The 47,075-nt window shown below is 65.2% G+C and carries 48 protein-coding genes (1 of these 48 only partly in view); 28 read left to right on the forward strand and 20 right to left on the reverse strand.

Translation table 11 applies throughout. From position 1 onward, the window contains the following. Together gntA and IP68_RS09615 are read left to right on the forward strand one after the other, a co-directional pair. Positions 1-385 carry the 3' portion of a guanitoxin biosynthesis heme-dependent pre-guanitoxin N-hydroxylase GntA gene (gene gntA / locus IP68_RS09610; protein ID WP_054134735.1) on the forward strand. Its footprint begins 311 nt before the window's first position, so 385 of the gene's 696 nt are visible here — the last part of the coding sequence; the start codon falls outside the window, past its left edge; the stop codon is at positions 383-385. Next, the gene (locus tag IP68_RS09615) at positions 375-971 is read left to right on the forward strand and encodes a DUF1989 domain-containing protein (RefSeq protein WP_054134736.1); all 597 of its coding nucleotides are present in this window, start codon (positions 375-377) and stop codon (positions 969-971) included. The genes gntA and IP68_RS09615 overlap by 11 nt, the downstream gene beginning before the upstream one ends. Here the strand turns inward: IP68_RS09615 and IP68_RS09620 are convergent. Continuing rightward, complete coding sequence (locus tag IP68_RS09620) at positions 968-1,846, reverse strand: bifunctional 2-polyprenyl-6-hydroxyphenol methylase/3-demethylubiquinol 3-O-methyltransferase UbiG (protein WP_054134737.1); 879 nt, start codon at positions 1,844-1,846, stop codon at positions 968-970. The genes IP68_RS09615 and IP68_RS09620 overlap by 4 nt on opposite strands. Positions 1,847-2,025: 179 nt before the next feature. Between IP68_RS09620 and IP68_RS09625 the strand changes: the two genes are divergently transcribed. Further along, the gene (locus IP68_RS09625; protein ID WP_054134738.1) at positions 2,026-2,940 is read left to right on the forward strand and encodes a GNAT family N-acetyltransferase; all 915 of its coding nucleotides are present in this window, start codon (positions 2,026-2,028) and stop codon (positions 2,938-2,940) included. A 27-nt stretch (positions 2,941-2,967) separates the two neighbouring features. Here the strand turns inward: IP68_RS09625 and IP68_RS09630 are convergent, their stop codons facing one another. Beyond that, positions 2,968-3,984: a hypothetical protein gene (locus IP68_RS09630; RefSeq protein ID WP_054134815.1), complete on the reverse strand. Its 1,017-nt coding sequence runs from the start codon at positions 3,982-3,984 to the stop codon at positions 2,968-2,970. A 449-nt stretch (positions 3,985-4,433) separates the two neighbouring features. On the opposite strand from IP68_RS09630, the gene mdh reads away from it, so the two are divergent. The 7 genes from mdh to lpdA all read left to right on the forward strand — a co-directional run bounded on the left by mdh (position 4,434) and on the right by lpdA (position 13,143). Then, a complete protein-coding gene (mdh, locus tag IP68_RS09635; protein ID WP_054134739.1) occupies positions 4,434-5,396 on the forward strand; it encodes a malate dehydrogenase in 963 nt (320 codons plus the stop codon). Continuing rightward, positions 5,366-6,004 carry a hypothetical protein gene (locus IP68_RS09640; protein ID WP_156318021.1) on the forward strand — a complete coding sequence of 213 codons (639 nt, stop codon included), beginning with the start codon at positions 5,366-5,368 and terminating at the stop codon, positions 6,002-6,004. Before mdh ends, IP68_RS09640 begins: the two co-directional genes overlap by 31 nt. Continuing rightward, positions 6,001-6,888 carry a succinate--CoA ligase subunit alpha gene (gene sucD / locus IP68_RS09645; protein ID WP_054134741.1) on the forward strand — a complete coding sequence of 296 codons (888 nt, stop codon included), beginning with the start codon at positions 6,001-6,003 and terminating at the stop codon, positions 6,886-6,888. The genes IP68_RS09640 and sucD overlap by 4 nt, the downstream gene beginning before the upstream one ends. 89 nt (positions 6,889-6,977) lie before the next feature. Continuing rightward, complete coding sequence (locus IP68_RS09650) at positions 6,978-7,268, forward strand: GIY-YIG nuclease family protein (RefSeq protein ID WP_255352541.1); 291 nt, start codon at positions 6,978-6,980, stop codon at positions 7,266-7,268. 144 nt (positions 7,269-7,412) lie between these two features. Next, positions 7,413-10,238, forward strand: coding sequence for a 2-oxoglutarate dehydrogenase E1 component (locus IP68_RS09655; RefSeq protein WP_054134742.1), 2,826 nt, complete (start codon positions 7,413-7,415; stop codon positions 10,236-10,238). Between the two features lie 65 nt (positions 10,239-10,303). Continuing rightward, complete coding sequence (gene odhB, locus IP68_RS09660; RefSeq protein ID WP_054134743.1) at positions 10,304-11,569, forward strand: 2-oxoglutarate dehydrogenase complex dihydrolipoyllysine-residue succinyltransferase; 1,266 nt, start codon at positions 10,304-10,306, stop codon at positions 11,567-11,569. Between the two features lie 176 nt (positions 11,570-11,745). Then, positions 11,746-13,143, forward strand: a complete 1,398-nt coding sequence (gene lpdA, locus IP68_RS09665; protein WP_054134744.1) for a dihydrolipoyl dehydrogenase — start codon at positions 11,746-11,748, stop codon at positions 13,141-13,143. A gap of 30 nt (positions 13,144-13,173) precedes the next feature. Here the strand turns inward: lpdA and IP68_RS09670 are convergent, their stop codons facing one another. Beyond that, on the reverse strand, positions 13,174-14,079 hold the full coding sequence (locus IP68_RS09670; protein WP_054134745.1) for a LysR family transcriptional regulator: 906 nt from the start codon (positions 14,077-14,079) through the stop codon (positions 13,174-13,176). A gap of 138 nt (positions 14,080-14,217) precedes the next feature. Here IP68_RS09670 and IP68_RS09675 point away from each other — a divergent pair, with 138 nt between their 5' ends. The 5 genes from IP68_RS09675 to IP68_RS09695 all read left to right on the forward strand — a co-directional run bounded on the left by IP68_RS09675 (position 14,218) and on the right by IP68_RS09695 (position 20,592). Further along, positions 14,218-15,717: a CoA-acylating methylmalonate-semialdehyde dehydrogenase gene (locus IP68_RS09675; protein ID WP_054134746.1), complete on the forward strand. Its 1,500-nt coding sequence runs from the start codon at positions 14,218-14,220 to the stop codon at positions 15,715-15,717. Between the two features lie 16 nt (positions 15,718-15,733). Continuing rightward, the gene (locus IP68_RS09680) at positions 15,734-16,144 is read left to right on the forward strand and encodes a VOC family protein (protein ID WP_082382251.1); all 411 of its coding nucleotides are present in this window, start codon (positions 15,734-15,736) and stop codon (positions 16,142-16,144) included. Further along, on the forward strand, positions 16,141-17,016 hold the full coding sequence (gene mmsB, locus IP68_RS09685) for a 3-hydroxyisobutyrate dehydrogenase (RefSeq protein ID WP_054134747.1): 876 nt from the start codon (positions 16,141-16,143) through the stop codon (positions 17,014-17,016). Before IP68_RS09680 ends, mmsB begins: the two co-directional genes overlap by 4 nt. Positions 17,017-17,106: 90 nt before the next feature. Continuing rightward, positions 17,107-19,515, forward strand: coding sequence for a ligase-associated DNA damage response DEXH box helicase (locus IP68_RS09690; protein ID WP_054134748.1), 2,409 nt, complete (start codon positions 17,107-17,109; stop codon positions 19,513-19,515). Positions 19,516-19,590: 75 nt separating this feature from the next. Beyond that, the gene (locus IP68_RS09695; RefSeq protein ID WP_054134749.1) at positions 19,591-20,592 is read left to right on the forward strand and encodes a retroviral-like aspartic protease family protein; all 1,002 of its coding nucleotides are present in this window, start codon (positions 19,591-19,593) and stop codon (positions 20,590-20,592) included. A gap of 7 nt (positions 20,593-20,599) precedes the next feature. On the opposite strand, the gene IP68_RS09700 is transcribed toward IP68_RS09695, so the two are convergent. From IP68_RS09700 to IP68_RS09710, 3 genes are all read right to left on the reverse strand, one after another. Further along, positions 20,600-21,226 carry a thermonuclease family protein gene (locus IP68_RS09700; RefSeq protein ID WP_231683869.1) on the reverse strand — a complete coding sequence of 209 codons (627 nt, stop codon included), beginning with the start codon at positions 21,224-21,226 and terminating at the stop codon, positions 20,600-20,602. A 48-nt stretch (positions 21,227-21,274) separates the two neighbouring features. Then, entirely contained in the window at positions 21,275-22,135 is an 861-nt protein-coding gene (gene purU / locus IP68_RS09705; RefSeq protein WP_054134750.1) for a formyltetrahydrofolate deformylase, read from the reverse strand. Between the two features lie 78 nt (positions 22,136-22,213). Then, positions 22,214-22,576: a DMT family protein gene (locus tag IP68_RS09710; RefSeq protein WP_054134751.1), complete on the reverse strand. Its 363-nt coding sequence runs from the start codon at positions 22,574-22,576 to the stop codon at positions 22,214-22,216. A gap of 170 nt (positions 22,577-22,746) precedes the next feature. Between IP68_RS09710 and IP68_RS09715 the strand changes: the two genes are divergently transcribed. Then, complete coding sequence (locus tag IP68_RS09715; protein WP_054134752.1) at positions 22,747-23,004, forward strand: hypothetical protein; 258 nt, start codon at positions 22,747-22,749, stop codon at positions 23,002-23,004. Between the two features lie 9 nt (positions 23,005-23,013). Here the strand turns inward: IP68_RS09715 and IP68_RS09720 are convergent, their stop codons facing one another. From IP68_RS09720 to IP68_RS09745, 6 genes are all read right to left on the reverse strand, one after another. Then, on the reverse strand, positions 23,014-23,520 hold the full coding sequence (locus tag IP68_RS09720; RefSeq protein WP_054134753.1) for a PAS domain-containing protein: 507 nt from the start codon (positions 23,518-23,520) through the stop codon (positions 23,014-23,016). Positions 23,521-23,538: 18 nt separating this feature from the next. Continuing rightward, entirely contained in the window at positions 23,539-24,090 is a 552-nt protein-coding gene (locus IP68_RS09725) for a gamma carbonic anhydrase family protein (protein ID WP_054134754.1), read from the reverse strand. 4 nt (positions 24,091-24,094) lie between these two features. Then, positions 24,095-25,108 (reverse strand): porphobilinogen synthase, encoded by a 1,014-nt coding sequence (gene hemB / locus IP68_RS09730; protein ID WP_054134755.1) that lies wholly within the window; start codon positions 25,106-25,108, stop codon positions 24,095-24,097. A 180-nt stretch (positions 25,109-25,288) separates the two neighbouring features. Further along, entirely contained in the window at positions 25,289-26,710 is a 1,422-nt protein-coding gene (locus tag IP68_RS09735) for a HAMP domain-containing sensor histidine kinase (protein ID WP_082382253.1), read from the reverse strand. Further along, on the reverse strand, positions 26,707-27,441 hold the full coding sequence (locus IP68_RS09740; RefSeq protein WP_054134757.1) for a response regulator: 735 nt from the start codon (positions 27,439-27,441) through the stop codon (positions 26,707-26,709). The genes IP68_RS09735 and IP68_RS09740 overlap by 4 nt, the downstream gene beginning before the upstream one ends. 100 nt (positions 27,442-27,541) lie before the next feature. Then, complete coding sequence (locus tag IP68_RS09745) at positions 27,542-28,162, reverse strand: EF-hand domain-containing protein (protein WP_082382263.1); 621 nt, start codon at positions 28,160-28,162, stop codon at positions 27,542-27,544. Between the two features lie 264 nt (positions 28,163-28,426). On the opposite strand from IP68_RS09745, the gene IP68_RS09750 reads away from it, so the two are divergent. Continuing rightward, positions 28,427-30,292 carry an ABC-F family ATP-binding cassette domain-containing protein gene (locus IP68_RS09750; RefSeq protein ID WP_054134759.1) on the forward strand — a complete coding sequence of 622 codons (1,866 nt, stop codon included), beginning with the start codon at positions 28,427-28,429 and terminating at the stop codon, positions 30,290-30,292. Positions 30,293-30,360: 68 nt separating this feature from the next. Continuing rightward, the gene (locus IP68_RS09755) at positions 30,361-31,608 is read left to right on the forward strand and encodes an acetyl-CoA C-acetyltransferase (RefSeq protein ID WP_054134760.1); all 1,248 of its coding nucleotides are present in this window, start codon (positions 30,361-30,363) and stop codon (positions 31,606-31,608) included. 27 nt (positions 31,609-31,635) lie between these two features. Here IP68_RS09755 and IP68_RS09760 read toward each other — a convergent pair whose 3' ends face one another. Continuing rightward, complete coding sequence (locus tag IP68_RS09760) at positions 31,636-31,998, reverse strand: response regulator (RefSeq protein ID WP_054134761.1); 363 nt, start codon at positions 31,996-31,998, stop codon at positions 31,636-31,638. Between the two features lie 75 nt (positions 31,999-32,073). Between IP68_RS09760 and IP68_RS09765 the strand changes: the two genes are divergently transcribed. The 6 genes from IP68_RS09765 (at position 32,074) to IP68_RS09790 (ending at position 37,605) form a co-directional block, all read left to right on the forward strand. Further along, positions 32,074-32,376, forward strand: coding sequence for a DUF3572 family protein (locus IP68_RS09765; RefSeq protein ID WP_231683878.1), 303 nt, complete (start codon positions 32,074-32,076; stop codon positions 32,374-32,376). Positions 32,377-32,393: 17 nt separating this feature from the next. After that, positions 32,394-33,065 (forward strand): hypothetical protein, encoded by a 672-nt coding sequence (locus tag IP68_RS09770; RefSeq protein ID WP_054134763.1) that lies wholly within the window; start codon positions 32,394-32,396, stop codon positions 33,063-33,065. A gap of 31 nt (positions 33,066-33,096) precedes the next feature. Further along, positions 33,097-33,564 (forward strand): RidA family protein, encoded by a 468-nt coding sequence (locus tag IP68_RS09775; protein ID WP_054134764.1) that lies wholly within the window; start codon positions 33,097-33,099, stop codon positions 33,562-33,564. Beyond that, entirely contained in the window at positions 33,536-34,336 is an 801-nt protein-coding gene (locus tag IP68_RS09780; protein WP_054134765.1) for a glycerophosphodiester phosphodiesterase family protein, read from the forward strand. The genes IP68_RS09775 and IP68_RS09780 overlap by 29 nt, the downstream gene beginning before the upstream one ends. Next, positions 34,333-35,481 (forward strand): GNAT family N-acetyltransferase, encoded by a 1,149-nt coding sequence (locus IP68_RS09785; RefSeq protein WP_054134766.1) that lies wholly within the window; start codon positions 34,333-34,335, stop codon positions 35,479-35,481. Before IP68_RS09780 ends, IP68_RS09785 begins: the two co-directional genes overlap by 4 nt. 72 nt (positions 35,482-35,553) lie before the next feature. Next, the gene (locus IP68_RS09790; protein ID WP_054134819.1) at positions 35,554-37,605 is read left to right on the forward strand and encodes a S9 family peptidase; all 2,052 of its coding nucleotides are present in this window, start codon (positions 35,554-35,556) and stop codon (positions 37,603-37,605) included. Position 37,606: 1 nt separating this feature from the next. On the opposite strand, the gene IP68_RS09795 is transcribed toward IP68_RS09790, so the two are convergent. After that, positions 37,607-37,903 carry a sel1 repeat family protein gene (locus IP68_RS09795; protein WP_033926480.1) on the reverse strand — a complete coding sequence of 99 codons (297 nt, stop codon included), beginning with the start codon at positions 37,901-37,903 and terminating at the stop codon, positions 37,607-37,609. Between the two features lie 106 nt (positions 37,904-38,009). Next, a complete protein-coding gene (gene panC / locus IP68_RS09800) occupies positions 38,010-38,855 on the reverse strand; it encodes a pantoate--beta-alanine ligase (RefSeq protein WP_054134820.1) in 846 nt (281 codons plus the stop codon). A 112-nt stretch (positions 38,856-38,967) separates the two neighbouring features. On the opposite strand from panC, the gene IP68_RS09805 reads away from it, so the two are divergent. Next, on the forward strand, positions 38,968-39,786 hold the full coding sequence (locus tag IP68_RS09805) for a division plane positioning ATPase MipZ (protein ID WP_171900198.1): 819 nt from the start codon (positions 38,968-38,970) through the stop codon (positions 39,784-39,786). Here the strand turns inward: IP68_RS09805 and IP68_RS09810 are convergent, their stop codons facing one another. The 4 genes from IP68_RS09810 to IP68_RS09825 all read right to left on the reverse strand — a co-directional run bounded on the left by IP68_RS09810 (position 39,787) and on the right by IP68_RS09825 (position 43,440). After that, entirely contained in the window at positions 39,787-41,127 is a 1,341-nt protein-coding gene (locus IP68_RS09810; protein ID WP_054134767.1) for an amidohydrolase, read from the reverse strand. A 70-nt stretch (positions 41,128-41,197) separates the two neighbouring features. Further along, positions 41,198-41,650, reverse strand: coding sequence for a DMT family transporter (locus IP68_RS09815; RefSeq protein ID WP_054134768.1), 453 nt, complete (start codon positions 41,648-41,650; stop codon positions 41,198-41,200). A 5-nt stretch (positions 41,651-41,655) separates the two neighbouring features. Beyond that, the gene (locus tag IP68_RS09820) at positions 41,656-42,246 is read right to left on the reverse strand and encodes a DUF4893 domain-containing protein (RefSeq protein ID WP_082382255.1); all 591 of its coding nucleotides are present in this window, start codon (positions 42,244-42,246) and stop codon (positions 41,656-41,658) included. Between the two features lie 39 nt (positions 42,247-42,285). Further along, positions 42,286-43,440, reverse strand: coding sequence for a patatin-like phospholipase family protein (locus tag IP68_RS09825; protein ID WP_054134770.1), 1,155 nt, complete (start codon positions 43,438-43,440; stop codon positions 42,286-42,288). A 154-nt stretch (positions 43,441-43,594) separates the two neighbouring features. Here IP68_RS09825 and IP68_RS09830 point away from each other — a divergent pair, with 154 nt between their 5' ends. The 3 genes from IP68_RS09830 (at position 43,595) to IP68_RS09840 (ending at position 46,466) form a co-directional block, all read left to right on the forward strand. Continuing rightward, positions 43,595-44,482, forward strand: coding sequence for a neutral zinc metallopeptidase (locus tag IP68_RS09830; protein WP_054134771.1), 888 nt, complete (start codon positions 43,595-43,597; stop codon positions 44,480-44,482). A 78-nt stretch (positions 44,483-44,560) separates the two neighbouring features. Further along, positions 44,561-45,088, forward strand: coding sequence for a hypothetical protein (locus IP68_RS09835; RefSeq protein ID WP_054134772.1), 528 nt, complete (start codon positions 44,561-44,563; stop codon positions 45,086-45,088). A 211-nt stretch (positions 45,089-45,299) separates the two neighbouring features. Further along, on the forward strand, positions 45,300-46,466 hold the full coding sequence (locus IP68_RS09840; protein ID WP_054134773.1) for an alpha-hydroxy acid oxidase: 1,167 nt from the start codon (positions 45,300-45,302) through the stop codon (positions 46,464-46,466). Positions 46,467-46,479: 13 nt separating this feature from the next. Here IP68_RS09840 and gspH read toward each other — a convergent pair whose 3' ends face one another. After that, positions 46,480-46,971, reverse strand: a complete 492-nt coding sequence (gene gspH / locus IP68_RS09845) for a type II secretion system minor pseudopilin GspH (protein ID WP_231683881.1) — start codon at positions 46,969-46,971, stop codon at positions 46,480-46,482. Positions 46,972-47,075 lie beyond the last annotated feature (104 nt).

The raw sequence follows: 47,075 nt of genomic DNA on the forward strand, positions 1-47,075 counted from the left end.
CGACAAGGACGCATGGCTCGGACAGGAGGCCGATCCGCGCGTGAGCTCGGACCCCGATGATCCGCATTTCTCGCTCAGCTTTGGCGGCGAGGCGTTTTTCGTCGTCGGGCTGCACCCGCATGCCAGCCGCCCCGCACGGCGTTTCGAGCGTCCGGCGCTGATCTTCAACCTGCACGACCAGTTCGAGCAATTGCGCGCCAATGGGCTTTACGACAAGATGCGCGGCACGATCATCGCGCGCGACATCGCGCTTGCGGGCGATGCCAACCCGATGCTGGCGGTGCATGGAACGGTCTCCGAAGCCCGGCAATATAGCGGCCGCCAGGTCGACCAGAGTTGGAAATGCCCGATGAGCCAGCGCAAGGTTGCCGATCATGCCCTCTGATCCCCGCAGCGAAATCCCGCCGCGCTCGGGAACCGCGTTCGAGCTGCGCAAGGGCCAGACACTGACCGTCATCGATGTGCGCGGCGAGCAGGTGGCTGATCTGCTGGCGTTCGACCGCGAGGACATTCACGAGGTCATCTCCTCGGGCCGCACGCTGGATTACGCCAGCCGAATTTACCTCACCACCGGCGATCTGCTCTATTCCAACCACAGCAACGTGATGCTGGAGATTGTCGCCGATGATGTCGGCCGCCACGATTTCCTGCTGACTCCGTGCTCGAAGGATACCTTCCGGATCATCTATGGTGATACCGATCCGCACCGCGGCTGCTTCGGCAATCTCGCCGCTGCTCTGGAGCCTTATGGCGTGACCGAGGACATGATCCCGGTGGCATTCAACTGCTTCATGAACGTGCCGGTCGATGGCACCACCGGCGAACTCCGGGTCGATCCGCCGCTGAGCAAGGCGGGCGATACCGTCACCTTCGTCGCGCACCGCGATCTGATCATCGGCCTCACCGCCTGTTCGGCGCTGCAATCGAACAACGGCTCGTTCAAGCCGATCGCCTACGAGATCAGCGGCTAGAGCTTTCGGGCGGCCAGGTAGAACCAGTCGCCCATCCCCAGTTTCGGCCCCGCCCAGGCGAGCGGTGCGAACGCCAGCGCATAGGCCAACCGTTTGGGGCTGCGCTTCAGCGTGCTCATGCTGCCGAACGTATAGGCAAGGTCGATGCAGGTATGCTGCGTCCCAAGACAGGCAAATCCGCGCTGCTCGAGCATCGCTGTCAGCGTACGCACCGAGAACTGGTAGAGATGCCAGGGCGGCTCGGGATGCGGCCAGTGGCCCAGCACCCCCGCCAGCGGCAGCGAGGCCCTCGGGAACAGCCCATCGATGTTCGGGGTCGAGAGGATGAACAGCCCGCCGGGCTTGAGCAGCCGGCGTGCCGCCGCGATATCAGCTGCCGGATCGCGGACATGCTCGATCACGTCGAACATCGTCAGCAGATCGAAGCTTTCGGGCGCGGCATCGACCGCATGGATATCCCCGTCGGTCACCTGCAGCGCGAAATGGTCGCGCGCGAACTGGGCCGAGGCGGCGGAAAACTCCGCGCCTTCGGCCCTGAAGCCCGCAGATTTGGCCTTGTCCAGAAAAAGCCCTGTCGAACAGCCGATATCGATCAGCCGTCCGCCCGAGGCCCAGCGCCGGGTGAACGCCAGATGCTCGCCCGCCACGCCCGCCATGCGCGCAAAGGCCGGACTGTGGGGATCGTGCAGTTCGGTGTGATAATCCGCTTCGCCCTGATACATCGCGGCAAGCTCGGCGGGCTCGGGCGGATCGGCGATATAGGCCAAGCCGCAGTTCGAGCATTCGACCAAGGTATAGCGCCCCAGGCTGGCGAGCAGGCGGGGTCCGGTCGATCCGCAATGATTGCATACGGCCTGCGGCCAGGACTGCGCCATGTCAGGGTCCTTTTGACGGCTTGTGTCGATGTCGAGGTCGCAACTCGCCCAAGGGGATATCGCGCGACGGTGAACAACGGGTAAACCTGTTTCGCGCACCATTGGGTTCAAGCGATCTTAACCGTCCTTGTCTAGACCGGCGCGCATCGCTTCACCCTCGTTCGGAAACCATCGCTCGCATGCAACCCGTTGCCACCCAGGTCCGCTTTCTGCTCGGCGACCGCCCGATCCTTGCGGCGCGGCGGATGCTGGTCCCGATCGGCTATGGGCTGGATGCCATCCTGCGCAATGCGCCCCTGCCCGCAGCGCCGTTGCCGTCCGATGCCGATGGCTATCGGCTGCAATCGGTCCCGGTCGCGCGTATCGCGCAGCTGGACCGCGACTTTGCCGGGCTGGTAGCCTCGCAGCCGCAGCTTTATGCGCGGCACTATATCGACATGGCGCCGGGCCATGACGGCTATATGGCGCAGTTCTCGTCCAAGACGCGCGCGACGCTCAAGCGCAAGATGCGCAAGCTGGCCGATGCCGGCGGGGGCGAACTGGACATCCGCAGCTATCACCGACCCGAGCAGCTCGATGCCTTTTTCGCCGCCGCGCTGCCGCTGTCGCAGCAGACCTACCAGGCGCGGCTGCTCGATGCCGGACTGCCAGGGGACGATGGCTTCCGCGCCGAGGCACACAGGCTCGCGCGAGCGGACAATCTGCGCGCCTATGTGCTGTTCCTGCAAGGCCGGGCTGCGGCCTATCTGTATCTGCCGGTCGCGGATGATGTGCTGATCTACGCCTATCTCGGCTATGATCAGGCGTGCGCGCAGCTTTCTCCCGGCACCGTTCTGCAGATGCACGCGCTCGAGCAACTGTTTGCCGAGCAGCGCTTTCGCTATTTCGATTTCACCGAGGGCGATGGCGCGCACAAGGCGCTGTTCGGCACCCATCAGGTGCAGTGCGCGACGCTGTTCCTGCTCAAGCCCACGCTTACCAACCGCGCCCTGCTCGCGGGACAACAGCGCTTCAACGCCGCGGTGGAGGGCACCGGCGCGTGGCTCGACCGGATCGGCGCCAAGGCCAGGATCCGCAAGCTGTTGCGCGGCTGACGAACAGCCGGGGCGCTGCAACTTCGCCTAGACGGCAGCGAGTGACTCGAACACCGCGAATTCGTTCAGGAAGAAGGTCGACAGGATCCCCGCTTCATAGCGGATGCGGCTGACCGCCTGCTCGCCATAGCGCAGCGCGGTGCGTACCAGATTGGCGGGCAAGGTGGTGATCGACTTGCGACTGCGAGGCTCCAGCGCGTCGAAGCCGATCGGCTCGAGCCGCTGGTGGTCGGCGATGTTGCGGCACATCGCATCGAATCGCCGCACGACGATGGGATTGGCGCGGGTGCGATCGCGGCTGAGCAGTTCGAAGCTGTGGCTGACGATGGTGAAGCACGGCCAGCCGTCTTCGGCAGCATGGGTCAGCGCATCGCGCATTTCCCAGGCGGAGAGCGCGCACAATTGCACCGAGCGGATGCTGCCCGGGCGATCCTGGATGACGCTCACCGGGATGATGCCGACCCCCAGATGCTCGCTGAACGGCGGCGTCGCCGGTGGCAGGTCGATATCGCATTCGCCCGAGAGGAACGAGGGGTTGAAGCTGCTGTCGTAGCGCACCCCGATCGCGCTCAGCGCGCGCAGGGTGTCGTCATTGGCGCCAAAATTGCCCGCGCGAAACGCGGTCGGTTTTGGCGCTCCGGCCATGATCAGTAAGGCGCGCGCCTGTTCGAGCAAACGGATCTGGTCGTCGAGCGGGAAATCGGCGATGTTGCGTCCGCGCAGATGCGCATGTTCGTGATCGCGGGCAAATTCCAGCCATTCGGTGTGGATGTGCAGCTGCACCTCGTGCCCGCGCTTGAGGATCGGCTCGACGATCCGCGCGATCACCCCGGGGCCATAGACCAATGCGGGCATCGGATCGACGAAGAACACTCCGGTCAGCCCTACAGCCTCCAGCCGGTCCATTTGGTAGAAGATGCCGAATTCGCCATCGCGGCACTTGCCGGCGATCGAGCTGTCGAAATTGTCCTGCGCGCTCGCACCCTCCTGGAAGAGCTTGAGCGACAATTCGGTATCGACGGTGAACTGAACCTTGGTGACCATCATCCTGCTCTATGTCGAGGGGGTTAAAACCGGCTTACCAATGTCGCAGCGCATTAAAAATTCTACACGCGAAGCCGCGCAAAGTCTATCCGATGTTAATTCCGGGGTGTTTCGAAATGAGGCATTATATAGTCCGTACGCACTATGCCCCCGGGCTGAAGTGCACCTTCAATAAGCCAACCCGATGGCTTGTTGCTAATAGTTTTCAATTGCATAGATAATTGGCGGAACAGGGCTTTTGACGGTTGAAATGCCCGCCCAAGCGGCCTAGGCAGGCCCCCTAGGCGACGATTCAGGCCGGGAAATCCGGCTGGCGCCAGCCTCAGGTCGTGAAACGGACACATATTTTGCCGGATTTCTGCTCAGGGAACGCACACGCACCATTTTCACCCCCGCATTCCTGACAGGCAGTTTCGGCCGGGCTTCATAACTTTCGGAAAGGATTGACCATGGCACGCAAGAAGATCGCGCTGATCGGCGCAGGCAATATCGGCGGCACGCTCGCGCACCTCGCGGCGCTCAAGGAACTGGGCGATATCGTGCTGTTCGATGTGGTGGAAGGCGTGCCCCAGGGCAAGGCGCTCGATCTGTCGCAGTGCGGCCCGGTCGAAGGCTTTGACGCCAAGATCACCGGCACCAATGATTATGCCGACATTGCTGGCGCCGATGTCATCATCGTCACCGCAGGCGTTGCCCGCAAGCCCGGCATGAGCCGCGACGACCTGCTGGGCATAAACCTCAAGGTCATGAAGGCCGTGGGCGAAGGCATCGCCGCCAACGCGCCGAACGCGTTCGTCATCTGCATCACCAACCCCCTCGACGCGATGGTCTGGGCGCTGCGCGAATTCTCCGGCCTGCCGCACCACATGGTCGTCGGCATGGCGGGCGTGCTCGACAGCGCGCGCTTCAGCCACTTCATCGCCGACGAATTCCAGGTCTCGGTGCGCGACGTGAACACTTTCGTGCTCGGCGGTCATGGCGACACCATGGTTCCCGTGGTCCAGTATTCGACCGTCGCTGGCATCCCAGTTCCCGACCTCATCAAGCAGGGCCGTTCGACCAAGGAGCGCATCGACGAGATCGTCAAGCGCACCCGCGGCGGCGGCGGCGAGATCGTTGCGCTGCTCAAGACCGGTTCGGCCTATTATGCGCCCGCCACCAGCGGTATCGCGATGGCCGAAGCCTATCTGTCGGACCAGAAGCGCCTGCTGCCCTGTGCAGCCTTTGTCGAAGGCAAATACGGTCTTGATGGCCTGTATGTCGGCGTGCCGGTGATCATCGGTGCCGGCGGCGTCGAGCAGATCGTCGAGATCGAACTCGACGACGAAGCCAAGGGCAACCTTCAGGTGTCGGTCGATGCGGTCAAGGAACTGCTCGACGCGTGCCGCAAGCTGGATTCGAGCCTCGCCTGATGGCGGCCGCCGGTCTTCTGATCGGACTTTTCGCGCTGGCGGCGATGCAAGATGCGCCGCCAGCCGAAAACCCCTACCCTGCGCGAGAGGTTCTCTCCGCGTTTGCGACCGCCTGTTCGGGTATCGAGAACATGGCCGTCGCCAAGGCATCCGTGCTCGCCGCAGGCTGGCAGCCGGTGCCTGCCAATGACACTGGAGCGCTGATGGCACTGGTCGCCTTCGGCAAGGCGAAGCTCGCCGAGAGCGATCCCGACATGCAGCTCATCGAAGGCGGCGAATACCGCATGACCGTCGCCGGGCGCGAGCTGGGCGTTGTGCTGTCGGGCGTCGATCTGGAAAAGATCCGCTCGCAGGGCTGCCGCGTCTATGATTTCACCGCCGCCAGCGCCATATCACCGCAGGATCTGGAAGGCTGGGCCGCGCGTAAGCCCAACGACACCCAGACGCCCGAGGGCGGGATCATCAAGCATGTGTGGAACCCGGGGCTGAAACCCGGCCACATGGAAATGGAAATCAGCTTCGTGCCGCAAGGCGCACTCGCCGCCGCCAATATTCCCCTATCCGGCCTCGTCTTCACGGCCACTGCAATGGAGTTTCTGAAACCATGAGCATTCTCGTCAACAAGCACACCAAGGTGATCACGCAGGGCATGACCGGCGCCACCGGCACCTTCCACACCGAACAGGCGCTGGCTTATGGCACCCAGATGGTCGGCGGAGTGACGCCGGGCAAGGGCGGAACCACGCATATCGGCCTGCCCAACTACAACACCGTGGCTGAAGCGAAGGCGGCCACCGGCGCGACCGCAAGCTGCATCTATGTTCCGCCGCCATTCGCCGCGGATTCGATCCTGGAAGCGATCGATGCCGAAATGGAACTGATCGTCGCGATCACCGAAGGCATTCCGGTGCTCGACATGGTGCGCGTCAAGCGCGCTCTGGTCGGCAGCAAGTCGCGCCTCATCGGCCCCAACTGCCCCGGCGTGTTGACCCCCAACGAGTGCAAGATCGGCATCATGCCCGGCAGCATCTTCAAGAAGGGCTCGGTCGGCGTCGTCTCGCGCTCGGGCACTTTGACCTATGAAGCCGTACACCAGACCACCGCGGTTGGCCTCGGCCAGACCACCGCTGTCGGTATCGGCGGCGATCCGGTCAACGGCACCAACTTCATCGACGTGCTCGAACTGTTCATGGCCGACGACGAGACCACCTCGATCATCATGATCGGAGAAATCGGCGGCAGCGCCGAAGAAGAAGCCGCGCAGTTCATCAAGGACGAAGCCAAGCGCGGCCGCAAGAAGCCGATGGTCGGCTTCATCGCAGGCCGCACCGCGCCTCCGGGCCGCCGCATGGGCCATGCAGGGGCGATCGTTTCGGGCGGCGAAGGCGGCGCGGACGACAAGATCGCGGCGATGGAAGACGCCGGCATCCGCGTCTCCCCCTCGCCCTCGCTGCTCGGCCAGACGCTGGCGGAGCTACTGGAAACGGTGTGATTTTGGCTACCCTCTCATCCGAAAGTCGGTCCCCTGCGCAGGCAGGGGGCCATCTCCTGACTGATCGGGATTGAGCGGGGGGTGCGGTCATGCGCGAGGGCTATGTCTACATCATGGCCAACCGCAGGAAAGGCACCTTGTATATCGGAGTGACCAACGATCTCGTCCGCAGGGCGGACGAACATCGCAACGGGCAGATCGATGGCTTCACCAAGAGGCACGGCTGCACCAGGCTGGTCTGGTTCGAAGCATTCGAAGACCTGCACGAGGCCAGGCTGGTCGAGGCGCAGATGAAGAAATGGAAGCGGGCATGGAAAGTCCGCGTGATTGAAGAGTTGAACAAGGACTGGGACGACCTGTGGTGGCAACTTGGTCTCTAGCCAGACCAATACGATCGCCTGCGCAGGCAGGGCCCATCTCCGGGCGGATCGGGATTGAACGGCCGGAGCATCGAACGGCCAGCTTAGGAGATGGCCCCCTGCCTTCGCAGGGGACCGTGTTCGGCGATTAAGTGGATAGAACGTATGACCTACGACGCAAACGATTATGATCCCGCCGAGGGCCCCCAGGCGGGGCCGAGCTGGCAGCTGAGCAACTGGCCGCTGGGCGATGGCGATGACCTGACCGCGGCGCTCGACCCGATGCAGATGCAGGTTGCGGTCAAGGCCGCGATCCGCAGCGCGTCGGCAAGCGCGGGCCAGCCGGTGGACGAGGCCGCGATCGCGCGCGCCGCGGACCGCTCGATCCGCGCCATGATGCTGATCCGCACCTACCGGGTACGCGGCCATCTGGCAGCGGACCTCGATCCTCTGGGGCTGTCGCAGCAGGACATCCCGGCTGACCTGACCCCCGAATATCACGGATTCACTGCGGCCGAGATGGACGAGAAGGTGTTCCTGGGCGGCACCATGGGCTTTGAAAGCGCCACCGTGCGCCAGCTCATCGATACCCTGCGCGCCAACTACTGCGGCAAGGTCGGCCTGGAATACATGCACATCTCGGACGTGGAGGAGCGCCGCTTCTTCCAGGACCGGATGGAAGGCGTCGACAAGGTCATCGAATTTACCGAGAATGGCAAGAAGGCCATTCTGTCCAAGGTGATCGAAGCCGAAACGTTCGAGAACTTCCTCGGCAAGAAATACGTCGGCACCAAGCGCTTCGGGCTTGATGGCGGCGAATCAATGATCCCTGCGCTCGAGGCGGTGATCAAGTACGGCGGCCAGCTCGGCCTCAAGGAAATCGTCTACGGCATGCCGCATCGCGGCCGCCTCAACGTGCTCGCCAACGTGATGGCAAAGCCCTATCGCGTGATCTTCCACGAGTTTTCGGGCGGTTCGTCGAACCCCGACGACGTCGCAGGCTCGGGCGACGTGAAGTACCACCTTGGCACCAGCACCGATCGCGAATTCGACGGCATCAGCGTCCATATGTCGCTGGTCCCCAACCCCTCGCATCTCGAGGCGGTGGATCCTGTCGTGCTGGGCAAGGTTCGCGCGCAGCAGGTCAACCGCGACGATCTGGCCGATCACAGCCAGGTGCTGCCCGTGCTGCTGCACGGAGATGCTGCCTTTGCCGGTCAGGGCATCGTGTGGGAATGCCTCGGGTTCTCGGGCATCCGCGGCTACAACACCGGCGGCTGCATCCACTTCATCGTCAACAACCAGATCGGCTTCACGACCAGCCCGCAGTTCGCGCGCTCCTCGCCTTACCCCTCGGATGTCGCCAAGGGCGTTCAGGCGCCGATCCTGCACGTTAACGGCGATGATCCCGAAGCTGTGACCTTTGCGTGCAAGATGGCCATCGATTTCCGCCAGCAGTTCCACCGCGATGTCGTCATCGACATGTGGTGCTACCGCCGGTTTGGCCATAACGAAGGCGACGAGCCCAGCTTCACCCAGCCCCAGATGTACGCCAAGATCCGCCAGCATCCGCGCGTCAGCAAGATCTATGGCGATCGCCTGATCGACCAGGGCGTGGTGACGCAGGACTGGATCGACGGCACGGCCACGGCGTTTTCGGACAATCTCGAAGTCGAGTTCGAGGCGGGCAAGACCTACAAGGCGAACCAGGCCGACTGGTTTGCCGGACGCTGGTCTGGCCTGCACGCGCCTGCCGACCCCGAATATGCGCGCCGCAATGTCGAAACCGGCATCGACCGCAAGCTGCTCGAGAGCCTGGGCCGCACGCTGACCACGATCCCCGAAGGCCATGAGGTCCACAAGACCCTGCGCCGCGTGATCGACGCCAAGCGCGACATGTTCGACAAGGGCGAAGGCTTCGACTGGGCGACCGGCGAAGCGCTGGCGTTCGGGTCGTTGGTGTCGGAAGGCTATGCCGTGCGTCTGTCGGGCCAGGATTCGGGTCGCGGCACGTTCAGCCACCGCCATGCGGTGTGGATCGACCAGAACACCGGCGGCCGCTATCTGCCTCTGGAACAGGTTCCGCACGGCCGGTTCGAGGTGCTCGACAGCCCCTTGTCCGAATATGGCGTGCTGGGCTTCGAGTACGGCTATGCCATGGCCGACCCGAAGACGCTGGTGCTGTGGGAAGCGCAGTTCGGCGATTTCGCCAACGGCGCGCAGATCATGATCGACCAGTTCATCGCCAGCGGCGAGGCCAAGTGGCTGCGCGCCAACGGTCTGGTGATGCTGCTGCCGCACGGCATGGAAGGCCAGGGGCCCGAGCACAGCTCGGCGCGTCTGGAACGCTTCCTGCAGCTGTGTGCAGGCGACAACATGCAGGTGTGCAACATCACCACGCCGGCCAACTACTTCCATGTGCTGCGCCGGCAGATGCACCGCCCGTTCCGCAAGCCGCTGATCATCATGACGCCCAAGTCGCTGCTGCGACACAAGATGGCGGTATCGAAGACCAACGACTTCTGCGGCAACAGCCATTTCATGCGCATCCTGTCCGATCCGGCCCAGCCGGAGGACAAGGACGTCAAGCGGCTGGTGCTGTGTTCGGGCAAGGTCGCGTTCGACCTGATGGAAGCGCGCGATGCGGCGGGCGACAAGCACACCGCGATCATCCGGCTGGAACAGCTCTACCCCTTCCCCGGCGAGCCGCTGACCATCCGCCTGAAGCGCATGGTCAATCTGGAAGAGGTGGTCTGGGCGCAGGAAGAGGCGCGCAACAACGGCGCGTGGTTCTTCGTCGAGCCGTTCATCGAGGAATGCCTGGCCGATGCCGGGGTCGCCCCCAAGCGTCCTCGCTACGCAGGCCGGATCGCGGCGGCATCGCCTGCCACCGGTCTTGCCAAGCGGCACCAGGCCGAACAGGGCGCGCTGATTGCAGACGCACTGGGCCATGATGTCCGCGATGAGATCCGTCGTCAGCGCAAGAGCTGACTACCCGCAAGAATATGAAGTTGTTTCCGCGAGTTGAAGCGGACAAAGACGAAGGTTTGTGAACCATGAGCATCGAAGTCAAAGTCCCCGTTCTGGGTGAATCGATCAGCGAAGCCACCATCGGCGAGTGGCTGAAGAAGCCCGGCGATGCGGTCGCCGCCGATGAGGCGATCGCGAGCCTGGAAACCGACAAGGTCGCGGTCGAAGTTCCCGCGCCGTCGGCAGGCGTGATGGGCCAGCAGATGTATGCCGCTGGCGACACCGTTCAGGTCGGCGCGCTGCTGGCGATGATCGAGGCGGCTGGAAGCGCCGCCGCAGCGTCGCCGCCCGCGACGCCTGCTCCGGCCCCTGCCGCCGCCCCTGCCCCTGCCCCCGCCGCTGCAAAGGCCGATCCTGCGCCTGCCCCGTCGGTCAGCTCGGGCGAGCCTGTGAGCCTGTCGCCTGCGGTGCGCCGTCTGGTGCTCGAACATGGGCTTGACCCCACCGGCATCCGTGGCACCGGCAAGGATGGCCGTCTGACCAAGGAAGACGTGCTCGCTGCGGCTGAATCCGCCAAGGCTGCGCCTGCGCCCGCCGCAGCGCCCGCGCCTGTCGCTGCCAGCGCACCCACCGCCAGCGGCGCTGCTGGTCGCGAGACCGAGCGCGTGCGCATGACCCGCATCCGCCAGACGATCGCCAAGCGCCTCAAGAGCGCGCAGGACACTGCGGCGATGCTGACCACGTTCAACGACGTGGACATGACCGCCGTCATCGAGGCGCGCAACAAGTACAAGGACCTGTTCGAGAAGAAGCACGGCATCCGGCTGGGCTTCATGGGCTTCTTCGCCAAGGCCGCGTGCCTTGCGCTCAAGGATGTCCCGTCGGTCAACGCGCAGATCGAAGGCGACGAGATCGTCTATCACAACTACGCCGACATCTCGGTCGCGGTCAGCGCGCCCAACGGCCTGGTCGTGCCGGTGATCCGCAACGCCGAGACGCTGTCGTTTGCCGGCATCGAAAAGACCATCGCCGACTTCGGCAAGCGCGCCAAGGACGGCACGCTCAAGATGGACGAGATGATGGGCGGCACCTTCACCATCTCCAACGGCGGCGTGTTCGGTTCGCTGATGTCGACCCCGATCATCAACCCCCCGCAGAGCGCCGTGCTCGGCCTGCACCGCATCGACCAACGCCCGGTCGTGATGCCCAATGGCGAGATCAAGGCCCGCCCGATGATGTATCTGGCCCTGTCCTACGACCACCGCCTGATCGATGGCCGTGAGGCGGTTACCTTCCTGGTGCGTATCAAGGAAGCGATCGAGGATCCGACGCGGTTGCTGATCGATCTTTGATAGCGTGTCCGGCGTGGGCGGGAAGCTGCAATTCCTTCTTGCGTCACCCCCGCGCAGGCGGGGGTCCCGCTTTTGCTCTCCGGCGTCGCAAGGCGGGCTTGCGGCGTTCGCGGGAATGACGGGGATGGAATTGCAAACGTAGCCCGGTTAAATCCGGCGCACGATGGAGTTTGAAAATGGCTGACTATGATTTCGACGTTCTGGTGATCGGTTCCGGTCCCGGTGGCTATGTCGCGGCAATCCGTGCGGCGCAGCTCGGCCTCAAGACCGCCTGCATCGAAAGCCGCGAGACTTTGGGCGGCACCTGCCTCAACGTCGGCTGCATCCCGTCCAAGGCGATGCTGCACGCGTCCGAGCTTTTCGAGGAAGCCGCTAGCGGCAAGCTCGCCAAATTGGGCATCAAGGGATCGGTCACGCTCGACCTCGAAACCATGCACGCGCAGCGCCGCGATGCGGTCAAGGGGCTGACCGGCGGAATCGAATATCTGTTCAAGAAGAACAAGGTCGAGTGGATCAAGGGCCGAGGCGCGTTCACCGGCGCCGATACGGTGGCCGTGGGCGACAAGAGCTATCGCGCCAGGAACATCGTTATTGCCACCGGATCGTCGGTCACCCCGCTGCCCGGTATCACGGTCGATAACGACAGCCAGATCATCGTCGATTCCACCGGCGCACTCGAGCTTGCCAAGGTTCCCGGCCACATGGTCGTGATCGGCGGCGGCGTGATCGGGCTCGAGCTCGGCTCTGTCTGGAAGCGCCTGGGCGCCAAGGTCACCGTGGTCGAATATCTCGACATGATCCTGCCCGGCATGGACGGCGAAATCCGCAAGGAATCGCTCAAGGTGTTCAAGAAGCAGGGCATCGAGTTCAAGCTGTCGACCAAGGTCACCGGCGCTAGTGTCGAAGGCGGCAAGGCGATGCTGTCGGTCGAACCCTCAGCCGGCGGCGACACCGAAACCATCGAGGCCGACGTCGTTCTGGTGTCGATCGGTCGTCGTCCCAACACCGATGGCCTCGCGCTCGACAAGGCGGGCCTTGCCGTCAATGGCCGCGGACAGGTCGAGATCGATCATGACTTCAGCACGTCGGTCCCTGGTATCTGGGCGATCGGCGATGTCGTTCCCGGACCCATGCTCGCGCACAAGGCCGAGGACGAAGGCATCGCGGTCGCAGAGAACATCGCGGGGCTCACCGGTATCGTCAATCACGACATCATCCCGAGCGTGGTCTACACCATGCCCGAGATCGCTGGCGTGGGCCTCACCGAAGAGCAGGCCAAAGAGCGTGGCGAGATCAAGGTCGGCAAGTTCCCGATGATGGCCAATTCGCGCGCCAAGACCAACCATGAAGGCGACGGCATGGTCAAGGTCATCGCCGATGCCAAGTCCGACCGCGTGCTCGGCGTGTGGATCATCGCGTCATTGGGCGGCACCATGATTGCGCAGGCCGCACAGGCAATGGAGTTCGGTGGCACCAGCGAGGACATCGCCTACACCTGCCACGCGCACCCCACGCACAGCGAAGCGCTCAAGGAAGCCGCGATGGCGGTGCAGGGCAAGCCGATACACATCTGACGGCCTCTGCAGGCCGACACGGCGGACGCGTCATCGGATCGGTGACGCGTCCTCGCCCGTTAGCGGCGCGATCCGCCGTGCGACATCATCCAGCCAGCCGATGAACGCATCCACCCGCGCGAGCTTGCGCATATCGCGGTGCACCACCAGCCAGAAACTGCGGTGGATCGCGACCCGATCCGCCAGCACCCGCTCCAGCCGCACGTTCTGCTCGCCCATGAAGCACGGCAGGATCCCCACCCCGGCGCCCGACGCGATCAGGCTGTGCTGCACGTTGATGCTCGAGCTGGTCAGCACGGGTTCCAAGCCCGGGCCGATTTCGTCGAGATAGCGCAGTTCGTCGGCATAGATGAAATCGGGGATATAGCCGATCAGCGGGTGGCGACGCAGGTCGTCGACGCTGGCGATCGGTCCGGCGGCGGCGATGTAATCGCGGCCGGCATAGACCCCCAATTGATAGTCTACCAGCTTGCGCACCTTCAACGGCCCCGCGGTCGGGCGTGACAGCATGATCGCCAGATCCGCCTCGCGCTTGGACGGATTCAGAAAGCCGTTGGTGGCCACCAGCTCGATGCGGATCGCGGGGTGAAGGCGGTGAAACTCGGCCAGGTTGTGGCTGATCACCCAGGCGGCAAAGCCTTCCGCGACGCTCACCCTTATGGTGCCGGCAAACACCGTCTGCTCGCCGGTCAGCTCGGTGCGCGCATCGACCAGCGCCTGCTCGGCGCCTTCGGCATAATGCAGCAGCTTGCGCCCGTGCTCGGTGAGCGCAATGCCCTTGCCGCTTGCCTCGAACAGCGTCGACTGCAGGTCGCCCGACAGCCGCGCAAGCCGCCGCGCCACGGTGGTAGGGTCGATCTCGAGCCGCCGTGCGGCCTCCGCCACCGATCCGGCGCGCGCCAGCATCAGGAAAATGCGCAGATCATCCCAGTTCATAAGCCATGCAGTGTCATGCGAACCCTCTCCTGGCCATTGTATTTATGCAGCCCGTTGTGACGTTTTTACGCAATTGATTGCATGAATGCCAGAGGCTATTGCGCTGTCTAAGCGACAAGCACCTACAGGAGAGCGACCATGCGCACCGTCACCCACCGTCTGGCCACCGGCGTTTCTGCCCCCGCCAGCCCCCGCCAGTCCGACATCTTCGATCCCAACAGCGGCTCGGTGCAGGCCAGGGTCGATCTGGGTGACAAGGCGGTGCTCGACGCCGCGGTCGATGCCGCGCTCGCAGCGCAACCCGCCTGGGCCGCAACCAACCCGCAGCGCCGCTCGCGCGTGATGTTCAACTTCAAGGCGCTGGTCGAAGCCAATATCGACGAGCTCGCAGCCCTGCTGTCGAGCGAGCACGGCAAGGTCCATGCCGATGCCAAGGGCGATATCCAGCGCGGTCTGGAAGTCATCGAATTCTGCTGCGGCATCCCGCACGCCTCCAAGGGCGAATACACCCATGGCGCGGGCCCGGGCATCGACGTCTATTCGATGCGTCTGCCGATCGGCATCGGCGCCGGCATCACCCCGTTCAACTTCCCCGCGATGATCCCGATGTGGATGTTCGGCCCCGCGATTGCCACCGGGAACGCCTTCATCCTCAAGCCTAGCGAGCGTGACCCCTCGGTACCGGTGCGTCTTGCCGAGCTGATGAGCGAAGCTGGCCTGCCCGATGGCATCCTGCAGGTCGTTCATGGCGACAAGGAAATGGTCGACGCGATCCTCGATCACCCCGCGATCGCCGGCGTGTCGTTCGTCGGATCGTCCGATGTTGCGCATTATCTCTACCAGCGCGGTGTCGCTGCCGGAAAGCGCGTGCAGGCAATGGGGGGCGCGAAGAACCATGGCATCGTCATGCCCGATGCCGATCTCGACCAGGTGGTCAAGGATCTCGCAGGCGCGGCCTTCGGTTCAGCAGGCGAACGCTGCATGGCGCTTCCGGTGGTCGTCCCCGTGGGCGACGAGACCGCTGACCGCTTGCGCGCCAAGCTGATCCCCGCGATCGAAAAGCTGCGCCTCGGCGTGTCGTCCGACCCCGATGCCGATTACGGCCCGGTGGTCACCGCCGCGCACAAGGCCAAGGTCGAGGGCTGGATCCAGACCTGCATCGACGAGGGCGCCGAGTTGGTCGTCGATGGCCGCGGCTTCACGCTCCAGGGCCATGAGAACGGCTTCTTCGTCGGCCCGACATTGTTCGATCACGTCACCACCGAAATGAGCAGCTACAAGGAAGAGATCTTCGGCCCCGTGCTGCAGATCGTCCGCGCTGCCGATTTCGAAGAAGCCGTCGCGCTGCCCAGCAAGCACCAGTATGGCAACGGCGTCGCGATCTTCACCCGCAACGGCCACGCCGCACGCGAGTTCGCGGCTCGCGTGAATGTCGGCATGGTCGGCATCAACGTACCGATCCCGGTGCCGGTCGCCTACCACACCTTCGGCGGCTGGAAGCGCAGCGCTTTTGGCGACACCAACCAGCACGGCATGGAAGGCGTGAAGTTCTGGACCAAGGTCAAGACGATCACCTCGCGCTGGCCCGATGGCGCGGTCAACGGCGGCAATGCCTTCGTCATCCCGACGATGGGTTGAATGAGGGGCTAAACGCGTGCGGCTTGCGTACACCGCCTATCTGGTCCGGGAATATGACGAAGCCATCTCCTGGTTCGTCGACGCGTTGGACTGGACACTGCTCGAAGACAGCGATCTGGGCGGCGGCAAGCGCTGGGTCCGGGTGGGTGGACGCGACGGCGGCGAACTGCTGCTGGCGCGCGCCACCTCGCCCGAACAGACAGCCGCCGTCGGCAAGGAAGCGGGCGGACGCGTCGCGTTCTTCGTGCACACCCGCGCCTTCGACCGCGATTATGCACGCATGCTCGCGGCAGGCGTGAAGTTTGCGGAGACTCCGCGCAATGAAGTCTATGGCCGGGTGGTGGTTTTTGCAGACCTGTACGGCAACAGGTGGGATTTGATCGAAGCGCGCATTAACGCGGTTTCGGACAACGGAGAGACAACATGACGACGATCGGATTTATCGGCTTGGGCAATATGGGCGGCGGCATGGCGGCGAACCTCGCCAAGGCCGGGCACAAGGTCATCGCATTCGATCTTTCGGGCGAGGCGCTGGCGCGCGCGGGCGCAGCGGGCTGCCATCCCGTGTCCGATCCGGTGCAGGCGGTGAGCGATGCCGATGTCATCGTCACCATGCTGCCTGCAGGCAAGCATGTGGCATCGGTCTACAACGACACCGTTTTCGGTGCGGCGCGATCGGGCACGCTGCTGATCGACTGCTCGACCATCGACGTCGACACCGCGCGGCAGGTCGCAGCCGCCGCCAAGGAGCGCGGGCTCGAGGCGGTCGATGCGCCGGTTTCGGGCGGAATCGCGGCGGCCAATGGCGGCACCTTGACCTTCATGGTCGGCGGCAGCTCGGGCGGTTTCTCGCGCGCAGCACCAATCCTTTCGGACATGGGCAAGGCGGTGATCCACGCAGGCGACAATGGCGCAGGCCAGGCCGCGAAGATCTGCAACAACATGCTGCTGGGTGCGACGATGGCCGCGACCTGCGAGACCTTTGCGCTGGCCAAGAAGCTGGGGCTCGACCTGCAGACCTTCTACGACATCTCGTCGAAGGCTTCGGGGCAGAGCTGGTCGATGACCAGCTATTGCCCCGTGCCCGGCGTCGGCCCCGCCAGTCCGGCGGACAACGGCTATGCAGGAGGCTTTGCCGCCGCGCTGATGCTCAAGGACATGCGGCTTGCGCTCGAAGCAGCCAAGGCTAACGGCGCACAGGTCCCGATGGGCGAGCGCGCCGAGGCGATCTACGCCGCGTTCGTGGAAGCCGACGCGCAGGGGCTCGATTTCTCGGCGATCATCACCGCGCTGGAATAAGGCTGCGGCGCGGATTGCTCCTGCCCCCACGGGCGAATGATAGAAGGCCGCCCCTTTAGTTCGCCCCCCTCTCCCCCTATATCCGCAGCCATGGCGCTGCCCCAAATCATCACCGACTGGTTCGGGCAGCGCGGTTGGGTACCCCGGCGGCATCAGATGGAGATGCTGGAGCAGGCAGATGCCGGGCACCACGCGCTGCTGGTCGCCTCGACCGGCGCGGGCAAGACGCTGGCGGGGTTCCTGCCTACGCTGGCCGATTTCACCGACGGCCAGAGCCATGACGGGCTGCACACGCTCTACATCTCGCCGCTGAAGGCGCTGGCGCACGACGTGCAGCGCAATCTGCTGACCCCGGTGACCGAGATGGGGCTGCCCATCACCATCGAGACCCGCAGCGGCGACACGCCATCGGACCGCAAGGCGCGCCAGCGCGCGCGTCCGCCGCATATCCTGCTAACCACACCCGAATCGCTCAGCCTGTTGCTGTCCTACCCTGAGAGCTTCGAGATGTTCGCAGGATTGAAGACCGTGATCGTCGACGAGGTTCACGCCTTCGCCACCGGCAAGCGCGGCGACCTGCTCAACCTCTCGCTCGCGCGGCTGCAGGCGATCGCGCCCGCGTTGCGTCGGGTTGCGCTGTCGGCGACGGTCGCCGATGCCGACGCCTATCGCGCGTGGCTCGCGCCATATGGCGATATCGATACCGTAGCCCTGGTCGAGGGCGAGCCCGGCGCAGAGCCCGACCTGTCGATCCTGATTACCGATGATCGCGTTCCCTGGGCGGGGCACAGCGGCAACTATGCCGTGCCTCAGGTGCTCGAGGAAATCGCGCGAAACAAGACCACGCTTGTCTTCTGCAACACGCGCTTCCTCGCCGAGTTCATCTTTCAGAAGCTCTGGGAACTCAACGAGGCGCATCTGCCGATCGGCATCCACCACGGCTCGCTGTCGGTCGAGGCGCGGCGCAAGGTCGAAGGCGCGATGGCGCGCGGCGAATTGCGCGCTTTGGTCGCCACCGCCAGCCTCGATCTGGGAGTCGACTGGGGAAATGTCGATTGCGTGATCCAGATGGGCGCGCCCAAGGGATCCTCGCGATTGCTGCAGCGGATCGGCCGCGCCAACCACCGGCTCGACTGCCCCAGCCGCGCGATCCTGGTCCCCGGCAACCGCTTCGAATATTTGGAAGCCCAGGCGGCCTTCGATGCGGTCACCGAAGGCCAGCGCGATGGCGAAAGCTTCCGCCCCGGCGGGCTCGACGTGCTCGCGCAGTTCATCATGGGCGCAGCCTGCGCCGGGCCGTTCCACGAGGATGCCCTGCTCGACGAGGTGCAGTCCGCCCTGCCCTATAGCGGCATCGACCGCGCCACGTTGCAGCGCGTGCTCGGCTTTGTCGAGAACGGCGGCTATTCGCTCAAGGCCTATGACAAGTTCAAGCGGCTGGTTCGGCTGGCCGATGGCACGTGGCGGCTCGCGCATCCCAAATTTGCTGCGCAATATCGCCTGAATGCGGGCATCATCGTCGACACCCCGATGCTCGAGGTGCGCTTCAAGAACGGGCGTTCGCTGGGCAAGGTCGAGGAGAATTTCGCCGCGCAGCTCGCGCCTGGCGACACCTTCGTGTTCGCAGGCATGGGGCTTGAGGTAGAGCGGATCAAGGACATGGACCTGCTGGTCAAGGCGTCGGCCAAGGCCTCGCAGATCCCCAGCTACAACGGCGCGCGGATGCCGCTGACCACGCATCTGTCGCAGCGCGTGCGCGGCTTCCTGACCGACCGCGCGAGCTGGCCGCGCTTCCCCGATGACGTACGCGAGTGGCTCGAGATGCAGGACTGGCGCTCGGCGATGCCTGAGCCCGATCAGTTGCTGGTCGAGACCTTCCCGCACCACGGGCGCCATTACATGGTCTGCTACCCGTTCGAGGGATGGAACGCGCACCAGTCGCTGGGCATGCTGCTCACCCGGCGGATGGAGGATCGCGGGCTTCAGCCGATGGGCTTTGTCGCCAACGATTATGCGCTTGCGGTGTGGGGCATCAAGCCGATCACCGATCCCGGCGCCTTGCTATCGGCGGATATCCTGACCGATGAGTTCACCGACTGGGTGCAGAATTCGTACCTGCTCAAGCGCGCCTTTCGCGAGGTCGCGGTGATCAGCGGGCTGGTCGAGCGCCAGCATCCGGGCAAGAAGAAGTCCGGGCGGCAGGTCACCTTCTCGACCGACCTGATCTACGATGTGCTGCGCAAGTACGAGCCCGACCATGTGCTGCTCGAGGCCGCCTGGGCCGATGCGCGCGCGCGGATGACCGATGTCGGGCGGCTGGGCGATCTGCTCGACCGCGCGGCAGGCACGATGCTGCACATCGATCTCGAACGCGTCAGCCCGCTCGCGGTGCCGGTGCTGGTGATGATCGGGCGCGAGAGCGTGGCGCAAGGATCGACCGACGATGCGCTGCTGACCGAGGCCGAGAGCCTTGCCGCCACCGCGATGCGCGGCGATTGATTGCGGGCGGTCACCGCTGGTGGTAATCTCATGCCAGTGCCCGGCCTGAAACGGGCGCGGGAGAGGATCGCAGCCATGACCTTACGCCCCCTGCCCGGTGCGCTGGCCCTTGCCTTCGCGCTGTGCGCATCCGCTGCGGCAGCCCAATCGAGCCCGGCGCCATCGGTCCCCGCTGCTCCGGGTGTCGCCAATGCCACTGTGGGCGCGCTGGAAGGTAATGCCGTGAGTGCTGGCGCCGAGGTGGTCAGCATCGCACAGGACCGTGCCGATCGCATGACCGTGCCGGTAAGCATCGATGGCCGCGGTCCGTTCTCCTTCCTGATCGATACCGGGTCCGAACGCACCGTCGTCTCGCGCGACATTGCAGGCGAGCTGATGCTCAAGTTCGCCGAGATCGCCCGGCTGGTCAGCATCGCCGGCAGCAAGATGGTGGAGACGGTCTATGTCCCCGACCTGACGCTGGGTCGGCAGAATTACGGCGAGGTGGTCGCGCCGATCCTGGAGGCGCATCACATCGGTGCAGATGGCATCCTGGGGCTGGACGGCCTGCAGGACCAGCGCATCCTCTTCGATTTCACCACCAACGCGATCAGCATAGAAGATGTCGCCAAGCGCGCCGTATCCAGCGACTTCGAGATCATCGTCACCGCGCGCCGCCGTTCGGGCCAGCTGATCTTCACCGATGCTACCCTGGGGGGCAAAAGGATCAGCGTGGTGATCGACACCGGCGCGCAATCCAACATCGGCAATCTGGCGCTGCTGCGGCGGCTGGGCAGCGGCAAGAAGCTGACCCAGGAACAGGGCAGCCTGGTCTCGGTCACCGGCCAGTCGGTGACCGTCAACTCGGGGCTGGCGAACGATTTCCGGATCGGGCGCGCGCAGTTCGAATTTGTGCCGATCGTGTTCGCCGATTCGCAGGCCTTTGCCGAGCTGGGTCTGGACAAGACTCCCGCGCTGCTGCTGGGCATGGGTACGCTGCGGCTGTTCAGCCGGATGATGATCGATTTCAAGCAGCGCCGCGTGCTGTTCGACATGCCGTCCAACGCCCGGCGCAGGCCCGACAGGGCCCCGATCTAGCGCGCGTTCAGCACCAGTCGGGACGGCCGTTGCCGTACCACACCGCCAGCCCTTCATCGACCAGCGCGCCGCCCACGCTGGCGCCGCCGCGAGTCACGACAAACAGCGCCCGGCCATAGCGGTCCTGCGCCCTCGCCCCGGGTTCGAGCGTGAACGGCCCGGCGTTGAGCAACTCGACCATCCGCTGCGTCGCCAGCCTGCCGCGCTCGAGCTCTGCAGGGCAGCGCGGCGAGGACACCTCGGGCGTATCGATATCGGCGATGCGGATCTTCTGCCCGCGCAGCCAGATGGTGTCGCCATCGACCACGCAGGTGACCCGCGCGCCACCGCCGCAGATGCCGAACCGGACCGAGACCGTGTCGGGCCGGGCGTTGACGATCGGCGCGCCTGCAAACTGCGCCACCTGTTCGGGCGCATCCTCCTGCACCTCCAGCAGATGGCGTTGCTCGCGCGATTGCGCCCATGGGTCGGGTGTTTCGGCCTGGATGGCGGGGGCTACCGCACCCTCCTCCACCGGCACCAGCCAGGCGTTGAGGTTCCAGCCTGCCAGCGCCGCCAACAGCAGCGCGAGCACGAAGATGCGGGTCTGGCCCTGGTCTGCGCTGGGCGATATTCTGGAGGTTGATCTGGCCACACGACATGATCGCTCCGGGGGGTTAACGGTTCCCTAGCCCGACGCAATTCAGTCGTGGAAAACCACGGTCTTGCTGCCGTTGACCAGCACCCGGTCCTCCAGATGGAACCGCACCGCGCGCGAGAGCACGCGACGCTCTATGTCGCGTCCCTTGCGCACCAGATCGTCGGGGGTGTCGCTGTGGCTGATGTTCTCGACGTCCTGATGGATGATCGGGCCCTCATCGAGATCACCGGTGACATAATGCGCGGTGGCGCCGATGATCTTCACCCCCCGCTCCCACGCCTGGTGATAGGGCTTGGCTCCCTTGAAGCCGGGGAGGAAGCTGTGGTGGATGTTGATGCAGCGCCCCGACAGATACCGGGCCATCTCGTCCGAGAGGATCTGCATATAGCGCGCCAGCACCACCAGTTCGGTGTCGGTCTGCTCGATGATCGCGCGGATCGCCGCTTCCTGCGCGGGCTTGGTCGCCGCGGTCACGGGCAGATGGTGATAGGGAATATCCCCGATCATCGTGTGGCTGATCGCTTCGCGCGGATGATTGGAGACGATTCCCGTCACCGCCATGTTGAGCTCGCCGATGCGCGAGCGATACAGAAGGTCTCCCAGGCAGTGATCGAACTTCGACACCAGCAGCAGAACCCTTCGCGGCTGCGCCATGTCGCGGATCGACCATTCCATGCCATGGCGCGCGGCGACCTCGGCAAAGGCGGCGCGAAACGCCTCGATCGGCCCGGCGCCTGAAAGCAGCTCGAAGCTAACCCGCATGAAGAACCGGTCTTCGATGCGGTCGTTATACTGCTGAGATTCCAGAATATTGGCGTGGTTGCCGGCCAGGAACCCGGCGACTGCGGCCACAATTCCGGGCTGGTCGGCGCAGGACAGGGTCAGGCTGTAGCTGTCGGGCATGAAGGGTCCTGTGCTTTGAGGAAGGGAGAGAATGCGGAAACGGATGCGAGGTGGGAACGCACGCAGCGGCGGTAACGGCTATTTGCCAACAAACAGGAAACCCACCCCTGCCATGATACAGCCAAAGGCCGCAAGATGCCGCCAGCTGAGCGCCTCGCCCAGCACCGCGACCATGAACACGCCGAACACGGTCAGCGCGAGCGCCTCCTGCACGATCTTGAGCTGACCCGGCGTCCAGCCATGCGCAAAGCCGATGCGGTTGGCGGGAACCGCAAAGCAATATTCGACCAGCGCAATACCCCAGCTGATCGCGATCACCCAGAAGATCGGGCGTGCCGCCGCGGCCTCTGTCCCGCCCTTGAGATGCCAGTACCAGGCGGTGGTCATGAAGATGTTCGATATGGCAAGCAGCAGCACGGTGGGCGCGATCTGGGTGGGCATGGCGGGCTTTCATTTCACGGCGGAGCTGGTGTTGGTGCATGACCCACGAGCCCGCGAGAGGTAAAGAGAAGATAAATCTGTCGTCAACGTCCTCTTAACCCTTGCTGCCAAGGGGCGCTTAACCAGCAATGCGCACATCTTGTTGAACTTCAGCGCCAAAGGGGGTCAGCATGTCGCCAGACAGTGTGTTCATTTCATTCCTCTCCATCTCGCTCGCCTCGGTTTTCCTCGCGTTGCTGATCGGCACGCGCGGCGACCAGATTCGGAAGGTTGCAATGGCGCTGACCGAGGAAAGCGGCGGGCTGACGCGTCGGCGCCAGTCGCGCATCGCTGCGGTCGAGCGCAAGACCGCGATCGCCGACGAGGCGATGCAGGCGCGGGCACGCGGCGAGCGGTTCGTGCCGCCGCGCAACTACCGGACGAGCTGAGCGGCAGCCTCAGTCCTGTCCCACCGGCCCGGATGTCAGATCGATGATGAAGCCGATTACACCGATCGTCGTGCCATCGCGGCCATAGCGGCAGGTTCCGCGCGACATTACCTCGCGCATTTCTCCGGCATCGGTGATGATGCGCGCACGAAAATCAAAGTCCTCGCCGTGGTCGAGCGAGCGCTGGACGGCATCGGCGACCTTCAGCCGGTCATCGGGGTGATAATAGCAGATCGCATCCTGCAGGCCGGGCTGGCCGCGCCGCCGGTCACGCTGGTGGATGGCGAACACCTCGTCCGACCAGTGCAGCGAAGTTTCCGACCGTTCGAACTGCCAGTTGCCGATCCGGCCGACGCTGAGCGCCAGATCGAGCGACAGCGTCACCCGGTTGCGGTCGCGCTGCAGCGCCAGATTTTCGCGCAGCACCTTGCGCAGACGGCGCAGCAGCTCGAGCGCCGCCAGCGTGGCGACCAGCGCGCAGATCCATGGCAGATGTTCGATCAGGCCAGTCGACATGGCTCGTGTCTTTCCGGATCAGGATCCGTCAACGGCGGCTTTGTGCGCCCGGGCATTTTCGACATAATGCGCCACGCCGATCCGCATTCCGGCAATGGCAGGCTCGGGCAGATCGCGCATGAACTGCGCCGGGCGCCCGCCCCAGAGCTGCCCACCGGGCATCGACTTGCCAGGGGTGAGCATCGCGCCCGCCGCCAGCATGGCATCGCCGCCGATGCGGCAGCCGTCCATCACGATCGACCCCAGGCCGACGAACGCGCGATCCTCGAGCACGCAGCCGTGGATCATCGCCATGTGGCCGATCAGCACATCCTCGCCGATCAGCGTCGGAAAGCCTTCGGGCTGACCGGGGCGCGGGCTGTCGCAATGGATGACGGTGCCGTCCTGCACATTGGTGCGCGCACCGATGACGATGCGGTTGACGTCGGCACGGATCACGCAGTTGTACCAGATGCTGGCATCGGGGCCGATCTCGACATCGCCGATGATCCGGCATCCCGGCGCGATGAACGCGCTGTCGTGGATCCGCGGGGTTTTGCCGTGCAGGCTGATGATGGAAACGTCGTGCATGCCCTCAGCCCTTCGCCAGCAGCTTTGCCGCGTGGAGCGCGTGATAGGTGAGGATGCCGCTGCACCCGGCGCGGCGGAAGGCGAGCAGGCTTTCAAGCACCACCGCGTCACGGTCCCCTGCGCCAGCGGCGGCCATTGCCTCGATCATCGCATATTCGCCCGAGACCATGTAGGCATAGGTCGGCAGCCCGAAGGTCTGCTTCACGCGTGCCGCGATATCGAGGTACGGGAGCCCCGGCTTGACCATCACGCTGTCGGCGCCTTCGGCGATGTCCATCGCGACCTCGCGCAGCGCCTCGTCGCCGTTGGCCGGATCCATCTGATAGCTTTTCTTGTCGCCCTTTAGCAGCCCAGACGAGCCCACCGCGTCGCGGAACGGGCCGTAGAAGGCGCTGGCGTATTTGGCGGCATAGCTCATGATCTGGACGTTGTGATGGCCATGCGCCTCGAGCGCGGCGCGGATTTCGCCGATGCGGCCATCCATCATGTCCGATGGCGCGATGATGTCCGCGCCTGCCGCCGCCTGGTTGAGTGCCTGGCCGACCAGCACTTTGACCGTGGCATCATTGAGCACATAGCCTTCGTCATCGACCAGACCGTCCTGGCCGTGCGCGGTATAGGGATCGAGCGCGACATCGGTGAGCACGCCGATGCGGTCGCCAAGCTCGGCCTTGATCGCGCGGATCGCGCGGCACATCAGATTGTCGGGGTTGAGCGCTTCGGCGCCGTCCACGCTGCGGCGTTCGGGTTGGGTGTTGGGGAACAGGGCGATGCACGCGATCCCCGCCTCGGCCGCTTCCTTCGCGCGCTCCACAATGCCATCGACCGACCAGCGCGAGACGCCGGGCAGCGAGGCGATCGGCTCCTCGACCCCTTCGCCCTCGGTCACAAACAAAGGCCAGATCAGATTGGCGGGCGACAGGCTGGTCTCGCGGACCATGTCGCGGCTCCATCGCGTAGAACGCGTGCGGCGCAGGCGGGTGGCGGGATAGGCGGTGGTGGGAGGGCTGTGCGTCATGCCAATGCTCTAGCGGGTGGGTGCGCGAAGGGGAAGGTGTGTTGCGGGTCGTGGAAGCACACCGCGCAGACAAAGTTCTTCGTTACCCCCGCGGAGGCGGGGGTCCCGCTACCAGCACTGCCCGAGCGCAACAGCGGGATTCCCGCGTTCGCGGGAATGACGGAGTTTAGACGCTAAACCTCAGCCCACCGGCAGCGTCAGCACTGCGCGAAGGCCTTCGATCGCGCCGCCTGGGCCGCGGCGGTTCTGCACGGTCAGCGAGCCGCCATGCTGGTGCGCCACCGCGCGCGCGAGTGTCAGCCCCAGCCCCGTGCCGCCGGTTGCCATGTTGCGCGAGGCTTCCAGACGGGTGAAGGGCTCGAACATCCGCTCGATCTGATCGTCGGCGATCCCCGGGCCATCATCGTCGATCGTGATTGCCACGCTCGACGTCTGCCGCGCGATGCTGATCCGCGCGCGCGTCCCGTAGCGCACCGCATTGCCGATGACGTTGCGCAGCGCGCGGCGGATCCAGGTGAGCTGCAGCGGCGCGACGATGCGTTCGCACTCGGCCAGCTCCACGTCCTGACCCAGATCGCGGTACTCGTCGGCGATCATCTCGACCAGCGCGACCAGATTGACCGGCTCGGGCGCCTCGCCGGTGCGTCCGATCCGCGCCAGCGACAGGATGTCATCGAGCGTGCGGGTGATATCATCGATGCTGGCGACCATGCGTGAGCGCTGGCGGTCATCGGGCACCGATTCGACCCGCACCCGAAGCGCTGCGAGCGGCGTCTTGAGATCATGCCCGATCGCGCCCAGCATCACGTCCTTCTCGTTGAGCATCGCGGAAATCCGCGCGCTCATCGCGTTGAACGAGCGGGTGAGATCGGCAAGGTCGCTGGGCCCCGAAGGCTCAATCGGCTGCGCCTGCTGCGTCTTTTCGAACTGCGCCACGCCATCGCGCAGCGCGCCCATAGAGCGCGCGATCCGGCGGGTCAGCCACACCAGGGGCACCAGCATCACCAGATACAGCACCACGGTCTGCGCGATGATGGTCACGCCGATGCGATTCGACGCCTCGGCCACCGGAACGCGCACGCTGAGCCACTGGCCGTCGGGACGCTCGATCGCGATCACCGCGAGCTGGCGGATGCGTTCGTCATCGCGCCCGCCGATTTCCGCCGCCAGCCGGTCCATGCGGCGCGGCCGGGGCGGTGCGGGCATGGCTGCAGCCCGGATATCGCGATAATTGACTCCATAGCTCGGCAGGATGGCGTTCAACCGCTGTTCGATCTTGGGCATCGCCTGCATCGCAGGCGTGATCGGGCTGACCGGATCGAGCGCAGTGCGCCGCATCCTGAGGCCGGGCGCGCGGCCCATCCGGCCGAGCCGCTGCTCGCGCAACGGCCTGCCTTGCTCCAGCCGGTCGGTCGAAGCGATCAGCCGCACCGCCGCTTCCGCCGCGACCCGGTCCATCGCCTGATCGCGCTGCGCCCGCACCAGCAGTACCGCGTTGAGCAGCTGCCCCACCAGCAGCGCGAGCGCGATGGTCAGCAGCAGGCGGCCGGCAAGGCTGGACGGCCACAACCGCTTGAAACTGGGCCGCTTGAGCATATTCATGGCGTATCGGGGGTGGCCAGACGGCGGACCTTGGCGGCGAGCGTATAGCCGCCACCCCACACGGTCTTGATCAGCCGCGGGGTGCGGTTGTCGGCCTCGACCTTCTTGCGCAGGCGGCTGATCTGGTTGTCGATCGCGCGATCGAACAGGTGCGCCTCGCGGCCGTGCGCAAGATCGAGCAACTGGTCGCGGTTGAGCACGTGCCCGGCATGCTCGCAGAACACCTGCAGCAGCTTGAACTCGGCGGTGGAGATGGGCACCAGCGCGCCATCGGGATCGGTCAGGCGGCGCTTGACGGTGTCGAGCCGCCAGCCGTCGAATTCGAACCCCTGGACCTCGTCCTCGGGTGTCTGGGGGACGCGCGCGGCGCGGCGCAGAACGGTCTTGATGCGTGCCACCAGCTCGCGCGGGTCGAAGGGTTTGACGACATAATCGTCGGCGCCGATCTCCAGCCCGATGATGCGGTCCATCGCCTCGCCCTTGGCAGTGATCAGGATCACCGGGATTTCGGATTGCGCCGCGACATGGCGACACAGGCTGAGGCCATCCTCGCCGGGCATCATGATATCGAGCAGCAGGATGGCAAAGCGCTGGTCGCGCATCAGCGTGCGCGCCCTGGCGGCATCGCCAGCCTCGGTCACGGCAAAGCCCTGCCCCACCAGATATTCGGCGAGCGGTTCGCGCAAGCTGGGCTCGTCGTCGACGAGCAGGATGTGGGGCAAGTCATTCATGGTGGATCAGCATGTGCCGGTTACGAGGATCAATGGCAACCGGCCCCAGTGCAGCGGGGAACCTGCACCGGAGCCGGAAGATCGTCAAAGGCTGGAAAAATCAGCCCGCCGGCTTGGCGCGCTTTTCCTGCCAGCGCTGCTTCATCGCTTCGCGCGCAGCATCGCGCTCGGCCTTGGTCACCTGGCCGTCGTTGTTGGTGTCCTGGCGCTTGAACCGCTCCAGCGCACCGGCCTCGAACTCGGCCAGAGTGATCGCGCCATCCTTGTTGGTGTCGAGACGCATCATGCGAGCATGGCCGCCACCATGGCCGCCGCGCATGCCCTTGCCGGGTCCACCGCGCCACTTGCCGCCCTGGCGAGCGCCGGGCTCGCCCTTGCCGGCTTCGGCGCGCATGCTCATGCGTTCGGCGCGTTTCGCCTCGCGGGCTTCGCGCGCCGCGGTCATTTCGGCCAGGCTGACTTCACCGCTGCCATCGGTGTCGAGCTTCTTGAAGCGCTCGGCCTGACGCGCTTCGCGATCGGCCTTGTCGATCCTGCCGTCCTTGTTGACGTCCATCCGCGCGAACATCGTCTGCGCCTGGGTGCGGACCTCGGCCTGGGTGATCACGCCGTCCTGATTGGCATCGGGGCCGCGCATCTTGCCACCGGCGGGCTGCGCAACAGCCATGCTGGCGGTGAGCATCGCGGCCAGCGCGGCACCTGCGATAAGGGTCTTCTTCATGGGGTATTCCTTCATGTTCAATTCCTGAGGGGGAGGAAGCCGCCCCAACCGGTGCAAAGGGGGGGATGAGGCCAGGACGACTTCCTTGAGACCCGTTCTAGAGGCGCATTGTCGCACAGCTTTGCCGGATCGGGCACAAAAGTGTCGCAAAGTGTATCAGCCAGCACGCCCCGTTCATCCGGCCGCAAGCTGATCGCGGCTTTTCGCTGCAATGCAACAACGCCCCGCTTGGCTAATGCGCTGCGGGCTGGTAGGCGCGCGTGCATGCTCGCAATGAACAACATCACCGTCCGGCTGGGTGGCCGCACGATCCTCGACGGCGCAACCGCAGCCATTCCCCCCGGCGGCCGCATCGGCCTGATCGGGCGCAACGGCGCGGGCAAGTCCACGCTGATGAAGGTGATGATCGGCGAGCTCGAGCCCGATGACGGCGAGATCGAGATGCCGCGCCTCGCCAAACTTGGCTATATCGCGCAGGAAGCGCCGCACGGAGCGATGACTCCGCTCGATACCGTGCTCGCCGCGGATATGGAGCGCACGAGCCTGCTCGAAGAGGCCGAGACCTGCACCGATCCCGATCGGCTGGGCGATGTCCACGAACGGCTGCTCGCCATCGACGCCTATAGCGCCCCATCGCGCGCCGCGATCATCCTCACCGGGCTGGGCTTCGACGACGAAATGCAGAATCGCCCGCTCGACAGCTTTTCGGGCGGCTGGAAGATGCGGGTTGCACTGGGCGCCTTGCTGTTCTCGCAGCCCGACGTGCTGCTGCTCGACGAGCCCTCGAACCACCTCGACCTCGAAGCGACCTTGTGGCTGGAGAACTTCCTCAAGGCTTACCCCGCGACGCTGATCGTGATCAGCCACGAGCGCGATCTGCTCAACAACGTGGTCGACCACATCCTGCATCTGCAGGGCGGGAAGGTGACGCTGTATCCCGGCGGCTATGACAGCTTCGAGCGCCAGCGCGCCGAACGCGCAGCCCAGCTTGCGGCGGCAAAGGCCTCGCAGGATGCCCAGCGCGCCAAATTGCAGGACTATGTCGCGCGCAACAGCGCCCGCGCCTCGACCGCCAAGCAGGCGCAGTCGCGTGCCAAGATGCTCGCCAAGATGCAGCCGATCACCGCGCTGATGGAAGACCCGAGCCTGTCGTTCGATTTCCCCAGCCCGTCCGAGCTCAAGCCCCCGCTGATCACGCTCGATCTGGCAGCGGTCGGTTATGCTGAGGACAATCCCATCCTGCGGCGGCTGAACCTGCGCATCGATCCCGATGACCGGATCGCGCTGCTGGGCCGCAACGGCAACGGCAAGACCACGCTCGCCCGGCTGCTCGCCGCGCAGCTCCCCGCGCTCGAAGGCGCGATGGAAACCGCGGGCAAGATGCAGATCGGCTATTTCACCCAGTATCAGGTCGAGGAGCTCGAGGCCGACAGCACCCCGCTCGAGCAGATGACCCGCGCGATGAAGGGCAAGACTCCTGCAGCGGTGCGCGCGCAGCTTGGCCGGTTCGGCTTCTCGGGCAACCGCGCGATGTCGAGCGTCGGCACCCTGTCTGGCGGCGAGCGCGCAAGGCTGGCGCTCGCGCTGATCACCCGCGATGCTCCGCACCTGCTGATCCTCGACGAGCCGACCAACCACTTGGACGTCGATGCACGCGAGGCTTTGGTGCAGGCGCTCAACGAATATGACGGCGCGGTGATCCTGATCAGCCATGACCGTCACATGGTCGAGCTGACCGCCGACCGGCTGGTGCTGGTCGATGCAGGCACCGCGACCGAGTACAATGGATCGATGCGCGACTACATGGACTTCGTGCTGGGCATCAATCAGCCCAAGGGCGATCCCAAGCCCAAGATGTCCAAGAAGGACAAGAAGGCCGACGCCTTCCACCGCGACCAGATCCGCAAGATGGAGAACAAGGTCAAGACAGCGGAAAAGGCCGTGGCCGAGCTGCAGGCGCAGTGTTCGGACATCGACCGCGCGATGTTCGATCCGTCTTCCGCCAAGCCCGAACACGCCAAGCTGACGATGAGCGAACTGGCGCGGCAACGCACACGGCTGGGCGAACTGCTCGCCGAGGCAGAAGCTGCCTGGCTGGAATGCAACGAGAAGCTCGAAGCCCTGAATTGACGCTTGCTGGCGCCCTTGGGATGGTTTAACTGATCGGTTAAATCAACCAGACCCGAGAGGATACCAGCATGGCCGACGCCTATATCATCGACGCTGTCCGCACCCCGCGCGGGGTCGGCAAGCCCGGCAAGGGCGCGCTGTCGCACCTGCACCCGCAGGATCTGGCGGCCACCGTGCTCAAGGCGATCAAGGACCGCAACCATCTTGACACCGCGACCGTCGACGACGTCATCTGGTCGACCTCGACCCAGAAGGGCAAGCAGGGCGGCGACCTTGGCCGCATGTCCGCGCTCGCAGCAGGCTATGATGTCAAGGCCAGCGGCATGACGCTGGACCGCTTCTGCGGCGGCGGCATCACCTCGGTGAACCTCGCGACCGCAGCGGTGATGTCAGGCATGGAAGATTGCGTGATCGCGGGCGGCACCGAGATGATGAGCTACACCCAGACCGTGGGCGCTGCCGAAGCCAATGCCGGGATGCCGCCGCCGCTGATGGGATCGCACAACCCCGCGCTCGACGAACTGCACCCGCAATCGCACCAGGGCGTTTGCGGCGATGCAATCGCATCGATGGAAGGCATTTCGCGCGAAGCCTTGGATGCGTTGGCCCTGGTCAGCCAGCAGCGCGCCGCGCGCGCCATCGCCGAGGGCCGCTTCGACAAGTCGGTGGTCCCGGTGCATAACCCGGACGGCAGCATCGCGCTCGACCGGGAGGAGTTCCCCCGCCCCGACACCACCGCCGAAAGCCTTGCCGCATTGAAGCCCGCCTTTGCCGGCATGGCCGATTTCGAGATCGGCGGCACCACCTTCCGCAAGCAGATCAACCGGCGCTATCCCGATCTCACCATCGAGCATATGCACCATGCGGGCAACAGCTCGGGCGTGGTCGATGGCGCCGCTGCCGTGCTGATCACCTCCAAGGATTATGCCGACAAGCACGGGCTCAAGCCCCGCGCGCGGATCGTCACCTATGTCAACATGGGCGATGACCCGACGCTGATGCTCAACGCGCCCGTCCCCGCCGCGAAAAAGGCGCTGGAGCGCGCAGGCCTGTCCAAGGACGACATCGACGTGTGGGAAATCAACGAGGCGTTTTCGGTGGTCGCCGAAAAGTTCATCCGCGATCTCGATCTCGACCGCGAGAAGGTCAACATCAACGGCGGCGCGATGGCCTTGGGCCATCCGATCGGCGCGACCGGATCGATGCTGATCGGCACCGCACTCGATGAGCTCGAGCGCTCGGGCGGTCGCTATGGCCTGATCACGATGTGCGCTGCGGGCGGCATGGCCCCTGCGATCATCATCGAACGCATCTGAACCGAACCACGGCCCGGTGAGCGCGCTTTACACGAGCGCGTTCACCGCCGCCATGAACGGGCCGATCGACACAGGCTTTGAGACATAACCCTCCGCTCCGGCGGCGCGAATCCGGTCCTCATCACCCTTGCCGGCATAAGCGGTCACCGCCATGATCGGGATGAGGCGCAGGTCGCGATCGGCCTTGATCGCCTCGATCAGCTCCAGCCCGCTGATATGCGGCAGCTGAATATCCATGATGATCAGCCCGGGCACGAACTGCCGCGCGCGTTCCATCACCTCGCGGCCATCGGCCAGCCCCTCGACGGCAAAGCCGTGCGCGGTGAGGAGATCGCAGAAAAGTTTGCGATTAAGGTCGTTATCCTCGACAACCAGCACTCTTTTTGCCACTGAACCGCTTATCCAAATTGCCGGTGCATTGGGCGCCGGACGTTATCCACCAGAACGCGGATGTAGGCCAAAGCCGTGACCGATACAATCAGGCCAGATACCCCGTCAGACAGGGGCGACCCACATGATCCGGCCACCATGGCGCTGCTGGCGCTGTCGTGGCTGCTCGGCGATGGCGAGCGCGCCGAAAGGCTGCTCTCGCTCACCGGAATGACCGTGGACGACCTGCGCGCCGGCGCTTCCAGCCCCCGCATCCTGGCGGAATTCATCCGCTATCTGGAAGGGCATGAGGCGGATCTGATCGCCGCTGCCGATGCCATCGGCGCGAGCCCCGCGGCCCTGGTCAATGCCCGCATCCAGCTGGAACGCCAGACTTGAAACCGAACGGACCCGACATGACCCCCTCTTCCAAGGCCCCCCGCCCGCTGCTGATCACCGATTGCGACGAGGTGCTGCTGTATATGGTCGCGCCGTTCCGCGACTGGCTGGACGAGGCGCACGATATCGAGTTCGACATGTCCGGCGGCGATTTCGCCAAGGCACTGGTCGATCGCAAGACCCGCGAGGCGGTGAAGCCCGGCGATATCTGGCCGCTGCTCAACGCCTTCTTCGACACCGAAATGCACCGCCAGATGCCGATTCCCGGCGCGGTCGAGGCATTGAAGGCGATCGGCGAGCATGCCGACATCGTGGTCCTGACCAACCTCAACGATCACCGCCAGCAATCGCGCAGCGAGCAGCTTGCGCGCTTCGGGCTGCACCACCGCGTCGTGTGCAACCAGGGGCCCAAGGGCGAACCGCTCAAGCGCATCGTCGACGAGCACGCGCCTTCGGTCGCGATCTTTGTCGACGACCTGCCGCAGCATCACGAATCGGCCGCCGAGCACGCGCCCGAGGTCTGGCGGCTGCATATGGTCGGCGAGACCGCGCTGGCGCCGCACATCCTCTGCGCGGCGACTGCGGGCCATGCGCATGCGCGGATCGACAGCTGGACCGCCGCGCTCGACTGGGTGATGGAACGCATCGCGCTGGGTGTGCCGGCCCCCGGCATCGAGGCTGCGGCTTGACGCTGGCCAGCACATTGGAGAATACGAGCATATGACTGACAGCATTGAACAAAAGCTCGCCGAACTGGGTCTCGAACTGCCCCAGCCCGCCGCTCCCGTCGCCTCTTATGTCCCCGCCGTGGAAGTGGGCGGCATGCTCTACATCTCGGGCCAGCTGCCGTTCATCGACGGCAAGGTCGTCACCGGACGGCTGGGCGAGAATGTCTCGCTCGAGGCCGGAGAGGCCGCCGCGCGCGCCTGCGGCATCATGCTGATCGCGCAGATGAAGGCGGCTCTGGGCTCGCTCGACCGGGTCGAGCGGATCGTCAAGCTCGGCGCCTTCATCGCCAGCACGCCCGAGTTCAACGCCCAGCCCAAGGTCGCCAATGGCGCATCGGACCTGATGGTCCAGGTGTTCGGCGCGGCGGGCCAGCATGCGCGCAGCGCCGTCGGCGTTCCCGTTCTGCCCCTGGGCGCCGCCGTGGAGATCGATGCCATTGTCGCCGTTCGGCCTGCTTGACGGCTGGCTGGCGCCGCCGCCCGAACCCCGCCGCATCGCCTGGCTGGGAGAGCAGCCCTACGCCCATCGCGGTCTGCATGACGGCATGTGGCAGGGCCCTGTGCTCGAAAACGGCCTGCCCGCGTTCACCGCGGCGATCGCCGCCGGCCATGGCATCGAATGCGATGTCCAGCGCAGCATCGACAACCGCGCGGTGGTATTTCACGACTTTTCGCTGAGCCGGCTGACGCTGGCTCAGGGCCGAGTCGATGGCAAGACCGCCGCCGAGCTCACGCAGATCCGGCTGATGGGCCAGAATGGCGCGATCGCAGAACTCGGCGCGGTTCTGGGCGTGGTGCGCGGGCGCGCGCCGATCCTGATCGAGATCAAGACCGAGACCGACCATGTTGCGCCCCTGTGCCTTGCGGTGCGCCGCGCGCTCGAAGGCTATGGCGGCAAGGCGGCGATCATGAGCTTCCACCCGGCAGTCTCTGCCTGGTTCCGGCGGCAGGCGCCGCACATCGTGCGCGGGCTGGTGATGACCGAAGAAGGCTCGCACGGCTGGAAGGGAACGATGCGCCGCCACCTTGATCTTTGGCAGGCCAAGCCCGATTTCCTCGCTTATGACATTCGCGATCTTCCCAGCGGCTTTGCCGCAGCCCAGCGCGCCCGTGGCCTGCCCGTGCTGACCTGGACGGTGCGCACCGACGAACAGCACGCCATCGCCGCCGACCACGCTGATGCGCCGATCTACGAACGCGCCCTGGCGCCGGACCCTTCCCCGCACGCATGAGCGAAAAGGCGATCACCGCCGAGGTCGGCCGCAGCATCGCCGCGCTGGATGCGGGTCAATGGGATGCGCTGGCGGGCACCGACAACCCGTTCGTCTCCCACGCCTTTCTATGCCTGCTCGAAGCTTCGGGCAGCGTCGGCCGCGGCACCGGCTGGACCCCTGCCCCGATCACCATCAAGGGCGAAGACGGCAGGCTGGTCGCGGCGCTGCCCGCCTATCTCAAGAGCCACAGCCAGGGCGAATATGTCTTCGACCACAATTGGGCGCATGCGTGGGAGAATGCCGGGGGAAGCTATTACCCCAAGTTGCAGATTTCCGTCCCGTTCACGCCCGCGACCGGCCCGCGCATCCTGCTCGCCGATCCGGTGTGGTCGCTGCCGATCCTGACCGCCGCGCAGAACCTTGCCGAACAGAACAACCTGTCTTCGGTCCACGCGACCTTCATCGAGCCCGCCCAACTGCCGCTGTTCGAGCAGGCCGGATGGCTGCTGCGCGCCGACACCCAGTTTCACTGGCACGACGAGAATTATGGCGATTTCCAGGGCTTTCTGGGCTCGCTGACCTCACGCAAGCGCAAGGATCTGCGCAAGGAGCGCGCCAAGGCGCAGGAGGGCGTCGAGATCGTCCACCTCACCGGCGACATGATCACCGAAGCGCATTGGGACGCGTTCTGGATCTTCTACCAGGACACCGGCGCGCGCAAATGGGGCCAGCCTTATCTCACCCGCGAGGCCTTCAGCCTGATGGGGCAAACGATGGCCGACCGCATCCTGCTGATCCTTGCGCTGTACGAAGGCCGCCCGATCGCAGGCGCGCTCAACTTCATCGGCAGCGACACGCTCTATGGCCGTTATTGGGGCTGCACGGTGGACAAGCCGTTCCTGCATTTCGAGCTCTGCTATTATCAGGCCATCGACGCCGCGCTCAGCCGGGGGCTGTCCCGCGTGGAAGCAGGCGCGCAGGGCGGGCACAAAATGGCGCGCGGCTATGCGCCCGAGATCACATGGTCGGCGCACTATATCCCCGATCCCGGCTTCCGCCGCGCGGTGGGCGATTTCCTCAAGCGCGAGCGCGCAGCTGTGCAGGCCGACCGCGAAATGCTGACCGAGATGCTGCCATTCAAGCGCGGTCCATCTGCGGCTTGACGCACGCGCGTGCCCGGCGCACGCTGGCGTATCTGCAACCCGCTGATCAACCAGCAGAAAGCCCCACACCTTATGCGCACAATTCGATATGCCGCCCTGCTGCTTGCGTTCGCCAGCCCCACTGCCCTGCTCGCCCAGGCTGCGCCCGACAGCCGACTGACCGGCCAGGACCTGTTTTCGCTCGAGGTCGCCGCCGATCCGCAGATCGCGCCCGATGGCAGTGCAATCGCCTTCGTCCGGCGCGCCAACGACATCATGTCGGACAAGGCTGTCTCGTCGATCTGGCTGGTAAACACCGCGAGCGGCGAGATGACCCCGGTCGCCGCTGGCCCCGGCGGGCACAGCCAGCCGCGCTGGTCGCCCGATGGCAAGCGTCTTGCCTATGTCTCGACCGCCGAGGGCGGCGCGCCGCAACTCTACGTCCGCTGGATGGCGAGCGGAGAGGCGGTACGCATCACGGGACTTCCCGAAAGCCCCGGCAACATCGCCTGGTCGCCCGATGGCACGCAGATCGCCTACACCCTGTTCGTGGCTGCCGAAGGGCCCAGGCTGGGCAAGGCGCCCGAAAAGCCCGAGGGCGCGACCTGGGCCGCGCCGCTCGAAACCTATGACATGCTCGCCTATCGCGCCGATGGCGCGGGCTATATCAAGCCCGGGTTCGACAAGATCTTCGTCGTTCCCGCCACCGGCGGCGCGCCGCGCCAATTGAGCTTCGGCGAGTATCACGACGGCGGCGGGCTGACCTGGAGCAAAGACGGCAGCACGCTCTACTTCTCGGGCAACCGCTCGCCCAACTGGGAAAGCGATCCGGTCGATGCGGAGATCTACGCGCTGGATATCGCCAGCGGCACGATCGTAGCGCTCACCGATCGCGACGGTCCGGACGCATCGCCGGTGGTCTCCCCAGATGGCAGCAAAATTGCCTATCTGGGGTTCGACGACAAGTTGCTCGGCTATCACAACGCGCAGGCCTATGTGATGAACCGCGATGGCTCGGGCAAGCGCGCGGTCGCACCCTCGCTCGATCGCAGCATCGATACGCTCGTCTGGGCGCCCGACGGCCAGGCGCTGATCGCGCAATATGACGACCATGGCGAGACTTTGGTCGCACGCATCGGGATGGACGGATCGGTGCGCGAGATCGTGCGCGGCCTGACTGGCCCGTCGCTCGACCGGCCCTATTCGGGCGGATCGTTCAGCGTCGCGAAGTCCGGCGCGATTGCCTATTCGGGTGGCAATGCCACCAAACCTGCCGATGTCATGCTGGCGAGCGGCGGCAAGACCCGGTCGCTCACCCGGTTCAATAGCACGCTGATGGCGAGCAAGCGTCTGGGCGACGTCCGCAAGGTGACCACCGCATCGACCTTTGACGGCCGCGAGATCGAAGGCTGGCTGACGCTTCCCCCGGGGCATGTGCCGGGAACGCGGGTACCGCTGGTGCTCGAAATCCATGGCGGGCCGTTCTCCGCCTATGGCCCGCATTTCTCCACCGACAACCAGCTCTATGCCGCATCGGGCTATGCCGTCCTCTCGGTCAACCCGCGTGGATCAACCAGTTACGGCGCAGAGTTCGCAAATCTTATCCACCATGCCTATCCCGGCAACGACTATGACGATCTGATCGCGATGGTCGACAAGGCAATTGCCGAGGGCGTTGCCGATCCCGATCAACTGTTCGTCACCGGCGGATCGGGCGGCGGGGTGCTGACCAGCTGGATCGTCGGCAAGACCGACCGCTTCAAGGCGGCGGCGACGCAGAAGCCGGTGATCAACTGGACCAGCCAGGCGCTGACCGCCGATGGGCCTGCGTTCTTTGCGAAATACTGGTTCGGCAAGATGCCGTGGGAGGATCAGGCGAGCTATTGGGCGCGCTCGCCCTTGTCGCTCGTCGCCAATGTGAAGACGCCGACTCTGGTGGTGGTCGGCAGCGAGGATTACCGCACCCCGGTCAGCGAATCCGAGCAATACTACACCGCGCTCAAGCTGGTCGGCGTGCCGACGGCTCTGGTCAAGGTTCCGGGCGCCAGCCATGGCGGCATCGCGGCGCGGCCATCGCAAAGCGCGGCCAAGGCCTCGGCAATCATCGCCTGGTTCGAACGCTACCGCAAACCGGCAGCGCAATAGGTCAGGCGGCGCGCGCTGCGATCTGCTGGAGCCAGGCGCGGGCTTCGCGCTGGGCTTCGGCGATCTGCCGTGCGGTCATTTCCTCGGAGATTTCCGCGCGGCACAATTGGCTTTCCTCATGCCCCTTCACGGCGGCGAGGTTGAACCATTTGTGCGCCTCGATCAGATCGACGTTGACGCCGTGTCCCCCGGTGGAAAATGCCACCCCGAGATCGAAATAGGCGTTGATGTCGCCGCGCGCGGCGGCGGCCAGCTTGCTCTCGATCAGAAACGTCGCGGACTTCAGACTGTTAGCCATCTCACATGCCCCTCTTTGCATGGCCGGTTGATCCGACAGGGGCGAGAGTGGGAAAATGTGGTGAAGAAAAGGTTAATCCGGCAGATACCATGCCAGAAGTTTTACATTACCTTGCGTTTACGGGCATATTATCGATGAGCCGAGTGCTGCCGATACGCGCTGCGACCAGCAGGCGCGCGGGTCGATCGGCGATCTCCATCGGCTGGAGCGTCGCCGCATCGGCCAGGGTAACATAATCGACGCTGGCAAATCCGGCGGCGAGCAGCGCCTGTTCGATCCCGCGCGTCGCTTCACCCACCGGGCCGCCCGCCTCGATCACCGCGATCCCCGCCTGCATCGCGCGCGGCAGCATCGCGGCTGCCGCGCGCTGTTCGGATGTCAGATACGCGTTGCGCGACGACAGCGCGAGCCCGTCGGCATCACGAACCGTCGGCACGCCGATGATGTCGAGCCCGAAATTGAGATCGCGCGCCATCGTGCGGATCACGGCCAGCTGCTGGTAATCCTTCTCGCCGAACAGCGCCATGTCGGGCTGGACCTGATTGAACAGCTTGGCGACGATGGTGGCGACGCCATCGAAGTGGCCCGGCCGGGCCGCGCCGCACAGGCCATCGCTGACCCCCGCCACGCTGACATTGGTGGCAAAGCCGGCCGGGTAGACCTGATCGACATCGGGTGCCCACAGGATCGCGACGCCAGCCTCGCTCAGCATCGCGGCATCGGCCTCTTCCTGCCGGGGATAGGCATCAAGATCTTCGTTCGCGCCGAACTGCATGGGGTTGACGAAGATCGAGGCGACCACATGGTCGGCCCGCTGTTTCGCCTCGCGCATCAGTTGCATGTGCCCTGCGTGCAGCGCGCCCATGGTGGGCACCAGAGCCACCTCTCCGCCCTGCCGCCGAAGCAGCGAAACCGCTGACCGCAACCTGTCTACCCGACGTATGATTTGCACCTTGGTAAAGCCTCCGATAGGGAACTGCCGCATGGGGTACGGGTCGTGCCCGCACGTGATTCACTAGGCAGCACTGGCACATTCGTCGTCCTGCTGGAAGGGGCTGAAAACCATGGACATGATGACGCGCAAGGCGTCCCCGCACCATATCGTATTTGCCAATGAAAAGGGCGGCACCGGCAAATCGACCAGCGCGGTGCATGTCGCAGTGGCGCTTTCGTATCTGGGCTTCCGGGTCGGCGCGATCGATCTCGATCCGCGCCAGCGCACGCTGCATCGCTATCTGGAAAACCGCGTCGCCACGCAGCAGCGCCGCAGCATCACCCTGCCCACCCCCAATTTCGAGGTGTTCCAGGACGACACTCAGGCGCGGCTGGAGCAGATGGTCAGCAAGATGAGCCAGGAATGCGACTTTCTGGTCTATGACACACCCGGCCGCGACGACAAGTTCGCGCGCTTCGTCGCCACCCGCGCCGACACGCTGGTCACCCCGCTTAACGACAGCTTCGTCGATTTCGACCTGATCGGCCAGGTGGACCCCGAAAACTTCAAGGTCCGCCGCCTGAGCTTTTATGCCGAGCTGATCTGGGAAGCGCGCAAGGCGCGTGCCAAGACCGACGGGATCGAGATCGACTGGGTGGTGCTGCGCAACCGCACCCAGCAGACCGACGCGCGCAACAAGCGCAGGCTCGATGCGGCGCTGGCCGAACTCTCCAAGCGCGTCGGCTTCCGCTATGTTCAGGGCCTGTCCGAGCGCGTGGTCTATCGCGAGCTGTTCCCCTCGGGGCTCACCCTGCTCGACAAGGGCCATCTGGCGGATCTGGGCACCAGCCACATCATCGCGCGGCAGGAACTGCGCGAGATGGTCTCCGCGCTCAACTTGCCCGGCGTCGGCAGCCGCGCCGCCGAACGCCAGCCACAATTGCTCTGATCAGGGTGCCTTCGGCATCAGCTTGAGCGTCATCGCGGTCATCGCCTCGGCGGCGGTCGCGATGACGGTATCGGCTTCGGGCGCCCAGAACGGGCTGTGCAGCGAAGGCATCTCGATGCCCTCCTTCTTGGCCTTGGTGTATTCGGCGACCGGCACCCCGCCCACCCAGAAGATCAGGCTGGTGATGTTGTCCGGGTCCGCGCGGTAGAAGCGGCTGAAATCCTCGCCCCCCATCGACGGCGGTACCTGCGCCACGCGCTGATCGCCAAACCGCGCCTTGAGCATCGCGGCGGTTTCGCGGGTGAAATCGGGGCTGTTGTAGACCGCAGGGGTGAAGGTGTCGCTCATCGTCACCACCGGCATCCTGTCCTCGGGCACGCCTGCGGCAATCGCCTCGCCCTTGGCGATGCGCTTGATGCCTTCGAGTATCTTGGCGCGGGTTTCGTCCGAATAGCTGCGCACGGTGAGCAGCAGCGTCGCCTCGTCCGAGATGATGTTGTGCTTGGCGCCAGCCTGGAAGCTGCCGACGGTGACCACCGCGGCGTCCTGCGGGTCGAGCTCGCGGCTGATGAGCGTCTGCAGCGTGGTGACGATGCGCGCGCCCAGCACGATCGGGTCCTTGGTCGACTGCGGATAGGCCCCGTGCCCGCCCAGCCCCTTCACCTTGATATCGACGCTGTCGACATTGGCGAGCGCAAAGCCCGGGGTGTAACCGATGAACCCGGCGGGCGCCTGCGCGGCATCATGGAAGCCGAGCACATATTTGGGTTTGGGAAAGCGCGTGAACAGACCGTCTTCCAGCATCGCCACCGCGCCCGATCCGATCTCCTCGGCCGGCTGCAGGATCATGACCAGCGTGCCCGACCATTCCGCCTTGCGCTTGACCAGCTGCCGCGCGGTGGCGACCCAGCCGGTCATGTGCGTGTCATGCCCGCAGGCGTGCATCACCCCGGTCTCGATCCCCGCCGGGCTCATCGCGCGCACCTTGCTGGCATAGTCGAGGCCGGTCTGCTCGACCACCGGCAGCCCATCCATGTCGGCGCGCAGCATCACCACCGGCCCCGGGCCGTTCTTCATCACCGCGACCACCCCGGTCTTGCCGACACCTTCGGTGACCTCGAAGCCCAGTTTGCGCGCCTCTGCGGCGAGCTTCCTGGCGGTCTTCACCTCCTGGAAGCTGAGCTCGGGATTGGCGTGCAGATCGCGGTAGAGGTCCATCAGGCCCGGCATGTCCGCGGCGATATCGGCGCGGATCGTGTCCTGCGCCTGCGCGGGCATCGCAACCGCGAGCGCCAGAGTGGATGCGGCAAGCGCGCGCGCAAACATCGATGCGACCGGCATAAGTGTCTCCCCAGACATATGTTTGGCCAGGAAGCTAGCGGCTTGGATCTGCCATGTCAGTCAAAAACGCTCAGCCGATCTTGCGCGCCATCAGCACGCCGACCGTCATCACCACCATGCCGCCGATGCGCAGCGCGGTGAGCGGACTGCGCGGCACCCCGAACAGGCCGAAGTGATCAATCAGGGCGGCGGCGACGATCTGCCCCAGCAGCACCAGGAACACCGCGTTGCCGATGCCGAAGCGCGGTCCGATCCAGGTGATCGACAGAACATAGAACGCAACGAATGCACCGCTGAAGAACAGGTGCGGCGGCGCGGCGCGGACCTTGGCCAGATCGGGCATGCCGACAACCGCGGTTGCCGCCGCCGCGATGGACAGCGCCGACAGGAACAGGATGACCGATGCCGCCGCCGGGTTCGCCAGCCTGACGCCGAGCTGGCTGTTCAGCGCAGCCATCACCGGAATCCCGATCCCGGTCAGCAGCATGATCATCGAATAGCTCAGAGCGGTTCCGCTTGGCATGGGCGTTACCTCATCGGACGCAGATCGATGATGTCGAGCGTCGATTCATAATAGGGGTTGGGAAAGACGATCCGCCAGCGGTCCTTGCCGATCCGCTCGACGGTTCCGGCCATGTCGCGTTCCTTGTCCTGGCCATAAGGCACCAGCGTCTCGTCGTCGCCCAGCATCAGCGAGCCGAGGAACACCCCGCTGCGCTTGCCATCGGCGTGGATGAACCCGACCGGGCGCTGCGATCCGGTGAGCTTGACGAACTGCCGCGTCGCGCTGCTGCCGTAGATCGCGCAGGCAAAATCGGGATAGGCGATGAACGCCAGATACTTGCCGCCCAGCTTGTGCGTCGCGCACAGATATTTGCCCTCGGGCGGCAGCGGGTTTTCCAGGCGCTTCTTGGGGTCGTACAGCAATGCCGCCTTGGCCAGCTCTCCTGCAAATTCGGAAGCCTGCACCTCGGCAAGTGCAGCGGCGAATGCCGAATCGCGCTGTCGGAGCCGCTCGGCGTCGGCGGGAGTGATGATGTCCTGCCAGCGCTGCGCGGGCGCGGGCGAACCAAGCGCCAGCGCGGCCAGTGACAGCCCGGCTACAAACCTCAAAGCCATGCTCTCTCTCCCCTTGTTTCCTGGGCCCCGGCGGCCCTGTCAGCCGTGCGGGGCGAGGTCGAACGCCGCAGTCTTGCCGTCCATGATATTCTGCGCGAGCAGGTCGCCGCGCTTCATCACCGCCTGCACCGCCTCGATCCCCTGCTCCCAGTGCATGTCCATGGTGCCGCGCGAAAACTCGAAGTCGCGCATCCCGCTTTCCCAGCGCTGCACATTGTAGATCAGGTGAACGATGTTGACTGCATTGTCCTCGACCAGCGCGCGGACGCGCTCGACATTGGGATCGCTGCACATATCGGGCGGCAGCATCGCCAGCACCTTGCGCAGCGCCTCGTGCTCCTTGCGCAGCTTGAGATAGTAATCGGTCACCTGCCGGGTGCGGCTGGAATAGCGGATATCCTTCTCGCGGCTCATCACGTCGGCAAACTTGGTGGGCAGTTCGCCGCGCGCGGGAAACAGGTCGATCTGGAAGGCGAGCATGTCGCTGGTCTGGTTGTCGAGTACATAGGCGAGCGGCGTGTTGCTCACCAGGCCGCCATCCCAGTAATGCTTGCCGTTGATTTCCACCGGCGCAAAGCCCGGTGGCAGCGCGCCCGATGCCATGATGTGCCGCGCATCGATGGTCTGCGGACCATGCGGGTCCTTGGTGTCGAAATAATAGAAATTGCCCGATTCCACGTTCACCGCGCCCACCGAGAAGCGCACGGGCCCGTTGTTCAGCCGGTCCCAGTCGACAAAGCGGTTGAGCGTCTCGATCATCGGGGTGGTGTCGTACATGCTGACCGCGGCAGGCGTTCCCGGCCAGGCGAAGGTCGGCGGCAGCATGTGCGGGCGGAAAAAGCCCGGCACGCCGACGGTCGCGGCCATCGCGGCGCCCGCATAATGGTTCATCTCGCGCCAGTAATCGGCATCGCCCAGCATGAAGTCGAACGTGCCCGAGGTTACCAGCTCCCAGAACTCGCGCAGCCGGGTGCAGGCGAGATGCGGCTCGTTGCCCGCGATGATCGCCGCGTTGATCGCACCGATCGAGATGCCTGCGACCCAGTCGATTCGCACATTCTGCCGCACCAGCTCGCTGAACACGCCGGCCTGATACGATCCTAGCGCACCCCCGCCCTGCAGCACCAGCGCGACGGTTTCAGGCAGCGGAACGGCTGCGGACTGGGTATCCAGCGCATCTTGAGTGCCGGGCATAGAAGGTCCTTATCTGGTGGCGTGCGTCCACGCGCTTTGACGCCAACCCTATGCCGCAGCGCACCATAACGCAATTGGCGTGAAAAAACGGTGCTGCCAAAACGCCGTTCCCGGCGTACCATCCCTGCCAATCAGGACAGGAACCGCCAACGCCATGAAGCTCGACGACTATCGCACCTCCGACAATATCTCCGACCAGCGCGGCGGCGGCGGGGGTGGCCCGCGCTTTCCCATCGGCGGCGGCAAGATGGGCATCGGCACCATCCTGATCCTGGGGATCGCGGCGCTGGTGTTCGGGATCAACCCGATGGAGCTGATGCAGGGCGGCGGCATGACTGGCGGCGCTCCGGTGCAGACGCAGGGCCCTGGAGCGGCTGGAGGCCAGAGCGCGGACCAGAGCTGCGCGGTCGATGAAAAGAGCAAGTTCAGCTGCCAGGTGCTCGCCAGCACCGAGGACACCTGGGGCGCGCTGTTCAGGGAACAGGGGCAGACCTATCAGCCCGCCACCCTCACCTTCTACGACCGCAACGGCCAGTCCGGCTGCGGCGCGGCGCAAAGCGCGATGGGGCCGTTCTATTGCCCCGCCGACAACGGCATCTATCTCGACACCAGCTTCTTCGACGAGCTTGCCACCCGCTTCGGCGCAGCGGGCGATTTCGCGCAGGCCTATGTCATCGCGCACGAGGTCGGCCACCACATCCAGACGATCAGCGGCCGCTCCGATCAGGTCCGCCGCGCCCAGCGCACCGCCAGCGAGGCACAGGGCAACGACCTGCAGGTGCGCATGGAGCTCGAGGCTGACTGCTATGCCGGGGTTTGGGCCGCGCGCAACCGCGAGCGGATCGAGCCGGGCGATATCGAAGAAGGTCTGACCGCCGCCAACGCCATCGGCGACGACACGCTGCAAAAGGCCGCCGGACGCAGGCCGGTGCCCGAAAGCTTCACCCATGGCACGTCGGCACAGCGCATGGCGTGGCTGAAAAAGGGCCTGAGGACCGGCGATCCGGCGCAGTGCGACACGTTCAGCGCGGCGCGGCTCTAGAACGGTGCATCGTTTTGCAGGTCCGCGCGTATCCGCAACAAGGGCGTCCCGTTTGACGCCGACATGAGGGGAACAACCATGCACCGCACCGTGATCACGCTTGCCAGCCTTGCCTTTGTCGGCAGCGCCCTGCCTGCCAGTGCGCAGAACCCGGGCTCGAATGGCCCGCGCTCGACCGAACAGGTGGCAGAAGAGGTGGTGACCCAGCCGGTCGAGGATGTCGGGCTCGACAAAAAGGACATTCCGGAAAACCTGATCGCCATTCAGGACAAGCCCTATTCGCTGGTGGGCATCAAGACCTGCTCGCAGATACGTAGCGCGATCGGCGACATGGACGCGGTGCTGGGCGAGGATCTGGACGTGCCCTATGAAAAGACCCGCGACGACAAGCGCAAGGACACCGCAGGCAAGGTCGGCGGACTGATCGTCAACTCGATCATCCCCTTCCGCCGCGTGATCCGCGAGATTTCGGGCGCAGCAGCGCAGGAGCGCCGCTACAATGCCGCGGTCTATGCCGGCGTCGTCCGCCGAAGCTTCCTCAAGGGCGTCGGGCTGCAGCGCGGCTGCAAATACCCCTCCGCACCTGCGCCCGCGAGCATGAAGTAAAAGTCCTCTTGAACAAACCCCGTTCTCCGGCGAAAGCCGTCGTCGTTACATTATAACGCTTTGGTCGATTCAGCCGTCATTCCCGCGAACGCGGGAATCCCGCTTTTCACAGAGGATGCTTCCAAAAGCGGGACCCCCGCTTTCGCGGGGGTGACGGGAATATCTGTTGCAAGAGTGTCGGCAGTTGGGACTGGTTTTGGGGGCAACACACATGCGACGTTTTCCGGTCCGGCGGCTGGCCGATTGCCACACGGTCGACGATTTTCGTGACCTCGCGCGCCGCAAGCTGCCCTATCCGGTGTTCCATTACATCGATGGCGCCGCCGACGACGAGGGGACGCGGCGCCGCAACACGGCAGCGTACGAGGACTGCGACCTGATCCCCAACGTGCTGGCAGGCGTTGCCGATATCGACATGTCGACCACGCTGATGGGGCGCAAGATCGACATGCCCCTGTTCCTCTCCCCCACCGCGCTGCAGCGACTGTTTCACTGGCGCGGCGAAAAGGCGGTCGGCGCGGCGGCGGAAAAGTTCAACACCTTCTTCGGCATCTCCTCGCTCGCCACGGTCAGCCTTGCCGAGATCGGCGACAGCATCTCCAGCCCCAAGCTGTTTCAGCTCTACGTCCACAAGGACAAGGGATTGAACGCCGCGCTGATCCAGGCGGCCAAGGCAGCGAAGTTCGATGCGCTGGCGCTGACCGTGGATACCATCGTCTCGGGCAAGCGCGAGCGGTGCCTGCACACCGGATTCACCTCTCCGCCCAAACTCACGCCCCGGTCGGCGCTGAGCTTTGCCACGCATCCGGGTTGGTCGCTCAACTACATGGGCCGCGAACGCTTTTCGCTGCCCAACCTCGAAAGCCATATCGCGGCGGGCAGCAATGCCGCGATTTCGGTCGCCGACTATTTCAACACCATGCTCGACCAGTCGATGGACTGGGCAATGGCCGAGGACATCCGCAAGGCCTGGGACGGCCCGTTCTGCCTCAAGGGGATCATGAGCGTCGAGGATGCGCGCCGCGCCGTGGCGATCGGCGCAACCGCGATCATGGTCTCCAACCATGGCGGGCGCCAGCTCGACGGCAGCCGCGCGCCGTTCGACCAGCTTGCCGAGATTGTCGATGCGGTCGGCGACAGAATCGAGGTGATCTGCGACGGCGGCATCACCCGCGGCACGCATGTGCTGAAGGCCTTGAGCGTCGGCGCGAAGGCGTGTTCGGGCGGTCGGCTGTATCTCTACGCGCTCGCCGCCGGCGGTCAGCGCGGGGTGGAGCGCACGCTTGCCAACCTGCGCGGCGAGATCGAGCGCGGCATGAAGCTGATGGGGGTCACCCGGCTCGACCAGCTGACGCGGGACAACCTGCGCTGGCGGTGATTGTCGCGGACGTTCAACGGGGGCGGCCGACCTCTCCGGTGGCGCTGATGATGATCCGGTCGCTATTGGCGCCGCGCGACAGCACCACCTCCACTGGGGCGTTGGGAAGCCCGGTGCTGTCGAACCAGAAGCGCGCGCGCGAAGGGGCGGCGGCAGCAGCAGCATCGGTCCCAGGCGGCGCGGCGACATCCGCCGCCTCGCCCTCGATCCGCGCGACCGTCCCCGGTTTCCAGTCGCGGTTGGCGAGCGTGCGCGCGTTCAGGGGCACCCATTGCCGGTCCTGCCGCGCATCGAAACCATAGCCCGACGGCGCGATCCACACAGCGATGGGCCGAGCGCTGACCACCGCCTCATCGCGCGCCGCCGCGACACGCGCCGCAAAGCGATCGGCGTCTTCGGAGAGCGCCGCGCTGTCGCCGGGCAACGACAGCACAACCGCGCCCGCGACCAGGCCGATGATGAACAGCACCACCATCAGCTCGATAAGGGTGAAGCCGTTCCTCAAATCCTCCCCGAGCTTGTCTCGGGGAGGGGGACCGCCGACCAAAGGTCGGGGGTGGAGGGGTAGCGAGGCGCACATCGTTTTCATGGGCTCGATCCCGCTGCCCC

The sequence above is a fragment of the Blastomonas sp. AAP25 genome (assembly GCF_001295965.1).
Taxonomy (GTDB): Bacteria; Pseudomonadota; Alphaproteobacteria; order Sphingomonadales; family Sphingomonadaceae; genus Blastomonas; species Blastomonas fulva.

Excerpts from the sequence above, each read along its gene's own strand:
- IP68_RS09615 (WP_054134736.1), top strand. The coding sequence starts at position 375 with ATGCCCTCTGATCCCCGCAGCGAAATCCCGCCGCGCTCGGGAACCGCG.
- IP68_RS09620 (WP_054134737.1), bottom strand. The coding sequence starts at position 1,846 with ATGGCGCAGTCCTGGCCGCAGGCCGTATGCAATCATTGCGGATCGACC.
- IP68_RS09625 (WP_054134738.1), top strand. The coding sequence starts at position 2,026 with ATGCAACCCGTTGCCACCCAGGTCCGCTTTCTGCTCGGCGACCGCCCG.
- IP68_RS09630 (WP_054134815.1), bottom strand. The coding sequence starts at position 3,984 with ATGGTCACCAAGGTTCAGTTCACCGTCGATACCGAATTGTCGCTCAAG.
- mdh (WP_054134739.1), top strand. The coding sequence starts at position 4,434 with ATGGCACGCAAGAAGATCGCGCTGATCGGCGCAGGCAATATCGGCGGC.
- sucD (WP_054134741.1), top strand. The coding sequence starts at position 6,001 with ATGAGCATTCTCGTCAACAAGCACACCAAGGTGATCACGCAGGGCATG.
- IP68_RS09650 (WP_255352541.1), top strand. The coding sequence starts at position 6,978 with ATGCGCGAGGGCTATGTCTACATCATGGCCAACCGCAGGAAAGGCACC.
- IP68_RS09655 (WP_054134742.1), top strand. The coding sequence starts at position 7,413 with ATGACCTACGACGCAAACGATTATGATCCCGCCGAGGGCCCCCAGGCG.
- odhB (WP_054134743.1), top strand. The coding sequence starts at position 10,304 with ATGAGCATCGAAGTCAAAGTCCCCGTTCTGGGTGAATCGATCAGCGAA.
- lpdA (WP_054134744.1), top strand. The coding sequence starts at position 11,746 with ATGGCTGACTATGATTTCGACGTTCTGGTGATCGGTTCCGGTCCCGGT.
- IP68_RS09670 (WP_054134745.1), bottom strand. The coding sequence starts at position 14,079 with ATGAACTGGGATGATCTGCGCATTTTCCTGATGCTGGCGCGCGCCGGA.
- IP68_RS09675 (WP_054134746.1), top strand. The coding sequence starts at position 14,218 with ATGCGCACCGTCACCCACCGTCTGGCCACCGGCGTTTCTGCCCCCGCC.
- mmsB (WP_054134747.1), top strand. The coding sequence starts at position 16,141 with ATGACGACGATCGGATTTATCGGCTTGGGCAATATGGGCGGCGGCATG.
- IP68_RS09690 (WP_054134748.1), top strand. The coding sequence starts at position 17,107 with ATGGCGCTGCCCCAAATCATCACCGACTGGTTCGGGCAGCGCGGTTGG.
- IP68_RS09695 (WP_054134749.1), top strand. The coding sequence starts at position 19,591 with ATGACCTTACGCCCCCTGCCCGGTGCGCTGGCCCTTGCCTTCGCGCTG.
- purU (WP_054134750.1), bottom strand. The coding sequence starts at position 22,135 with ATGCCCGACAGCTACAGCCTGACCCTGTCCTGCGCCGACCAGCCCGGA.
- IP68_RS09710 (WP_054134751.1), bottom strand. The coding sequence starts at position 22,576 with ATGCCCACCCAGATCGCGCCCACCGTGCTGCTGCTTGCCATATCGAAC.
- IP68_RS09715 (WP_054134752.1), top strand. The coding sequence starts at position 22,747 with ATGTCGCCAGACAGTGTGTTCATTTCATTCCTCTCCATCTCGCTCGCC.
- IP68_RS09720 (WP_054134753.1), bottom strand. The coding sequence starts at position 23,520 with ATGTCGACTGGCCTGATCGAACATCTGCCATGGATCTGCGCGCTGGTC.
- IP68_RS09725 (WP_054134754.1), bottom strand. The coding sequence starts at position 24,090 with ATGCACGACGTTTCCATCATCAGCCTGCACGGCAAAACCCCGCGGATC.
- hemB (WP_054134755.1), bottom strand. The coding sequence starts at position 25,108 with ATGACGCACAGCCCTCCCACCACCGCCTATCCCGCCACCCGCCTGCGC.
- IP68_RS09735 (WP_082382253.1), bottom strand. The coding sequence starts at position 26,710 with ATGAATATGCTCAAGCGGCCCAGTTTCAAGCGGTTGTGGCCGTCCAGC.
- IP68_RS09740 (WP_054134757.1), bottom strand. The coding sequence starts at position 27,441 with ATGAATGACTTGCCCCACATCCTGCTCGTCGACGACGAGCCCAGCTTG.
- IP68_RS09745 (WP_082382263.1), bottom strand. The coding sequence starts at position 28,162 with ATGAAGAAGACCCTTATCGCAGGTGCCGCGCTGGCCGCGATGCTCACC.
- IP68_RS09750 (WP_054134759.1), top strand. The coding sequence starts at position 28,427 with ATGCTCGCAATGAACAACATCACCGTCCGGCTGGGTGGCCGCACGATC.
- IP68_RS09755 (WP_054134760.1), top strand. The coding sequence starts at position 30,361 with ATGGCCGACGCCTATATCATCGACGCTGTCCGCACCCCGCGCGGGGTC.
- IP68_RS09770 (WP_054134763.1), top strand. The coding sequence starts at position 32,394 with ATGACCCCCTCTTCCAAGGCCCCCCGCCCGCTGCTGATCACCGATTGC.
- IP68_RS09775 (WP_054134764.1), top strand. The coding sequence starts at position 33,097 with ATGACTGACAGCATTGAACAAAAGCTCGCCGAACTGGGTCTCGAACTG.
- IP68_RS09780 (WP_054134765.1), top strand. The coding sequence starts at position 33,536 with ATGCCATTGTCGCCGTTCGGCCTGCTTGACGGCTGGCTGGCGCCGCCG.
- IP68_RS09785 (WP_054134766.1), top strand. The coding sequence starts at position 34,333 with ATGAGCGAAAAGGCGATCACCGCCGAGGTCGGCCGCAGCATCGCCGCG.
- IP68_RS09790 (WP_054134819.1), top strand. The coding sequence starts at position 35,554 with ATGCGCACAATTCGATATGCCGCCCTGCTGCTTGCGTTCGCCAGCCCC.
- IP68_RS09795 (WP_033926480.1), bottom strand. The coding sequence starts at position 37,903 with ATGGCTAACAGTCTGAAGTCCGCGACGTTTCTGATCGAGAGCAAGCTG.
- IP68_RS09805 (WP_171900198.1), top strand. The coding sequence starts at position 38,968 with ATGGACATGATGACGCGCAAGGCGTCCCCGCACCATATCGTATTTGCC.
- IP68_RS09810 (WP_054134767.1), bottom strand. The coding sequence starts at position 41,127 with ATGCCGGTCGCATCGATGTTTGCGCGCGCGCTTGCCGCATCCACTCTG.
- IP68_RS09815 (WP_054134768.1), bottom strand. The coding sequence starts at position 41,650 with ATGCCAAGCGGAACCGCTCTGAGCTATTCGATGATCATGCTGCTGACC.
- IP68_RS09820 (WP_082382255.1), bottom strand. The coding sequence starts at position 42,246 with ATGGCTTTGAGGTTTGTAGCCGGGCTGTCACTGGCCGCGCTGGCGCTT.
- IP68_RS09825 (WP_054134770.1), bottom strand. The coding sequence starts at position 43,440 with ATGCCCGGCACTCAAGATGCGCTGGATACCCAGTCCGCAGCCGTTCCG.
- IP68_RS09830 (WP_054134771.1), top strand. The coding sequence starts at position 43,595 with ATGAAGCTCGACGACTATCGCACCTCCGACAATATCTCCGACCAGCGC.
- IP68_RS09835 (WP_054134772.1), top strand. The coding sequence starts at position 44,561 with ATGCACCGCACCGTGATCACGCTTGCCAGCCTTGCCTTTGTCGGCAGC.
- IP68_RS09840 (WP_054134773.1), top strand. The coding sequence starts at position 45,300 with ATGCGACGTTTTCCGGTCCGGCGGCTGGCCGATTGCCACACGGTCGAC.